50 protein-coding genes and 4 pseudogenes (1 of these 54 running past the window's edge) are annotated in these 57,401 nt (G+C 64.8%); 37 read left to right on the top strand and 17 right to left on the bottom strand.

Translation table 11 applies throughout. From position 1 onward, the window contains the following. On the bottom strand, positions 1-282 hold a 282-nt coding region (locus tag MBELCI_RS21510), incomplete at its 3' end, for a DUF6538 domain-containing protein (RefSeq protein WP_369385387.1). Positions 283-1,256: 974 nt separating this feature from the next. Between MBELCI_RS21510 and MBELCI_RS06775 the strand changes: the two genes are divergently transcribed. From MBELCI_RS06775 to MBELCI_RS06790, 4 genes are all read left to right on the top strand, one after another. Then, on the top strand, positions 1,257-2,147 hold the full coding sequence (locus tag MBELCI_RS06775; RefSeq protein ID WP_021693421.1) for an alpha/beta fold hydrolase: 891 nt from the start codon (positions 1,257-1,259) through the stop codon (positions 2,145-2,147). A 36-nt stretch (positions 2,148-2,183) separates the two neighbouring features. Continuing rightward, positions 2,184-3,362: a substrate-binding domain-containing protein gene (locus tag MBELCI_RS06780; RefSeq protein WP_021693422.1), complete on the top strand. Its 1,179-nt coding sequence runs from the start codon at positions 2,184-2,186 to the stop codon at positions 3,360-3,362. A 71-nt stretch (positions 3,363-3,433) separates the two neighbouring features. After that, positions 3,434-4,918: a sugar ABC transporter ATP-binding protein gene (locus tag MBELCI_RS06785; protein ID WP_021693423.1), complete on the top strand. Its 1,485-nt coding sequence runs from the start codon at positions 3,434-3,436 to the stop codon at positions 4,916-4,918. After that, positions 4,902-5,885: an ABC transporter permease gene (locus MBELCI_RS06790; RefSeq protein WP_081698495.1), complete on the top strand. Its 984-nt coding sequence runs from the start codon at positions 4,902-4,904 to the stop codon at positions 5,883-5,885. The genes MBELCI_RS06785 and MBELCI_RS06790 overlap by 17 nt, the downstream gene beginning before the upstream one ends. A 167-nt stretch (positions 5,886-6,052) precedes the next feature. On the opposite strand, the gene MBELCI_RS06795 is transcribed toward MBELCI_RS06790, so the two are convergent. From MBELCI_RS06795 to MBELCI_RS06815, 5 genes are read right to left on the bottom strand one after another with little or no spacing between them, the layout of a single operon-like run. Then, entirely contained in the window at positions 6,053-7,021 is a 969-nt protein-coding gene (locus tag MBELCI_RS06795; RefSeq protein ID WP_021693425.1) for a sugar-binding transcriptional regulator, read from the bottom strand. A 1-nt stretch (position 7,022) separates the two neighbouring features. After that, entirely contained in the window at positions 7,023-8,429 is a 1,407-nt protein-coding gene (locus MBELCI_RS06800; protein WP_021693426.1) for an acetoin dehydrogenase dihydrolipoyllysine-residue acetyltransferase subunit, read from the bottom strand. A 1-nt stretch (position 8,430) separates the two neighbouring features. After that, positions 8,431-9,450 carry an alpha-ketoacid dehydrogenase subunit beta gene (locus MBELCI_RS06805; protein ID WP_021693427.1) on the bottom strand — a complete coding sequence of 340 codons (1,020 nt, stop codon included), beginning with the start codon at positions 9,448-9,450 and terminating at the stop codon, positions 8,431-8,433. Further along, the gene (locus MBELCI_RS06810) at positions 9,447-10,451 is read right to left on the bottom strand and encodes a thiamine pyrophosphate-dependent dehydrogenase E1 component subunit alpha (protein ID WP_021693428.1); all 1,005 of its coding nucleotides are present in this window, start codon (positions 10,449-10,451) and stop codon (positions 9,447-9,449) included. Before MBELCI_RS06810 ends, MBELCI_RS06805 begins: the two co-directional genes overlap by 4 nt. An 8-nt stretch (positions 10,452-10,459) precedes the next feature. After that, positions 10,460-11,782 carry an NAD(P)H-dependent oxidoreductase gene (locus MBELCI_RS06815; RefSeq protein ID WP_021693429.1) on the bottom strand — a complete coding sequence of 441 codons (1,323 nt, stop codon included), beginning with the start codon at positions 11,780-11,782 and terminating at the stop codon, positions 10,460-10,462. Between the two features lie 299 nt (positions 11,783-12,081). Between MBELCI_RS06815 and MBELCI_RS06820 the strand changes: the two genes are divergently transcribed. The 7 genes from MBELCI_RS06820 to MBELCI_RS06850 are packed head-to-tail and all read left to right on the top strand — an operon-like array spanning position 12,082 to position 18,839. Beyond that, complete coding sequence (locus MBELCI_RS06820; RefSeq protein WP_021693430.1) at positions 12,082-13,641, top strand: ABC transporter substrate-binding protein; 1,560 nt, start codon at positions 12,082-12,084, stop codon at positions 13,639-13,641. Positions 13,642-13,645: 4 nt separating this feature from the next. After that, positions 13,646-14,593 carry a carbohydrate ABC transporter permease gene (locus MBELCI_RS06825; protein WP_021693431.1) on the top strand — a complete coding sequence of 316 codons (948 nt, stop codon included), beginning with the start codon at positions 13,646-13,648 and terminating at the stop codon, positions 14,591-14,593. Then, positions 14,593-15,435, top strand: a complete 843-nt coding sequence (locus MBELCI_RS06830) for a carbohydrate ABC transporter permease (RefSeq protein WP_021693432.1) — start codon at positions 14,593-14,595, stop codon at positions 15,433-15,435. Before MBELCI_RS06825 ends, MBELCI_RS06830 begins: the two co-directional genes overlap by 1 nt. A gap of 4 nt (positions 15,436-15,439) precedes the next feature. After that, positions 15,440-16,513, top strand: a complete 1,074-nt coding sequence (locus tag MBELCI_RS06835) for an ABC transporter ATP-binding protein (protein ID WP_021693433.1) — start codon at positions 15,440-15,442, stop codon at positions 16,511-16,513. Further along, positions 16,510-17,487 carry a carbohydrate kinase family protein gene (locus MBELCI_RS06840; protein ID WP_021693434.1) on the top strand — a complete coding sequence of 326 codons (978 nt, stop codon included), beginning with the start codon at positions 16,510-16,512 and terminating at the stop codon, positions 17,485-17,487. The genes MBELCI_RS06835 and MBELCI_RS06840 overlap by 4 nt, the downstream gene beginning before the upstream one ends. A 52-nt stretch (positions 17,488-17,539) precedes the next feature. Further along, on the top strand, positions 17,540-18,232 hold the full coding sequence (locus tag MBELCI_RS06845) for a hypothetical protein (protein ID WP_021693435.1): 693 nt from the start codon (positions 17,540-17,542) through the stop codon (positions 18,230-18,232). After that, positions 18,225-18,839, top strand: coding sequence for a hypothetical protein (locus MBELCI_RS06850; RefSeq protein WP_021693436.1), 615 nt, complete (start codon positions 18,225-18,227; stop codon positions 18,837-18,839). Before MBELCI_RS06845 ends, MBELCI_RS06850 begins: the two co-directional genes overlap by 8 nt. On the opposite strand, the gene MBELCI_RS06855 is transcribed toward MBELCI_RS06850, so the two are convergent. Both MBELCI_RS06855 and MBELCI_RS06860 read right to left on the bottom strand, forming a co-directional pair. Then, positions 18,823-20,448 (bottom strand): glycerol-3-phosphate dehydrogenase/oxidase, encoded by a 1,626-nt coding sequence (locus MBELCI_RS06855; protein WP_045319804.1) that lies wholly within the window; start codon positions 20,446-20,448, stop codon positions 18,823-18,825. The genes MBELCI_RS06850 and MBELCI_RS06855 overlap by 17 nt on opposite strands. Then, positions 20,441-21,478 (bottom strand): zinc-dependent dehydrogenase, encoded by a 1,038-nt coding sequence (locus MBELCI_RS06860; RefSeq protein ID WP_021693438.1) that lies wholly within the window; start codon positions 21,476-21,478, stop codon positions 20,441-20,443. Before MBELCI_RS06860 ends, MBELCI_RS06855 begins: the two co-directional genes overlap by 8 nt. A gap of 235 nt (positions 21,479-21,713) precedes the next feature. On the opposite strand from MBELCI_RS06860, the gene MBELCI_RS06865 reads away from it, so the two are divergent. The 5 genes from MBELCI_RS06865 (at position 21,714) to MBELCI_RS06885 (ending at position 27,290) form a co-directional block, all read left to right on the top strand. Next, the gene (locus MBELCI_RS06865) at positions 21,714-22,682 is read left to right on the top strand and encodes a carbohydrate kinase family protein (protein WP_021693439.1); all 969 of its coding nucleotides are present in this window, start codon (positions 21,714-21,716) and stop codon (positions 22,680-22,682) included. Positions 22,683-22,746: 64 nt separating this feature from the next. Beyond that, positions 22,747-23,700 (top strand): substrate-binding domain-containing protein, encoded by a 954-nt coding sequence (locus MBELCI_RS06870; protein ID WP_021693440.1) that lies wholly within the window; start codon positions 22,747-22,749, stop codon positions 23,698-23,700. A gap of 72 nt (positions 23,701-23,772) precedes the next feature. Further along, positions 23,773-25,272, top strand: coding sequence for a sugar ABC transporter ATP-binding protein (locus MBELCI_RS06875; protein ID WP_021693441.1), 1,500 nt, complete (start codon positions 23,773-23,775; stop codon positions 25,270-25,272). A 28-nt stretch (positions 25,273-25,300) separates the two neighbouring features. After that, positions 25,301-26,284, top strand: a complete 984-nt coding sequence (locus tag MBELCI_RS06880; RefSeq protein WP_045319809.1) for an ABC transporter permease — start codon at positions 25,301-25,303, stop codon at positions 26,282-26,284. Between the two features lie 64 nt (positions 26,285-26,348). Continuing rightward, on the top strand, positions 26,349-27,290 hold the full coding sequence (locus tag MBELCI_RS06885) for a sugar-binding transcriptional regulator (protein ID WP_021693443.1): 942 nt from the start codon (positions 26,349-26,351) through the stop codon (positions 27,288-27,290). Positions 27,291-27,616: 326 nt separating this feature from the next. Here MBELCI_RS06885 and MBELCI_RS06890 read toward each other — a convergent pair whose 3' ends face one another. Genes MBELCI_RS06890 through MBELCI_RS06905 form a run of 4 tightly spaced genes read right to left on the bottom strand, consistent with a single transcriptional unit; the run spans position 27,617 to position 31,842 of the window. Continuing rightward, a complete protein-coding gene (locus MBELCI_RS06890; RefSeq protein ID WP_021693444.1) occupies positions 27,617-28,891 on the bottom strand; it encodes a TRAP transporter large permease in 1,275 nt (424 codons plus the stop codon). A gap of 9 nt (positions 28,892-28,900) precedes the next feature. Then, on the bottom strand, positions 28,901-29,410 hold the full coding sequence (locus MBELCI_RS06895; protein WP_021693445.1) for a TRAP transporter small permease: 510 nt from the start codon (positions 29,408-29,410) through the stop codon (positions 28,901-28,903). Between the two features lie 21 nt (positions 29,411-29,431). After that, positions 29,432-30,424 (bottom strand): TRAP transporter substrate-binding protein, encoded by a 993-nt coding sequence (locus MBELCI_RS06900; protein ID WP_021693446.1) that lies wholly within the window; start codon positions 30,422-30,424, stop codon positions 29,432-29,434. A 47-nt stretch (positions 30,425-30,471) separates the two neighbouring features. Then, positions 30,472-31,842 (bottom strand): amidase, encoded by a 1,371-nt coding sequence (locus tag MBELCI_RS06905; protein WP_021693447.1) that lies wholly within the window; start codon positions 31,840-31,842, stop codon positions 30,472-30,474. Positions 31,843-32,125: 283 nt separating this feature from the next. On the opposite strand from MBELCI_RS06905, the gene MBELCI_RS06910 reads away from it, so the two are divergent. Continuing rightward, positions 32,126-32,611: a RidA family protein gene (locus MBELCI_RS06910; protein WP_235047584.1), complete on the top strand. Its 486-nt coding sequence runs from the start codon at positions 32,126-32,128 to the stop codon at positions 32,609-32,611. Here the strand turns inward: MBELCI_RS06910 and MBELCI_RS19195 are convergent. From MBELCI_RS19195 to MBELCI_RS06925, 3 genes are all read right to left on the bottom strand, one after another. Further along, a complete protein-coding gene (locus MBELCI_RS19195; protein ID WP_021693449.1) occupies positions 32,602-33,546 on the bottom strand; it encodes a LysR family transcriptional regulator in 945 nt (314 codons plus the stop codon). The genes MBELCI_RS06910 and MBELCI_RS19195 overlap by 10 nt on opposite strands. A 103-nt stretch (positions 33,547-33,649) precedes the next feature. Beyond that, on the bottom strand, positions 33,650-34,210 hold the full coding sequence (locus tag MBELCI_RS06920; RefSeq protein WP_021693450.1) for a carboxymuconolactone decarboxylase family protein: 561 nt from the start codon (positions 34,208-34,210) through the stop codon (positions 33,650-33,652). 38 nt (positions 34,211-34,248) lie between these two features. Further along, a complete protein-coding gene (locus MBELCI_RS06925) occupies positions 34,249-35,187 on the bottom strand; it encodes a LysR family transcriptional regulator (protein WP_021693451.1) in 939 nt (312 codons plus the stop codon). Positions 35,188-35,294: 107 nt separating this feature from the next. Here MBELCI_RS06925 and MBELCI_RS06930 point away from each other — a divergent pair, with 107 nt between their 5' ends. From MBELCI_RS06930 to MBELCI_RS21255, 19 genes and pseudogenes are all read left to right on the top strand, one after another. Then, on the top strand, positions 35,295-36,659 hold the full coding sequence (locus MBELCI_RS06930) for an acyclic terpene utilization AtuA family protein (protein ID WP_021693452.1): 1,365 nt from the start codon (positions 35,295-35,297) through the stop codon (positions 36,657-36,659). Next, entirely contained in the window at positions 36,656-37,024 is a 369-nt protein-coding gene (locus MBELCI_RS06935) for an AtuA-related protein (protein WP_021693453.1), read from the top strand. Before MBELCI_RS06930 ends, MBELCI_RS06935 begins: the two co-directional genes overlap by 4 nt. Next, entirely contained in the window at positions 37,021-37,983 is a 963-nt protein-coding gene (locus MBELCI_RS06940) for a TAXI family TRAP transporter solute-binding subunit (protein ID WP_021693454.1), read from the top strand. Before MBELCI_RS06935 ends, MBELCI_RS06940 begins: the two co-directional genes overlap by 4 nt. Before the next feature lie 81 nt (positions 37,984-38,064). After that, positions 38,065-39,954 (top strand): TRAP transporter permease, encoded by a 1,890-nt coding sequence (locus MBELCI_RS06945; RefSeq protein ID WP_021693455.1) that lies wholly within the window; start codon positions 38,065-38,067, stop codon positions 39,952-39,954. 5 nt (positions 39,955-39,959) lie between these two features. After that, positions 39,960-40,901 (top strand): 3-hydroxyacyl-CoA dehydrogenase NAD-binding domain-containing protein, encoded by a 942-nt coding sequence (locus MBELCI_RS06950; protein ID WP_021693456.1) that lies wholly within the window; start codon positions 39,960-39,962, stop codon positions 40,899-40,901. A gap of 163 nt (positions 40,902-41,064) precedes the next feature. After that, a pseudogene (locus MBELCI_RS06955) lies at positions 41,065-42,021 on the top strand (acetyl-CoA C-acyltransferase); the annotation flags it as partial. Positions 42,022-42,370: 349 nt separating this feature from the next. Then, entirely contained in the window at positions 42,371-43,405 is a 1,035-nt protein-coding gene (locus tag MBELCI_RS06960; protein WP_021693459.1) for a LacI family DNA-binding transcriptional regulator, read from the top strand. Positions 43,406-43,684: 279 nt separating this feature from the next. Continuing rightward, on the top strand, positions 43,685-44,551 hold the full coding sequence (locus MBELCI_RS06965; RefSeq protein ID WP_081698496.1) for a sugar ABC transporter substrate-binding protein: 867 nt from the start codon (positions 43,685-43,687) through the stop codon (positions 44,549-44,551). Between the two features lie 81 nt (positions 44,552-44,632). Continuing rightward, a complete protein-coding gene (locus MBELCI_RS06970; protein ID WP_021693462.1) occupies positions 44,633-45,715 on the top strand; it encodes an ABC transporter permease in 1,083 nt (360 codons plus the stop codon). Further along, a complete protein-coding gene (locus MBELCI_RS06975) occupies positions 45,712-46,482 on the top strand; it encodes an ATP-binding cassette domain-containing protein (protein WP_021693463.1) in 771 nt (256 codons plus the stop codon). The genes MBELCI_RS06970 and MBELCI_RS06975 overlap by 4 nt, the downstream gene beginning before the upstream one ends. A 104-nt stretch (positions 46,483-46,586) precedes the next feature. Next, positions 46,587-47,498: a sugar phosphate isomerase/epimerase family protein gene (locus MBELCI_RS06980; RefSeq protein ID WP_021693464.1), complete on the top strand. Its 912-nt coding sequence runs from the start codon at positions 46,587-46,589 to the stop codon at positions 47,496-47,498. Further along, positions 47,495-48,501, top strand: a pseudogene (locus tag MBELCI_RS06985) (Gfo/Idh/MocA family oxidoreductase). The gene MBELCI_RS06980 and the pseudogene MBELCI_RS06985 overlap by 4 nt, the downstream one beginning before the upstream one ends. Positions 48,502-48,509: 8 nt before the next feature. Next, positions 48,510-49,307, top strand: a complete 798-nt coding sequence (locus MBELCI_RS06990; RefSeq protein ID WP_021693467.1) for a TIM barrel protein — start codon at positions 48,510-48,512, stop codon at positions 49,305-49,307. 57 nt (positions 49,308-49,364) lie between these two features. Further along, positions 49,365-51,277 (top strand): annotated as a pseudogene (locus MBELCI_RS06995) (bifunctional 5-dehydro-2-deoxygluconokinase/5-dehydro-2-deoxyphosphogluconate aldolase). Continuing rightward, positions 51,274-53,148 carry a 3D-(3,5/4)-trihydroxycyclohexane-1,2-dione acylhydrolase (decyclizing) gene (iolD, locus tag MBELCI_RS07000; RefSeq protein ID WP_439645921.1) on the top strand — a complete coding sequence of 625 codons (1,875 nt, stop codon included), beginning with the start codon at positions 51,274-51,276 and terminating at the stop codon, positions 53,146-53,148. The pseudogene MBELCI_RS06995 and the gene iolD overlap by 4 nt, the downstream one beginning before the upstream one ends. A 37-nt stretch (positions 53,149-53,185) precedes the next feature. Continuing rightward, positions 53,186-54,109, top strand: a complete 924-nt coding sequence (gene iolE / locus MBELCI_RS07005; RefSeq protein WP_021693470.1) for a myo-inosose-2 dehydratase — start codon at positions 53,186-53,188, stop codon at positions 54,107-54,109. Positions 54,110-54,296: 187 nt separating this feature from the next. Then, positions 54,297-55,103 carry a 5-deoxy-glucuronate isomerase gene (iolB, locus tag MBELCI_RS07015; RefSeq protein WP_021693472.1) on the top strand — a complete coding sequence of 269 codons (807 nt, stop codon included), beginning with the start codon at positions 54,297-54,299 and terminating at the stop codon, positions 55,101-55,103. A gap of 78 nt (positions 55,104-55,181) precedes the next feature. Continuing rightward, complete coding sequence (locus MBELCI_RS22505) at positions 55,182-55,694, top strand: Gfo/Idh/MocA family protein (RefSeq protein WP_200861254.1); 513 nt, start codon at positions 55,182-55,184, stop codon at positions 55,692-55,694. After that, positions 55,588-56,151 (top strand): Gfo/Idh/MocA family oxidoreductase, encoded by a 564-nt coding sequence (locus MBELCI_RS21255; protein ID WP_200861257.1) that lies wholly within the window; start codon positions 55,588-55,590, stop codon positions 56,149-56,151. Before MBELCI_RS22505 ends, MBELCI_RS21255 begins: the two co-directional genes overlap by 107 nt. 372 nt (positions 56,152-56,523) lie before the next feature. Here the strand turns inward: MBELCI_RS21255 and MBELCI_RS07025 are convergent, their stop codons facing one another. After that, the gene (locus MBELCI_RS07025; protein WP_021693476.1) at positions 56,524-56,850 is read right to left on the bottom strand and encodes a hypothetical protein; all 327 of its coding nucleotides are present in this window, start codon (positions 56,848-56,850) and stop codon (positions 56,524-56,526) included. 37 nt (positions 56,851-56,887) lie between these two features. Between MBELCI_RS07025 and MBELCI_RS20965 the strand changes: the two genes are divergently transcribed. Then, positions 56,888-57,046, top strand: coding sequence for a hypothetical protein (locus tag MBELCI_RS20965; protein ID WP_021693477.1), 159 nt, complete (start codon positions 56,888-56,890; stop codon positions 57,044-57,046). A gap of 246 nt (positions 57,047-57,292) precedes the next feature. On the opposite strand, the pseudogene MBELCI_RS22915 reads toward MBELCI_RS20965, so the two are convergent. Beyond that, positions 57,293-57,401, bottom strand: a pseudogene (locus MBELCI_RS22915) (relaxase/mobilization nuclease domain-containing protein); its annotated part runs 272 nt beyond the window's last position; the annotation flags it as partial.

Below are 57,401 nucleotides of genomic sequence, written 5' to 3' on the forward strand. Positions count from 1 at the left end.
GATATGTGCAACAGCGCCAATCTGAGCCTGCGCGTCGCGCAAGCTATGCTCCAGCAAATGCCGGGCCTCTTCGGGGGAAAGGTTTTCGTGTTCCATGGCCCAAAATACAGCTTCGCTCTGCGCTGTCACAATAGCGGCGAGACGCCTAGCGGCCGGTAATCCACAGGTTTGTAAGCTCAACTGCATCACAACAGGCGCTCCACGCCTGACCAGCGTGCGAGGCAGCCGGCGGCGCCACGTATAGACGGCGCCTCTTCGGAAGACATGGTTCATTGCGGTCATGCCGCCCTCCATCGAGAGCAGGCGGTCCGAGATCCCCGTCATCCAGTGCTGCACCATGGTGTGACAGCTCTGTGTGACACGCCCCAGTCATGTTCAGGGGCATCAACAATATCAATGACTTGGGAAAAACCTGGCTGGGGTGGTAGGAGCCCCAGCGAAATTCCGGCGATTTCCAAGTCACTGTATGCTTTGTAGAAATTCGAACTTGCACTGCTTGTGTGACGTCCCAATAGGCTAGCCGCGTATCGCCGAACGTCAAGCAAGCGTCGCCTGCAACTCGAAGTTTCCTATGAACTCGAAGCTGCTACGCTCGGATGCGTCGACAGGAGCCGCGACGCCCGGCCTTGGAGCCTTTGTGGCTCGATTCGAACTGGGCCGAAGGGTTGCATGCCGCTTCGACCGAGTACGGGATGAGACCGGGGTGAGATAAATCTATCCCGGCAGGCAGTTCGTTTCAGGGGGGTTGCCCCCTGTTCAAGGCTCATCCGCTCATGAGCGCTGAATGCTAGCAGGTCGTTTGTGTAGCGGAATCTAGGCCTCATCCCAGTCGTCACCTTGGCTTTCCCGCGGGGCACCAAGCGCGACATGGCAGTCTAGCCTTTAGTCGATCCCTTCAAATGATAGCCGTCCGATGCGGACTGACTGCTGATGTCCCAATGAGGCACTGCTTCGAGTCAAACTATTGTTCATTAGTGCCAATTAAAGTTCATAACCAGCAGCTAACGCTGGCGAACCTCCTATGCACACACGGATCGATAGACCGTTCGCTGTATGAATGCAATGAACTACTGTATTTTGTTAGTTACACATGTTATGCCTGATGTAGGGAGGATTCGTTTGTGCTTAGAGGGCCCGACGGCCCTAGCGATCGGATCTGATGCGAGGCAGAAATCGGGAGGGGCTGGCATGGCCGAAATTTACGATCACACGGGCGCGCCGTTCGGCATGGCCGGGCACGGGTGAACGGCATCCGTATGCACTATGTGACCGCGGGGCAGGGTGAGCCACTGCTGCTACTGCACGGCACGCCCAAGACCAGCCATTACTGGTACAAGCTGTTTCCCCTTCTGACCGAGCACTTCACTGTCGTGGCACCCGACCTGCGCGGTTTTGGCTATACCGACCGCCCACCCGCTGCCGAAGGTTACGACTCGCTCACCAACGCGACCGACGCGGCCGAGCTGATGGCCCAACTGGGACATGACACCTACCACGTCCATGGCGAGGACCGCGGTGCCGAGTTCGCCTATGTGCTGGCCGCGAGTTTCCGAAACCGGGTCCGGACGTTGTCGTTTTGCGAAATGCTGCTCTCCGGGCAGGGGCTCGAGGAGTGGTCCAACTTTACGCCGGAGAACATCTCGGCCCAGTTCCGTCAGAAGGGCGTCTGGGTGTGGCATATCCCGTTCTTCTGGATCCCCCACATCCCCGAGATGCTAATCCAGGGCCGCGAGCGCGAATTCTGGGAGTTCTGGATCAAGGCTGAAACCTACAATCCGAACGCGATAACCGACGAGGCTATCGACGAGTGGATCGCCCGCATCCAAGCGCCAGGAGGGCTGCGCGGCGTGCTCGAGACCTATCGCGCCGGCCTTAAGAACGGCGATATCAACGCCAGGCTCAAGCAGGAGAAGCTCACGCTGCCGATCATGACCGTCGGCGCGCCCGAGTTCTTCGGCCCGTTGGTCGAGGATCAGATGAACAAGATGTCGACCGGCGTCGAGCGTGCCGAGGTGTTCGAGGAATGCGGCCATAGCCTCGCGCTCGAGGCCGAGGACCGGCTCGCCGCCATGCTCAGGGATTTCATGCTCGGCCGGTCCGGCATCACCCAAACGGCCAGCGGCCAGACCGCCAGCGCCGCCGAATAATCCGTCACCCCGCGTAAGCCATTGAGGAGAAAGCTTATGTCCCACGTCCGTCGCATCGCGACCCTGTCGGTCAGCATCCTGACCGCCACCGCCATCCCGCTGTTTGCGCAGGAGGGCGCGAACATCGGTGATGTCGATCACCCGCTCTGGTACCAGCCGCCGAGCGAAAAGACGCTCGAACTGGCCAAGATCGACGATCTGTCCAACACCGTGGTCAGCGGCGGCCCGCGCGGCGAGGAGGGCGTGCTCGCCTCGACGCTCGGGATCACCGAAGAGCAGGCGCAGAAGATCCGCGACGGCAAGTTCACCGCCGCGATCTCGATGGGCTGGCTCGGTGACGACTGGGCCACCCAGCAGCTGATCGGCCTCAACGAGACATTCGACAAGCTCGGCATCGAGGTGGTGGCGGAGACCAACGCTAACTGGGACGACGCCAAGCAGCTTGCCGATCTTGATGCGATCGCGGTGCTCAAGCCCGACCTCGTGGTATCGATCCCGCTCAACACCCAAACCACCGCGAACGCATTCCAGTCGCTGGCTGCGGCCGGCTCGGAGATTGTCTTCATCGACCAGGCCGCCGACGGCATGGACGCGCCCGAGGACTACGCCGGCGTAGTCTCCTCGGACAACCTCGCACTCGGCATGTACCTTGCCGATCTTCTAGCCGAGGCAACCGATGGCAAGGGTGAGGTCGGCGCGATGTATTTCGCCAACGACTTCTACGTCACCAATCTACGCTACATCGGTTTCGTGGCGCGGCTGATGGCCAAGTATCCCGACATGAAGCTGATCGCCGCCGCCGGTCACGACGACCCCAACAAGGGTCAGCAGGTGGCGCAAGCGATGATCGCGCGCTACCCCGCGATGCAGGGGCTCTACGCCTCTTGGTCGATCCCGGCCATGGGCGCGGTCGCCGCGGCGGAAAGCTTCGGGCGCACGCCGCAGGATCTGCCGATCGTCAACGAGAACTTCGACCAGATCGTCGCCGCCGACATGGCCAATGGCGGCTTCATCGCCGGCATCTCCTCGCAGCGCCCCTACGATCAAGGCGTGGCCGAGGCGACGATCGGCGCGCTGGCGCTGATCGGAGAGGACACGCCCGACTACGTCGTGGTGCCGCCGCTCAAGGTCAGCAGCGACAACCTGCCCGAAGCTTATGAGACGATCTATCGCCAGCCGCTGCCAGAGCAGATGGCGGCAAGTCTCGGACAGTAAATCCAAGGGCCGAGCGAGCGTCGTGCGCGGCGCCCGCCCGATCCCTACATGTCCGATCCGGAGGGAACCCCATGGCAAATCTGCTCGAATTGCGTGACGTCGACAAATCCTTCGCCACGATCCCGGTGCTGCGGCACGCGAGCTTCGCGCTGCGCCCCGGCGAAGTCCACGCTCTGATGGGCGGCAACGGCGCCGGGAAATCTACTCTGATGAAGATCCTCACGGGGGTCTATACCAAGGATGGCGGCAGCCTCGTCTTCGATGGCGAGGCGGTCGAACTGGCAGGGCCGCGCGACGCTGAACGTCTCGGCATCGCGATGATCTTCCAGGAGTTCAGCCTGATCCCCACGCTGAGTGTCGCCCAGAATATCTTTCTGCATCACGAACCCCGCACGGGCGGCTTTCTCAACGACGCCGAGGCCGAGCGGCGCGCCGCGAAGATCCTGCGCGATCTTGGTGAGGACATTGACCCGCGCGCCATCGTCGAGACCTTGTCCGTCGGCGCCTGCCAGATGGTCGAGATCGCCAAGGCGCTGTCGAAGAACGCTCGCGTGCTGATCATGGACGAGCCTACCTCGTCGCTGTCGGAGTCTGAGGCCCGGACGTTGTTCGGCCTCGTGCGTAAGCTCAAGTCAGAGGGCATTTCCATCGTCTACATCTCCCACCGCATGGCCGAGATCTTCGAGATCTGCGATCGCATCACCGTGATGCGCGACGGCCATGACGCTCTGACGCGGCCGACCGGCGAGGTAACGATGCAGCAGCTGATCGAGGCGATGCTCGGCGAGGGGGTCGAGGCGGCGATGCAGTACCACGCGCGGCGCCTTCCAGAAGATGCACCAACGGTACTGGAGGTCGAGGCGCTGACGCTCGAGGAGAAGGTCAGCGACGCGAGCTTCGAGATCCGCGCTGGCGAGATCGTCGGGCTAGCGGGGCTGACCGCCTCGGGCCGCACCGAGATCGCCGAAGCGATTTTCGGCCTCAGGCGAATCCGCAGCGGCGAAGTGCGGATCGACGGCAAGCCGGTCCGCGGCACTGATCAGGCGATCGCCGCCGGGGTGGCGTTGGTGCCCGAGAACCGGCGCACTCAAGGCCTCGTGCTCGAACATTCGATGCACGATAACTTGATCCTGCCCAATCTGGGACGCTTCACTCGCGGCATGTTCGTACGCGATGGCGCCGGGCGGCGCGCCGCGAACGACGCCATCGCGCGGCTCAAGATTCGCACCGACGGGCCGGACAAGATCGTCGGGCTGCTCTCGGGCGGCAACCAGCAGAAGATCGTGCTGGCCAAATGGCTCGAACGCCGGCCGCGGCTGCTGATCCTCGACGAACCCACGATCGGCGTCGACATCGGCGCCAAGTCTGACCTCGTCGAGATCATCCGCGAGATCGCGGATGCTGGCACGGCGGTCATGGTGATCTCGTCGGAGTTCGAGGAACTGCTGGCAATGAGCGATCGAGTTCTTGTCCTGCATGACGGACGGCTGATCAAGGAATTGAAACGCGAGGACATCGCGACGGAGGAGGTGCTGCACCATGCAATCCAAGGCTAGAGCCGCCGGCGGCTTGCCGGTCCGGGCCCCGAAGCTGACCGGCTTCGACTGGCGCGGCTACATCGTCTACCTGTTCTTCACCGCCGTGCTGATATTCTTCGCCGCGACAATAGGCGACAAGGGCTTCCTCTCGGTCCCCAACCTGTTCAACATCGCGCGCAACACTGCGATGATCGCGGTGATCGCGGTGGCGATGACCTTCGTGATTTCAGCCGGCGAGCTCGATCTCTCGGTCGGCTCCACCGCCGCGCTCTCGGCGCTGGTCGCCGCCCTCGTGATGCAGGCCGGCTTCGGCATGGTGGCAGGCGTTGCCGCGGCACTCGGCGCAGGGTTGCTGGTGGGCTTAGTGAACGGACTGTTCGTGACCGGGCTCGCGATCCCGTCGTTCCTGGTAACGCTGGGAATGATGCAGTTCGTGCGCGGTCTCGATATGCGGCTGACCTACACCAACCCGGTGCCGGTCGCCGACAATACCTTCAACGGCATCTTCGGCAAAGGCTACCTGTTCGGCGTGCCGTCGCTGCTGATCTGGTCAGTAGTTGCGGTGGCGCTGGGCCACGTGGTGCTGCGCTACACGCCGTTTGGTCGGCAGGTGCTGGCCACCGGCGGCAATCGGGTTGCAGCGGCCTATTCGGGTATCCGCGTCAACCGCACCAAGCTCTACTGCTTCCTGCTGTCCGGCGCGGCGGCGGCGCTGGCGGGGCTGCTGTTCACCGGCATGATGTCGACCGCGCGCTACAACTACGGCACCGGCATCGAGCTTGCCGCGATCGCCGCGGTGATCCTAGGCGGCACCAGCCTGTTCGGCGGGCGCGGCACGATCATCGGCACCTTTGTCGGCGCGCTGCTGATCGGAACGATCAACAATGGGCTGATCATCATGGGCCTCGACGTATCCGAGCAGAACATGGTGGCAGGCGCGATCATCATCCTAGCCGTGGCCTTCGGAAAGCGCCCGGCGCGTTGACACGGTCCATTCTGCCGCACGACGAAGGGCCCGGAGTGATCCGGGCCCTTTTCTCATGCGACGGGTGTGAGGGTGGACGCACCCCTAACTTTCATTGCGCTGATGGTGGACTTTCGACGGCGTCGGACCCAGTCGAGGTGCCGCTGCAACGCCGGGCGAGGCTGGCCTCAATCGCAGAGCGCGCGGCCGGTTTCCTCGTCCGTGATCAGCACGCTGGGCGCGGTCGCTGCGATCGCGGCGCGCATCACCTCATGCTTGTCTGGCCCGCCGGAGACCAGGAGCCGCCCCCGGGCCGAGCGCAGGCGCTTGAGATCGGCGGAGATGGCGCGCTGGTTGATCGGGTGATCCACCAGCCGGCCCTCGGCATCGATGAAGTTGTAAAGGATATCACCCACGGCACCCGCAGTGATCAAGCTCTCGCGCTCGGCTTCCGACAGGTGGCCGGTGCGGTAGGAGGTCGTGAGCTGCGAGATCCCACCGGTCGAGAAGATCGCCAAGTCGAGCTTGTCGGCCATCTCGAAGATCGAGGCGAGGCCGCACCGCTCGAGCAGCGCGTGCTTGGTTTCGGGGCTGTCGACGAGGGCTGGGGCGGAGATCAGGTAGCCTTCGCCCTGGAACATTTCGGTGAACTGCCACGCGAATTCGGCCGGGTTGAACCGCCGCGCCGCGGCGATGCCGCCCAGGAGCGAGATGACTTTGAGTTCTTCGAAGGAGCCGCCGGTGATGAAGGGCAGGCTGCTGTGCAGGGTTCGGCCCCAGCCGACGCCCACGGTCATGCCGTTCTTTATCACGCTTGAGATATAGGCCCCGGCCGCGGCGGCGATGGCCGGGGTCGGGTCGGCGTCGGGGGCACTGACAGGGGCGAGAATGACCTCGCCGATCCCATAGCGCTCGCGCAGCTTGAATTCGGTGCTCGCCAGCTCGGTGAGCGGCGAGCGGATAGTGATGCGGACCTCGTTTCGGCGTCGGGCATCGGCCAGCAGCCGCACCACGGTCACGCGCGTCACGTCGAGGATCTTGGCGATATCGGACTGCTTGAGGCCTTCTGCGTAGTAAAGCCAGACCGCCCGCGAACGCAGGCGGTCGGTCTCGCTGGTCCGCGCCGACGCGGCGCGTGCCGGTTCGAGTTGGTTCATATCACCCCCGGGAAGAGGCCTCGGCAATCACGAAGAGTTCGCCCAGTGCCTTGGCGCAAGCCTGTGGCCGCTCAATATGCGGAATGTGCCCGACCTTGTCCAGCAGCGTCAGGCTCGCGTGATCGGGCGCCCGCAGCGCGTGCCGCCAAGGCAGGATGCTGTCCTGCTTGCCCCAAATGACCCGCAGCGGCACCTCGACACGGCCAAGGGCCGCCGAGAGGTCGAAGCCTTGTGTGCCGTCCGGGAACAGGCGGTCGGCCAGGTCGCGCTGGGCTGCGCGCATTTCCTCGTCCATGCGCGACAGCATCGCGGCCTGCGCGAAGTCCCAGCTGATCGCCTCAGGGTCCGCCGCCAACCGCTTGAGCCACGGTGCAAGGCTCTCGGCGCGCGACGCGCGGGCGATCCCCAAAAGCGTTTCGCCATCGATCTCGGGTCCGAGCCCCGCAGGCGCGATCAGCCCGAGGCTGCGCATGGCGCGGGGGCGGATGTCGGCGATGGACATGGCAACGGCACCACCCAGCGAATGACCGACAAGATGCGCGCCATCGAGGTTCAAATCGTCGAAGGCCTGCACCGCGAGGCGTGCGAATGCAGCGAAGCTCTCGATGCGCTTGAGCGGCGAGCGGCCGTGGCAGGCGAGGTCGATGCGAATGATTTCACGGGCGTTGCCCAGCGCCTTTTCCATCGGCGCCCAGCCGGTGGCGTCGGCGGCAAAGCCGTGGACCAGCACCACGGGCGCGCCGCTGCCCTGGCCTTTGCGGCGGGTGACGGCGAGCGCGCCGGGGCGCTCGGTCCAGCTGACGGGCGCGGCCGGAGCCTCCGGCGCGGGCTGGCGGGACGGTGTCTCGACAGCGGGTGCGGGACGCTCGCGTGCCTCGATCTCACGGGCCACGTCGTCGGACTGGATACGCCCCTGCGGGCCGCTGCCTACGAGGCGGGCGAGATCGAGCCCTGCCGTGCGTGCGGCGGCACGGGCGGCGGGGGTGGCGCGGGGCCGGGGTTCATCGGTCTCGACGCTGCCGCTTGGTTGTTCGGGCCGGGTGTCCGCGGGCCTTGGCTCCGCGGCTTCGGCCACTTTCGTGCATGTGGCGCCTGGAGCGGCGGCCGGGGGGGCGGCGACATCGGTCGCCTGCGCCGCTTCACCCGGTGCCGCTTCGGGAATGGTCTCGTTTTCGGCATAGATCCAGGCCACCGCGCTGCCCACGGGCACCTTGGTTCCCTCCGGCGCGATCACATGCGCGAGAATGCCGCTGGCGGGGGCCTCGATCTCCATCGCGGCCTTGTCGGTCTCGATGTCGAACAGCGCGTCGCCCTTGGAGACGGAGCTCCCGGCGGCGACGTGCCAGACGGAGACCAGCCCCGACTCCATGTCCATGTCGACCTTGGGCAGGATGACCTCGGTTGCCATGTCAGACCTCCTTGCGGACCAGCCGACGCGCGGCGGTTTCGATGTCGGGCGTCTGCGGCACCGCCGCCTTTTCGAGATCGGGGTTGTAGGGGATCGGCGCCTCGGCACCCCCGAGCCGCAGAATCGGCGCGTCGAGATAGTCGAAGGCATCGCTTTCGGCGATCATCGCCGATATCTCGGCGCCAACGCCCAAGGTGCGCACGCCCTCGTAGACACAGATCAGGCGGCCGGTCTTGCGGACGCTGGCAATGATGGTCTCTCGGTCGATGGGACGCACCGAGCGCAGGTCGATTACCTCAACGTCGATCCCTTCGGCGGCGAGCGTCTCAGCCGCTGCGAGGGCCCGGTGTACCATGATGGCCGAGGCCACGATGGTCAGGTCACGGCCGGTGCGCCGCACCGCTGCCTTGCCGATGGGGGTGGTGTACCAGCCCTCCGGGACATGGCCCTTCATCTTGTAAAGCAGCTTGTGCTCGAAGATCACCACCGGGTCGGGATCCTCGAGTGCTGCGAGCAGCAGACCCTTAGCGTCCTCGGGCGTCGAGGGCTGCACCACCTTGAGACCCGGCACGTGACCAAACCAGGCCTCGAAGCTCTGGCTGTGCTGGGCCGCCGCTCCGGTTCCCGAGCCCGAGGGCATGCGGAACACCACGGGGACCGAAGCCTCGCCGCCGAGCATGTAGCGCATCTTCGCGGCCTGATTGACGATCTGCTCCATGGCCAGCGTGGCAAAGTCCGAAAACTGGAACTCGAAGATCGGTCGCAGCCCCGTGAGCGCTGCACCGACGGCTACGCCCGCGCCGCCAAGTTCGGAGATCGGCGTGTCGCGCACCCGGTCGGGGCCAAAGCGCTCCACGAGATCGCCGGTGACCTGGAAAGCGCCGCCATAGACGCCGATGTCCTCACCCATGAGGATCACCCGCTCGTCACGGGCAAGCGCCAGGCCCATCGCCTCGCGGATCGCCTCGGCGTAGCTCAGCTCGCGGCTTTGTACTTCGGGGTGACGGGTCGGGGCGTTCATGGCCGGGCCTCCGCATGGACGTATCTGGTGACTTCGGTGACGGAGGGCGCGGTGCCTCCTTTGGCAAAGGCGATGCCCTCCTCGACCTCCTGCCGCGCGGCGGCTTCGATGCCCTCGGCCGCGTCGACGTCGATAATGCCATGCGCCATGAGCTCGTCGCGGAAGCGCAGGATCGGGTCGCGCGCGATCCAAGCGTCGATCTCCTCCTTGGTTCGATAGCGATTGCGATCCGACTTGGAGTGGCCGCGCCAGCGGTAGGTCAGGTTCTCCACGAGGCTCGGCCCCTCACCGCGCCGCGCGCGATCTACTGCCTCCGAGACGGCCTCGGCCACCGCCGAGAAGTCGTTGCCGTCGACGGTGCGGCCCGGCATGCGGTAGGCCGCAGCGCGTTCGGAGATGTTCTTCACAGCCGTCGAGCGCTCGGTCGAGGTTGACATGCCGTATTTGTTGTTCTCGCACACGAAGACCACTGGCAGCTGCCAGACCGTCGCCATGTTGAGCGCTTCGTGGAAGGCGCCCTCATTGTTGGCCCCGTCGCCGAAGAAGCAGACCGTGACCGCGCCGGTGCCGAGCTGCTTGGCGGTGAGTGCGGCACCCACGGCGATCGGGATGCCGCCGCCGACGATACCATTGGCGCCGAGGTTGCCCTTGGTCACGTCCGCGATATGCATCGAGCCGCCGCGACCGTGGCAGTAGCCTTCCTCCTTGCCGAAGAATTCGGCGAACATGCGGCCGACCTCGGCTCCCTTGCCAATGCAGTGGCCATGGCCGCGATGGGTCGAGGTGATCTTGTCCTCGTCGGTGAGCGACAGGCACGACGCCACCGCCGAGGCTTCCTGTCCGATCGACAGGTGCATCGTGCCGTGGATCAGCCCGCGCATGTAGCTGTCCTCGGCGCCCTCCTCGAAGAAGCGGATGAGATACATCTTGCGCAGCGCCTTACGCAGCGTCTCCGCCTCGTAGTTGCGGATTGCGAAGGGGGTGTTGTCGTCCTTGGCCATGGCGGTCCTCACAGGGTGGCGAGCATGTCGTCCTGCCGGGCGCGCAGCGCTGCAATGCGGCTGCCCTCCGGCGGGGTGGCGTTGGCATAGGTGATGAGTTCGCCCTTGCGGATTGGCGCGGTGACGGTGCCCCCAGCGAGCAGGCCGCAGGGGATGGCGCGCTCTCGCGTCGCGTCCTGCACGGTCATGATCCAGGCGCGGTAGCTGTATTCGCCGATCTGGTCGAGCTTGTCGCCCGGCTTGTGGTCACGCTTGGCGACAGCGCAGACCTCGGCCACGGGGCGGGCCATCGGCACCATGTCTGCCTTGCCATAGAGCACGGCCCGCGCGCAGGTCAGCGGCACCTCGAGCGAGGTGAGGTGATAGGGGCGGAAGAAGGTGAAGTAGGGGCCCTCACCCATCTTCAGGTCTTCCATGCGCTCGCGCACGCGGGGGTGGTCCATCTCGGCCACCACGAAGACGCCCGGCGCCACGCCCTTGCCGATGGTGTAGTCGACGCGGCCCTCGCCCGAGGACAGCACGCCGCCGTCCTTGGCGGGGATCAGAACCTTCGACAGCTCTTCGCGGGTGGCGGCGGGGCCGTGCATGCCGGGCTTGTCGGGCGTCAGGCCGGTTGCATTGGCGATGGCGGCCATCTCCACCATGGTCTTGGAGCCGTCGACGAACTCCACCAGCATGCGCGGGTTCATGTGACGGCGATGCGCTTCCTCTTCATACTCGGCCGGGGTGGCGTCGATGTTGAGCGGGTTGTTCTTGCCCTTGCCGGCCGAGATGATGCGGTGGCCCATGGCCGAGACGAACTCGATCAGCTCCATGCAGGACGAGGGTTCGTCGCCGGCGCCGAGCGAGTAGACCACGCCGAGCTTTTCGGCCTGGGCGCGCAGGTAGGCGCCGATGGTGACGTCGGCCTCAACGTTCATCATCACGAGATGCTTGCCGCGCTCCATGGCCTCGAGGCCGATCTGCGCGCCGACGGCCGGGACGCCGGTGGCGTCGACGACCACATCGATCTGACCAGATTCCAGCAGCAGTTCGACCTTGTCGGTGGTGGCGACGCGGCCTTGTTCAATGGCGCGCTCGAGCTCGTCACCGGTCGAGACGACCTGTGAGTGGCCCACTTCGCGGTAGGCGATGTCGACCGCCTTGGCGGCGTTGGGAAGGTTCAGCTCGGCGATCGCGCCGATCTCGATGCCCGGCATATGCGCCACGCGGGTGACGATGTCGGTTCCCATTTCGCCTGCACCCACGAGGCCGATCCGGATCGGCCGACCGCTTTGCGCGCGCAGTTCGAGGTCTTTTGCAAGGCCGGTCAGGGCCACGTTCGTTGGCATAGCGCATACTCCTGAGTTCCCCCTAACCATCGTGAACTTCGGTGCGCTTGTCAATACAAGTGTTCCCCTGAAGTGACTTGTGTCGACCTGTGCGGGATGTTGCTGTGTGGGAAGTTGAGCTGATTGCTTTGTAAGTATGGGGACATCCCGTTCGGAAAGCGACTTGACCGAACGTCCGCAATGAACATAATTGAGATGCGGGTTACATCAGTTCTTTCTGCGCCAGCGACGAATGTCGCGACGCGTGGACCCGGTGGGGAGCCGGGCGGAGCGGTGTCCGCTGACATGGGAGGATCTTCATGACTCATCGGAAATACGACATCTCGCGTCGGCGGTTCCTGAGCGCGTCCGCGGCCGCGGGTCTCGCGGCGGGAACCGGCTTTCGGGCCACGCCGCTGTTCGCCCAGAGCGATCTGCCAGACCCGCAGTCGGTGCTCGACCGCATCTCGGTGCGCGAATACGTCCGCAAGGACTATCAGGACCTCTACAACATGAGCGGCGAGCCGCTATGGGACCCGGCGACCGACTGGATCCGCAACGTCGACTGGGAAAAAGTGCGCCAGGAGCAGGCCGGCAAGACTGTCCGCTTTGCCGTTGGCGCCGCCGACCAGGAATCGGCGGCCGAGGGCCTCGTGCCCTTCGAGCAGCTTTCGGGCATCAAGGTCGAACTGGTCCCGATTCCCGACGACAGCTTCTATGACAAGGCGATCGCCGAGTTCATCTCCGGCAGCGCCTCCTTCGACGCGCTGCAGTTCTTCTCGCCTTGGCTGGGCGACTTCGCGGCACCGGGCTTCCTTGCCAAGCTCGACGACTATGCCGAGAAGTGGAACCTGCCGCTCGGCGACTTCTACGACACCTACCGGCTGAACTACGGCTACTTTGGCGACAAGGGACTCTACGGTCTTCCCTTCGACTGCGACATCCAGATGGTGCATCTGCGCAAATCGTTGGTTGAGCAGGTGACCGGCGGGCCGATCGACGTGGCCAACACGGTGCCCACCTATGACGAGCTGATCCGCATCACCGACGAGCTGTCGAAGCTGGGTGGCAACGTGGCGCCCATCGGACTCTTGGGCGCGCGCGGCTTCTGGTCGACCTACAGCTGGGAGCACATCGCCGCGCAATGCGGCATGGAGCTGTTCGACGAGAACTTCGAACCGATCTTGAACTCCGAGGCGGGCCAAAAGGGGATGGATATCCTGCTTGCCCTGTCGAAGAACGCAATCGAGGGGGTTTCTGGCGCAGGCTGGGGCGAGAACCGCGCCGCCTGGCTCGGTGGTCAGGTCGCAACCAACATTTCCTGGCAGGACAGCGGCACCCAGGCGATGCGCCCCGATCAGAGCCAGATCGTCGGCGACTTCGTTACGATCTATGAGCCTCGCGTAGAGGGCGGTCGCTTCGCGCCGCCTAACATCGCGGGCTCGACCTCCTGCGTGGCCGCCACGTCGCAGAACCCCGAAGGCGCATTTTTGATGCTGGCCTTCCTGACCACCTCGTCGATCATGGCGATGAACGAGGCCAACGCCAACGGCGTGGCGCCGGGATACCGCTCGGTGCTCAACAACCCGCGCCTGCGCGAGGTCTCCCAACCCGCCGAAGTCTGGTCCAACAGCCTCGATCACGCGTGGTGCGCGCCGCGCATCCCCGGCATGTTCGAGATGGAGCAGGTCTTGGGCAACGAGATCAACAAGGCGATCGTGGGCCAGATCTCGGGGCAGGAGGCGCTCGAGAACGGCAACGCGGCCTGGCGCAAGATCATGGAGAAGAACGGCTTCTTCTCCAATCGACAGATCTTCGACTACGCGGCTGTGAAGGACGGAGTCTACATGGGCGCGGGCAAGCCGCTGCCCTTTGGCTGATCCGATGGCTGCCATCGATCAGACCGGGGGGGCGGCGCAGGCCGCCCCCGACCGGGCCCGCCCTCGCGAAAAGACGCTGCGTCGGCGCAGCCCGGCGCTGCGTCGCGCCTTTCCCTACCTGCTGGTCGCCCCGGCGGTGATCTACCTTCTCGGCATCACCCTCTATCCCGGCGCCTACGCGGTCTATCAATCCTTCTACCTCGTGCGCTTTACCGAGTGGATCCCGGTCGGCTTTGACAACTACGTCGAGCTCGCGGGCGACGCGGAGTTCTGGCAGGCGATGCTCAACACGCTGCTGATCGGCGGCATTGCCCTGACCGTCGAATGCGTGATCGCGATGGCGCTGGCTTTCTTTGCCTATCGCGACGCGCTGATCCGGGGTTGGCGCATCGCCTTCTTGATGCCAATGCTGTTCATGCCCTCGGCGGTGGCCTTCATCTGGAAGCTCGCCTTCAACGATGGTCGCGTTATCTCGGACCTGCTGCGCAAACTCGGGCTGATCGAGGGCAACCTCGACTTTCTCGGCAACATCTGGTTGGCGCGCACCACGCTCATCGTAGCCGACGTCTGGCAGTGGACGCCGTTTCTCTTCATCATCTTCGTGGCCGCGTTGCAAAGCCAAGACCAGGAGGTCGAGGAGGCCGCGCGTCTAGATGGGGCGAGCTGGCCTGCGATCTTCTGGAACATCTCTCTGCCGATGATCCGGCCCGTCATCGCCGTGGCGGTAGTGCTGCGCGGCATCGACATCATGACGATGTTCACCAACGTCTTCATCCTCACCAAGGGCACGCCCGGCGGCATGACCGAGACGATCAGCTACTTCATCTATCGTCAGGGCTTCCAGACCTTCAATTTCGGCTATGCTTCGGCAGCTGCCGTGGTGATGCTCGTCATCACCATCCTCGCGGCGCAGCTTGTCGTGAAGCGGGCCTTCAAATCGGGGAAAACGTGATGGCCAAGCGACGCAAATCCAAGGGCGACAACCTCGTTCTGCGGTATCTCGTGCTGGGCTCTTGGGCGCTGTTCTGCCTCGTGCCGATCGTGTGGTTCCTCTCCATCGGCTTCAGGCCGCGGACCGAGATCATCACGCCCACGCCGATCTACTGGCCGACCTTCTCGCTCGACGCCTGGCGGCTGCTGCTCGCCGATTGGCCGATCTTCGACTACCTGCGCAACTCGGTGCTGGCCGTGACCGGATCGGTCGTCATCGACCTCATCCTGGGCATTCCGGCGGCCTATTCGCTGACCCGCTACGAGTATCGCGGCCGCGATGACATCGGGTTCTACATCCTGTCGACGCGCATGATGGCCCCCGCCATCGTTGCGATCCCGATCTTCTTTCTGTTCCGCAATCTCGGGCTTCTGGACAGCGTGTTCGCGCTCATGCTGATCTATGCTGCGGTGAACCTGTCGATCGTCGTATGGATCATCCGCTCCTACATGCTCGACATCCCCAAGGAGCTCGAGGACGCGGCGCGCACCGACGGGGCGGGGGATCTGCGGATCCTGTGGGAGATCATCATCCCCGCCTGCCTGCCCGGCATCATCACCGCTTCGGTAATCGCCGCGATCTTCGCGATCAACGAGTTCCTGTTCACGCTGCTCATCGCTTCCACCAAGAACGCCTACACCATGTCGGTGGCGTTGGCGAACTTCACTGGTGGCTCGGACGGCGTCATCTACAACGCAATCGCTCTAGTCTCCTTTCTGGCCTTCCTGCCGATCCTGGTTCTGATCGTCCTGATCCAGAAGCACCTGTCGCGGGGCCTGACCATGGGCGCGGTAAAGGGATAATCCAATGGCACGCATCGAACTGAAAGACGTGGTGAAGCGCTATGGCGGCTTCACCGGGGTCCGCCGCATGGATCTCGACATCGCGGACGAGGAGTTCCTCGTACTGCTCGGCCCCTCGGGCTGCGGCAAGACCACGACCATGCGGATGATCGCCGGGCTCGAAGTCCCGAGCGAGGGCGAAGTGGTGATCGGCGGCGAGGTCGTCAACGAGGTGGACGCGCGCGACCGGGACGTCGCCATGGTGTTTCAAGGCTACGCGCTCTACCCCAACATGTCGATCTACGAGAACATCCGTTTTCCGCTCAGGATGCGCGGCATCCCGAAGGCCGACCAGGACCGGTTGATCCGCCGTGCGGCCGAGATGGTCGAGTTGGGCGATTTTCTCGATCGCAAGCCCGGCGCGCTCTCCGGCGGCCAGCGCCAGCGGGCCGCACTCGCCCGCGCGGTGGTGCGCCAGCCGCAGGTCTTCTTGATGGACGAGCCACTGTCGAACCTCGACGCCAAGCTGCGCAGCTCGATGCGGGTGCAGATCAAGCACCTGCAGCGGCAGCTGAAGATCACTACGGTCTATGTCACCCACGACCAGATCGAGGCCATGACGCTCGCCGATCGCATCGTGATCATGGAGAAGGGCGCGATCCGGCAGATCGGCACCCCCGACGAGATCTATTCGGACCCCGCCGACACCTTCGTCGCGGGCTTCATCGGCGCGCCGCCGATGAACCTCGTCGAGGGGCTGGCCGAGAACGGACGCTTCGCCGCGCCGGGGCTGGTCGTCGCCTGTCCGGGGGGTGTCTCAGGGCGGGTCACGCTGGGCGTGCGCCCAGAGGATTGCCACGTGGTGGGCGAGGGGCTCGCCGCGTTGGAGGGCAGGGTCTACGGGGTCGAGCCGACCGGCGAGACGACCTATCTGACGCTGCGCACCGGCGAGACGCTGTTCGAGGTCAAGGCGGCGCGCGACGCGCGCTTTAACTTGGGCGATCTGGTCAGGATCGGCTTCGATCCCGACCGCCTGTGCTACTTTGACACCGAAACCGGCGCGCGGCTGCGCGTTCAGCCCTACAGGAGCGTCGCATGAGCGCCTTTGACTACACCTCCATGGGCTTTATCACCTTCGACGCGCTGTGCCGACCGGTCGACGCGCTGCCTCCGAAGGGGGGCACCTATTTCGTCGAAGAGTTCGCTCTCGCCGTCTCCGGTGCGGCCGGAAGCCCGGCCATCGTCGCGGCCAAGAACGGTCTCAGGGTGCAGGCCGTCGGCGGTGTTGGCGAGGACGACATGGGCGACTGGGTGATGATGAAGCTCACGGGCTATGGGGTCGATGTCGCGCAGATGCAGCGCTGTCCCGGCGTCGCCACCTCGTCTTCGATCGTCACCACGCGGCCCGATGGGGCGCGGCCCGCGCTGCACAAGCGGGGCGCGACGGGGGCCTTTTATGTCGAGGACAAGGACATGGACGTGGTGCTCGACACGAAGATCCTGCATGTCGGCGGGGTCGGGCTGATGGACCGGATGGATCAGGGCCGCACCGCCGAAATTCTGCAGGAGGCGCGGGCGCGCGGCGTCATCACCACGCTCGACGTTTTTGCCTCAAACGCGGACGACATGCCGGCGCTGCGCCGCCTGCTGCCGCATGCCGACTACTTCATGCCCTCCGAGGAGGAGGCGATGGCGGTCACCGGCCTCTCTGATCTGGGAGACGTCACAGATGCGCTGCTGGGCGAGGGGGCCGGCGCGGTGGTGCTGACGCTGGGGCCGGATGGGGCGCTCTACCGCGACGGCCAGGGACGGCGTCATTACGCGCCCGCCTTCCAGATCGACGTCAAATGCACCTGCGGCTGCGGCGACGCCTTCAACGCGGGCTTTGCGACAGGGCTGCACCTCGGGCTATCGGTTGAAGACTGCGTGACCTACGGCCAGGCCGCCTCGGCGCAAAACGCGACCGGGTTGGGTAGCCAGGCGGGCAACCGCGATCTCGTCGCCACGCGTCACTTCATCGAGACAACGCCGCGGCGCCCTGCCTCGGCGCTTTTCGCGGCCTTGGCGAATTGATACCATGGGCTCAGTCTGGCGTCGGGCCGGACCGGCCACCAAGGAGGGGATCATGATGCCACCGGCGGGCCGAAGATCGGGACGCGAGCTTCCGGGCACGGTCGTGTTGCGCGAGGCGCTGCGCAGCATCCGCCACGTCGCGCGCGAGGGGCGCGATGCCGTGGTCGAGGCCGCAAGCCACGGCGGCGCACCGGTCGCGCGGGTCGCGAATTTCGCGATCACCGGGGCCGACCGGATGGCCGAGATGGCCGAAGAGGTTGTCGGCCTGCTGATCGGCGCGGGCGCCGCACCGCCGGATCTCTCGCTCGCAGACATGCCCGCTGACGAAGTGAACGCGGCCTGTTTTGCCGCGGCGGCCTATTCGGCGCTGGGCCATGTGCTGCGGGGTCTGGGCGCGCGGCACGCGTTGGTGTCCGAAATGCGTCTGCGCGCCGCGTTCCTGCGGGGTGGCGGCACCGGTGCCACGACGCGCTCGGCCCGGCTTTTCGTCGCGATGAGCGAGGCCGAGGTCATCGCGGATGTTCGCATGGAGCCGGCGGCGGATCTATCGGCGCATGAGGCGGAGCGTCTCGCGCTGTTTGCGATGCTGCTATGGATGCTGAGCGACAGGGACATCGGTGACGCAAGCGACGCGCTGGATGCCGCTTCGATGATCGCTATCGCCCTGCGAAGCGAGTTGGCCTGCGCCGAAGGTGACGAGGTGACCCTTGCCGCATTGCTCAAGGAGTTTCGACATCATGTCTGACCTGACGATCAAGGACCTCGGCATGCCCGCGACATCGGAGCCGGTCCGGGTGGCGGCCCGGCGGCTGCGCTGGTTTCGGGCTGCCTTTCGCGCCGCAGTGCAACGTGTCTCGGTAGAAACAGGACTGCGCTTCGAGGTCGACGACGCCAAGCTTGCTTCGGGGTTCGTACATTGGCTGCGCGTCGTCGAACGCGGTCATCCGCACGACCGCGCCGCACGCCCGGCCTACTTCAGCCATGCCGCGGGTATGATGCTGCGCCTGCTTTTGAAGGAGGCGCCGCTGACTGTGGTCGGCGGCCCCCCGGACGTCGATCCGCAACGGCCCGAGTACTTCTGGCCCGAGGGGTATTGCTGCACGGTCTTCTGCCTCAACGTCTATGCGCTCGCGGTGCGGCAGGAGTTCGGTCGGGATGCAGCACTCGGGGTCGACTTCGATGATCTGGGCATCTGGTGGTCGTTCAAGGAGAACGCGCACCACAACTCCGCCTACGCCATCGCCTTCTTCAAGCTTTTTGCCGGGGTCGACCCGAGCTGGGAGTTCCCCGACAGCTTTCAGTGGCCCAAGGGTGCGCTGGAAGGGCCGATCCCGGTCAGGCCGCTCGGCTGACAGGCAAGCGGTCGAGTGCTTCGCGGGTGGTGTCCGCGTTCCAGCCGAGCGTTTCGGCCACAATCCGTGCCGCTTCTTGCGCAACCTCGGGCGTCAGCCGTCCGGACAAGGCGATCGAGGTCCGCCGCAGCAGCAGGTCGGACAGGCCGCCCACCCGTTCGGTGCGCAGCAGATGCATCAGCTCTTCGCGGCTGTAGTCGGGCAAGGCGAGAAGCGGCGTGTCGCTGCGTGACAGCGCCGGCAGCATCGTATCGACACGGGTGCCGTACCGCGAAAGCAGCGTGTCGATCCGGCCTGCGGGCAAACCGCTGCTGTGCGAGCGCTCCGCGATCCACACCGCGCGTGCATCGGCACCCATGGGGAAATCCCGGCCGCCGCCGATTGGCATGGTCTCAGTGGCGCGCTGCCGTGCGCGCCCTAGCCGCGTGAGGACCTCCGTCGCCGCCGTTTCCGAGAACTTGCGAAATGTCGTCCACTTGCCGCCGATGAGGCACAGTACCTGCGGCCCCTCCGGCAGGGTCAACTCGGCGATGGAATGATCGCGGGTCACGAGGCCGATCTCGCCATCGGCGCGGGGCAGGGGGCGCACGCCGCTGAAGCGGTAGAGGATCTGGTCTTCGCCCACGGGGATTTCCGGAAAGATCTCGGCTATGACCGCGCACAGATAGGCGGCTTCATCTTCGTCGCACTGCGCGGCGTCGGGGTCGTCGATCTTGATGTCAGTGGAGCCGATCAGCACCCGGTCCATGAAGGGGTACAGCAGGTTCACCCTCCCGTCGCGCGTGCCGAAATAGACCATGTGGCCGTTCAGCGCGGCGAAAAGTGCCGGGTTCTCGACCACGATATGCGCGCCTTTAGAGCCCCCCATCAGATCCGTCTCGAGCCCGAGGTCGGCATTGATGCGGTCGATCCAAGCGCCGCCGGCGTTGATGATCACCCGAGGGCGCACGCGATGCGTCGCCCCTTCATGCGCATAGGTGACTACGCCCGACTGCGCGCCGACCACGCACGCATGGTTCAAAGCGCGAGAGGCGGGATGCATCGTCTCGCCGTCGAGCAACAGTTCCAATCCGAGCCGTTCGGCATAGCTGAGCTGTCCTTCGTAGTAGAGCCCCGCGCCGATCACGCCCGCGTCCAGCCCGGCGACCCGCGCGTCGAGGGCCCGGCGCGACAGCATCTTGTGGCCCGGCAGCGCGCTCACGCGGCGACCGTAAAGGTCATAGAGCGTGAGACCTGCACGGGTGATGAGTGAGCCGCGGTCCGTCAGGCTGGCCTTGCCACCCAGAAATCTGCGGATCGAGGGCAGGATGCCGCCGAACCGGCTGCGCAGCGGCAGGATCGAGGGGAGGGGGGTCACGTAATGCGCGGCGTTGCACAGCAGACGATCCCGCTCCTCGGCGCTTTCGCGCACCAATCGGAACTCGCCGGTTTCGAGGTATTTCAGCCCCCCGTGCATAAGGCGCGATGAGCCCGCCGACGCGCCCGAGCAGAAGTCATCCCGCTCGATCAGCAAGCAATCGACCCCTTGGGCGCAGAGATCACGAAAGGTACCGCAGCCATTGATGCCGCCGCCGAGGATCAGCACGTCTATCGTGGCCGGTTCAGTCATTGAGGATCGCCACCTTGATGGCCGTGCCGCTCTCCGCGGTCTCGAAGGCGGCAAGCGCGTCGTCGAGCGGGAAGCTGTGGGTTAAGAGCGGTTGCACGTTGAGGCGGCCCGAGGCGATCAGGTCGAACGCGCGGTCATAATCGGCGCGCGACAGGCCGAAGGCGCCGGTCACGGTGATTTCATTGTAGTGGATTGCATTGACGTCCATCTCGGCGGTCTCGCCCTTCGAGAAGCCCGCAAAGAGGCTGACCCGGCCGCCATGGGCCGCGATGTCCGTGGCCTGTCGGGCCAACGCTGGCAGGCCGATGGCACAGATCACTACGTCGGCCCCGCGCCCTCCGGTCTCGGCCCGCAACCTGTCCACGAGATCGGGCAGGCGGGCGTCCAAGGCGAGGTCAGCGCCCAGCGCCTGCGCGGCGGCGCGACGGTGCTCGTTGGGATCGGTGGCAATTATCCGGGTTGCGCCGCGCAGCCGCGCCAGTGCCACGTGCAGCAGGCCGATCGGCCCGGCCCCGAGAATGACGACGGTATCGCCGAGGCCCAGCCCGACCTTGTTCTGTCCATTGAGCACACAGGCGAGCGGCTCCACGAGTGCTGCCTCGGCGAAGCTCATGGCCTCGGGGAGATGACGCAGGTTGCCCGCCCGCACCGCGCGTGCGGGAATGCGGATCTGCTCCGCAAAGGCGCCGTCGATCTCGTAGCCGATATTGGCACCATCGGCACAAAGGTTCTCCTGGCCGCGCTTGCAGCGGTCGCAGTGGCCGCAGGCGATGGCGGGGCAGAGCGCCACTCGGTCTCCGAGGTCGAGGCCTGCGTGGTCGCCTGTCTCGACGACCTCGCCCGCGAATTCATGGCCGAGCACGGAGGGGTAGCGAACCCCGGCGGTCTTGCGGCCGCGAAGGATACGGATGTCGGTGCCGCAGATCGTGGCGGCACGGACGCGAATCACGACATCGCCCGCCTCGAGTTGAGGGGCGGCGGCCTCTTGGAGCCTTAAGGCGTTCGGAGCGGTGAGAATTGCGGCCTTCACGATCTTATCCTCTTTCGCACATTTGTATCATAAACTAATAACATGTAGAGGGTCGGCCGAGAAGTGGGAATAACGCGTTGTGGCCGCATAGGCTAAAAGGCCTCAGATGTAGCTGAGAGGGAGCGTCAGTTTCGGCTGACCTTTGGTATACTCTAGTAACAAATGTATTGACTGTAGATTATTTGTTGAGGCATGTTGAGGCTTATCAGATCCCGGACAGATCCAGGAGCGCACCATGCCCCATGACTACGCCTCGATGGGCTTTTACACCTACGATTGCCTCGGTTGGCCGGTCGCCTCGATCCCGCCCGGTGGCGGCACCATACTGATCGATGACCTGACCATTGCAGTCTCTGGCGCCGCCGGGACCGCTGCCATCGCCGCCGCAAGGCTCGGCGCGTCAGCGTCGGCCATTGGCGGGATCGGGCAGGACATGATGGGCGATTGGGTGCTGGAGCGGATCGCGGGCTTCGGCATCGACGTCTCGGACCTCGTGCGCTGCCCCGGCACGCCGACCTCCAGCTCGATCGTGCTGACCCGCGAGGACGGCTCGCGCCCGGCGCTGCATCTCAAGGGAGCGACCGGCGCTTTCACTGTGCCCCACGACCGCTTTGATGCGGTCACGGATGCGAAGATCTTTCATCTGGGCGGCGTCGGATTGATGGACGCCATGGACGGTGCGCCCAGCGCGGCATTGATGGCGCATGCCAAGGCGCGCGGTTGCATCACCACGGTCGATGTCTTCGCGGGCTCGCCCGATGACCTGCCGGACGTGGCGGCCGTGCTGCCCCATACCGACTATTTCATTCCCTCGGTTGAAGAGGCTCAAGCGCTCACCGGGCTGACCGATCTCGGCGCGATGGCGCGTTTTTTCATCGAGCGCGGCGCGGCCTGCTGCATTTTCACCCTCGGCGGCGACGGGGCCTATTACCATCACCGCGACGGCACCGTCTTCACGGTCCCCGCCTTCGAAATCACCCCCAAATGCACCTGCGGCTGCGGCGACGTGTTCAACGCTGGCTTCGCGGTGGGTCTGTTCAATGCCATGCCGCCGCGCGAGGCGGTGCGCTTCGCGCAGGCCTGCTCGGCGCTCAACGCCACGGGCCTCGGCAGCCAGGCGGGCATCACCGACATGCCCGCCACGCTCGATTTCATGAACAGCTGCTCGGTGCGGAGACCCGCCCAGCTGGCTGCGGCCGAATAGCGCCGCGTTTCGTCACCAGCGCGGTCGGAGGAGGGTCGCGCCTCGTTTTAGGAAGGAGACTACCATGACAAATTTCAAGGCCGGCCTCGCGGCCACTGCGCTGATCGGCGCGCTTGCGGCCCCCGCGTTCGCGCAGGATCAGGCGGAGTTGATCACCCCGATCGAGGAGAAGCTCACCTTCATCTTCATCCCCAAGGTGATCCACCCCTGGTACGACGTGGTGCGCGCGGGCGCCGAGTACGCCGTCGAGGAGCAGGCCAAGCGCGGCGTCGAGATCGAGATGATCTGGGACCAGCCGCCCATGGCCGACGTGGCCGATCAGAACCAGCGCATCGAGGCCAACATCGGCCGTCAGCCCGACGGCATGGCCATCGCCTGTCTGGACCGGGCCACCAACGTCCAGCTCATGAACGAGGCGGTCGAGGCCGGCGTCAACGTCGTCAACTTCAACTCCTTCTGTGACGACGCCTTCCCCTTCATCGGCCCCAAGTCGAGTGTTCAGGACGGCTACGATCTGGGCGAGTACCTGGCCGAGGAGCTGGGCGGCAAGGGCAAGGTCGCGATCCTGTCGGGCAGCTTGACCGCGTCGGACCATGTCGAGCGCATCACTGGCTTCAAGGACGCGCTGTCCAAGCACCCCGAGATGGAGATCGTCTTCGAGCAACCCGACGACGACATCCTCGAAAATGCCGTTTCGCTGACCGAGAACCTGCTGCAGGCGCATCCCGACATCGACGGCATCTTTGCTTCGAACGCCTCCAACCCGATCGGTGCGGCACGGGCGGTCAAGAACGCCGGCAAGGCAGGTGAGGTCGCCATCGTTGGCATGGACGATCTGCCCGAGGCGGTCGAGTTCGTCTGCGACGGCACGATCAACGCGCTCAAGGCGCAGCGCCAGTGGGACATGGGCTACTGGGCCATCACCTACATGGTCGCCCTGAACGAGAACCACACCATCCCGATGTTCCACAACACCGGCTCGCGCTTCCTGACCAGCAAAGACTGCGGCAACAGCTAATCGCGAGGTTCCTCCCCGAGGGCCGGGCGGCGCGCCGCCTGGCCCCAATCCCCCGTTCAGGAGCGAGAGGCCATGACCCAGTCTGCCGACATCCCGGTCTTTGAGGCACAGAGTATCACCAAGCGGTTCGGACCGATCACGGCGCTGCGCGACGTGTCGATTTCAATCCGTGCCGGCGAGGTGCATTCGATCATCGGCGAGAATGGCGCCGGTAAGTCGACGCTGATGAACATCTTCTGCGGCAAGCTGCGCCCGACCGAGGGCGAATTGCATGTCGATGGGCAGTCGCTGATCTTCAACACGCCGCTCGAGGCGCAGCGCTACGGCATCGCCATCGCGCCGCAGGAGATCAACCTCGTGCCGCACCTGTCCGTGGCCGAGAACATCCTGCTGGGCGCGCATCGCGGACACGCCGCCGCGATCGACTGGGCCGCCACTCGCAAGGAGGCGGCGCGTTATCTGCACGAGGTCGATGACGACATCGACTCGCGCCAGCGCGTGTCGCAGCTCTCAAAGGCGCAGCAGCAGCTCGTGCAGATCGCCCGCGCCGCGGCCACCCGCGCGCGCATCCTGATCTTCGACGAGCCGACGGCGGCTCTCACCTATCGCGAGACCGACAAACTCATGGCCTATATCCGCCGGATCACGGCCGAGGGGGCGTCAGCCTTCTATATCTCGCATCGTCTCGACGAGGTGCGCGACCTGTCGCAGCGCATCACCGCGCTGCGTGATGGGGTCAACGTCGGCACCATCGGCCCCCAGGAGGCGAGCCGGGAGCGCATGGTCTCAATGATGGCAGGCCGTCCGCCCAAGACCCTGAGCCGCGAGCGGCGTGACTTCGATGCGGCACCTGTCGTGCTTGAAGTCGAGGGGCTGAGCCGACGCGGAGAGTTCCGCGATGTCTCCTTCGCGCTGCGGCGCGGCGAGATCCTCGGCGTGTCGGGGCTGATCGGCGCGGGGCGCACCGAGATGGCCAAGTGCCTGTTCGGAGCGACCCGGTCCGAAGCGGGCCGGGTGCGGCTCGACGGCAAGGAGGTCGCCTTTCGCGCGCCATATGAGGCGATCAGCGCGGGGCTGATCTATCTGCCCGAGGAGCGAAAGCAGGAGGGCATCTTTCCGCTGCTGTCGATTGCCGAGAACACGGCCCTGCCGACGCTCGATCGCTTTGGCGGGATGCTCACGATCCGTAACCGCGAGATGTTCGACGAGGTAGGCAAGCTCGCGGCGCTGCTCAAGGCCAAGTTCGGCTCCCTGAAGGATCCGATCACCAGCCTGTCGGGCGGCAACCAGCAGAAATTCATCATCGCGCGCTGGCTGATGCGCGATGCCAAGGTGCTCATCATGGACGAGCCGACGCGCGGCATCGATGTGAATGCCAAGGCCGAGATCCAGGCCGTGCTGCGGCAGCTGACTGAGGAGCGGGGTCTGTCGATCCTGCTGATTTCCTCGGAGATGGAAGAACTCCTCGACGTCGCCGACCGGATTCTCGTGATGCACGAAGGCCGAGTGAAGGGCGCGCTCGATCACGACGAGGCGACCCAGGAAGGTCTTCTCGAACTGGCGATGAGCTGAGACAGGAAAGTTTGATATGATGCAGGACATGACCACTCGGGCGCCGGCTGAGGCGCGTATCTACGGGCCAAGGCAGGCCCTCGCCCGGTTCTGGCGCTGGGAGGCCAGCGGCATTCTCGTGGCGCTCGTCGTGCTCGTCGCGGCGCTCTCGCTTGCGACGGACAACTTCCTGTCGACCTACAACATGTCGGTGGTGGCGCGGCAGGCGGCCTTCGTAGGGCTGGTGGCGCTGGGCCAGACGCTGGTGCTTTTGGTCGGGGGCATCGACCTGTCGGTCGGCGCGGCGGCCGGTCTGTCGGCCATCGTCGGCTCGATCGCACTTACCCAATGGGGCATCCACCCCTGGCTGATCATCCCCTTCACCATGGGCTTCGGCTTTCTCTTGGGATCGGTCAACGGGGTGTTCGTGGCAGGGCTCAGGCTCAACCCCTTCATCGTGACCTTGGCCACCTGGGAGATTTTCGCGGGCCTCACCCTCGTGATCACCAAGGGCTACCCGATCCGCCCGCTCGGGCCTGAATTCACCGTCTTTGGCCAAGGTAAACTCTTCGGCCTGCCGCTGCCCGTCGTGATCTTTCTCGCCATCGCGGTTCTGCTGATCTGGATGCTGAGCCAGACCCGGATAGGTCGCAATGTCTTTGCCGTGGGCGGCAACCGCGACGCGGCCCTTCTGGCAGGCATACGGGTGAGACGGGTCGAATTTCTGGCATTCGGTCTCGCGGGCAGTCTCTCGGCTCTGGCGGGCATCCTGTTCGCGAGTCGCATGGACGCGGGTCAGCCTTCGGTCGGCGAGGGCTGGCTGATGGGCGCGATCACCGCAGCGATCCTTGGCGGCACCTCGTTGCGGGGCGGACAGGGCTCGATCGTCGGCACCGTGCTGGGCGCCCTGCTGCTCGCGGTGCTGGCCAACGGCACCGTGCTGATGAACGTCTCGGGCTTCTGGCAGCGGGTCATCGTCGGTGGCGTGGTGCTGATCGCGGTGCTGGTCGACCTGCTGCGGCGGCGCGACTGACAGCGTCTGGCAGGACAAGGCTCGCGGCGCTAGAACGGTGCCGTGAGGAGAAGGGGACAGGCGCTTGGCTGGCAACGACTCGACCGAAGATCTCAGGACCCGTGTCGCTTGGCTCTACTATGCCGAAGGCATGACGCAGGACGAGGTTGCTCAGGCGGTCGGGCTGACACGGGCGCGGGTGCTGCGCATCCTTGCCAACGCCCGCGCCGACGGGACGGTACAGATCCGCGTGACCACCAAGATGTCGCGCTGTGTCGAGCTGGAGCGGCGACTCGAGGAGAAATGGGGGCTCGATCGGGCCATCGTCATCCCCGACCCGCAAGATCAGGCGCTAATCCCCAAGCTGATCGGCCAGGAGCTCGGAGCGATGCTCTCCCAGGAGGTCCGCCCGGACACCTCGATCGGCCTCGGTTGGGGCCAGACCCTGACCAGCGGTGTGCCGTCGATCGAGCCGCGCGACGCGGCGGGGGTCAAGGTCGTATCCCTCTTGGGGGGGCTGACCCGGGTAGAAAAGGTGAACCCGTCAGAGTTCGCATGGCGCGTGGCCGACCGGCTATCGGCAGAGTGTTACCTGATGGCCGGTCCGGTCTTCGCGCCGACCTCTGAGATCCGCGACGCGCTTCTCGCGCATCCCGGGATCGCCGAGATCATCGAGCGGGCGGGCCGGTTGGATCTCGCGATCCTGTCGCTGGGCGATCTCACACCGCATTCGATCTTCGTCCAATACGGACTTCTGAGCAGCGAGGAGATTGCGTCGCTGGAACGGGCAGGGGCGGTGGGCGACGTGCTGTGCCACTTTGTCGACGCCGAGGGACAGGTGGTCGATCACCCCGTCAACCGCCGCGTTCTGGCCGTCGATCCGCGGGACCTGCGTTCGTCGCGCCGCATCGTGCTGGCCTCTGGAGGCTGGCAGAAAGTCACGATCATCCGAGCCGCTTTGCGGATGTTGTCGCCGGCCATGCTGATCACCGACGAGACGGTTGCCGCGCGGTTGTGCGAGAGCTGAAGACGCGACCTCTCGTCAGTACAGCCCTGTGTTCGTGCCGTGCGGGAGATGGCGCGTAGAGGCGTTGCGGCAAGGTGTCATTCCTGATGGTCTCGCGCTACAACCTCGTCGCCCGGTGCTGTCGATACGGACCTGCCAAGCTCGGTCAGAGCCGGTGCGGCGCGAAAGTTAGCCGCCGTGTTCCATGCCAAACAGGCGAGGTTGGCTTCAAGCTTTGCCCGCGCTGCCCACTTCGCGGGACTATGTCCCTAGAATAAGTTGGTGAAACCGTCTGCTTAGATATCTTGATGAAACACTCCACTCAGGGGGCTGAGCGGAGTGTCGGATCAGTACATTAGGTTTGGCAGAACCATGCTGATGGCGGGGATGTAGGACAGCAGGATCAGCGCCAGCAGCATCAGCAGGATTGTCGGCAAGGTGGCGCGGAAAACCTCGCCCAGGCTCATTTTCGCGACCCCCATTGCTACGAAGAGGTTCAACCCTACCGGCGGGGTCAGCATCCCGACCGAAAGGTTCACCAGCATGATCACGCCAAAATGGATCGGGTCCACCCCGAACTGCTGGGCGATCGGCATCATCAGCGGACCAAGGATGATGATCGCCGAGGCGCTGTCGAGAAAGCAGCCCGCGAGCAGCAGGATTACGTTGAACAAGGCGATCACGAAGAACGGGTTGTCGGTGCTCGACAGAACGTAAGCCGCGAGATCGCCCGGCGTGCCGGTGCTGGCCAGCAGCCATGAGAAGGCGGAGGCGCCCGCCGTGATCAGCAGCAGGGGCCCGGAAATCAAGCCGGTGCTGCGCAGCACCTTCAGCGTGTCGGTCAGGGAGATGCTGCGATACACGACTGCGCCCACGAACCATCCGTAGAGACAGGCCGCGGCGGCGCTCTCGGTGGGGGTGAAGACGCCCGAGTAGATGCCGCCCAGCAGGATAACAGGCAGACCTAGGCCCCAAGCGGCGCGACGCATTGCCGCGAGGATGCTGCGCACCGAAGGGTAGGCGTCGCGCGGATAGCCCTTGCGCGCCGAGTACCACGTCGCGAAGCCGACCAGCAGCCCGCCAATTAGCAGTGCTGGCAGCAGCCCGGCAGCGAACAGCTGGCCCACCGAGGTGCCAGTGACTGAGCCGTAGATAATCAACGCGATGGAGGGTGGCACGATCGGTCCCAGCGTGCCTGCCGTGGCGATCAGTCCGATCGAGAAGCGGCGGTCGTAGCCGGCCTCGACCATAGCCGGGAACAGGATTGATCCGATAGCGATCACAGTGGCTGGGCTGGAGCCAGAGATCGAGCCGAACATCAGGCAGGCAACCACCGCCGCCGCAGCTAGCCCGCCGGGTAGCCAGCCGATCAAGGCACGGGCCAAGCCTATGAGCCGGTCCGACAATCCGCCGATCCGCATCAGCTCAGCCGCCAGAATGAAGAAGGGAATGGACATGAGCGAGAAGTTGTTCATGCCCGAGAACATGCGCATCGGCACGAGCACGGGGTCCATTCCACCCCAGAAGTAGAAGACGGCCGCTACAGCGAGAGCCAGAGCAGCAAAGATCGGCAGACCGAAGATCAGGAGGCCGAAAAATACGGGAACGAGAGCGCCAACCATTTTCGGTCCTCAGCTGGTTTTGATGTCGACTTGTGGCGGCTCGTAACTACGTCCGCTGACGAGATCGCGCAGGACCAGCAGGTAGCGAAGCATCATGAAAACGCCGGCCGTGGGAATGACGGCATAGATGTAGCCGACGGGAATGCGCATCGCCGGCGAAAGCTGGCCCATGCGCGAGGTGTTCAGCACCAGCTTGCCACCGTACCAGACCAGCACGGCAGCGAAGACCAGACCGAGGCAGGCTGCCCCGATCTGGAGGACCTTTCCGGTGCGGGGACCCGCGAAGGCATAGACCGCTTCGACACTGATATGCGAGGCATAGCGCACCCCCATCCCCATGGTCAGAAAGCTCATCGTGATAAGCGAGTAGAGGATGAGCTCCTCTGACCAAAAGAGAGAGTTGTTGAAGACGTAGCGCGCGATCACCTGCAGGATGGCGACGAGAGTGGCAACCAGGACAAGCCCGGTCACCAAGACTCCCTCGATCCAGTCGACGATGCGATTGAGCCAGACGATCATGTTTTCAGGTCCCCGATCCGATCATTCGCCCTTGGCTGCGGCCAGCGCCTTGTCCATTAGTTCAGGCGTGACCTTGGGACGAAACTCGTCATAGATCGGCTTGGAAGCCTCGATGAAGGCGGCGCGGCCTTCGTCCGACAGCTCGGTGATCTCGATTTGGTCGGCGATCTGATCGAGAATCTTGGCCTCGTCCTCGACTGTGAACTCGCGCGCCGCGTCGCGGCCCACGATCATCGCGTCCTCGACCACCGTTTGCAGATCCTCGGGCAGGCTCTCCCACGCCTGAAGGTTCATGACGGCCGCATAGGTGTGATAGGCGTGGTTGGTCATCGTCATGTAGTCCTGCACCTCGTAGAACTTCATCGAGGCGATGTTGGCCAGCGGGTTTTCCTGACCTTCGACGACGCCCTGCTGCAGGCCGTTGTAGACCTCCACATAGGCCATTGCCGTGGGGTTTGCGCCGTAGGCGCGATAGGTGGAAAGGATCGTCGGGGCCTGAAGGGTCCGCATCTTGATGCCGTTCAGATCATCCGGCCCGGTGATGGGACGGATGTTGTTGGTCATGTTTCGAAAACCCGCGCCCCACATCGCGATGCCGTGCAGGTTGTTGCCCTCGAGCGTGCCCAAGAGTTCGGTGCCCACTTCGCCATCGAGCACACGCTTCATCGCGTCGTCGCCTTCCATCAGGAACGGCAGGTCGAAAAGGTACATCTGCTCGTTGAAGTTGGCGAGGTTGCCGGTGGGCGGAATGGAGATATGCACGAGGCCCATCTGGGTCTGCTCGATGATCTCGACGTCGCCGCCGAGCTGCGCGGCGGGGCGGATGTTGATTTCGATCCGGCCGTCCGAATTCTTCTCGACCTCTTCCTTGAACACGACCGCGGCGCGGGCATTGGGCGTATCTTCGGTCAGAACATGTGCGAAGGTGAACTCGAAATCCGCAGCGACAGCTGCGGTGCTGAGCAGGGCAGTGGCTGCAACGGTCAGCGAAATCTTGATGGTTTTGAAGGGCATGTCTTTTCCTGTTGGTCAGTTTTTTATTTGGCTGAAGTGGTCACGGGTCAGAGCGGCGGCGGACCCAAAAGGTCGGAGGCCGCGCCCAGCACCGCCTCCACCCCGAGACTGGCGGCGAGAAGCCGCTCTTCCTGATGGGGCGGGGCGATGATCTGAAGGCCGGTGGGAATGCCATTTCCGTCCAATCCGGTCGGAAGAGTCGTGGCACACCAGCCCAAGAGATTGACGATGGCGGTGTTACGCAGCGCCATCATGTTGGCTTGGCGGTAGATCTCGGGGTCCTCGAGATCGGCCAGCAGCGGCGCCGTAACGGGCACGGTCGGTGAGACCAGCAGGTCCACGCCCTCGAAGGCCCGCGCGGCCGAACTTCCGCATTCGGCCAAGACCGCGCGGCGCTGCAGATAGTCGGAAGCGGTGATCTCGTTGGCCTGGTCGACCCGCACCCGGACCGCGGGGTCGAGATGCGCGATGCGTTCAGGAAACTGGTTCTCAAGGAAGCCACGCAGCTCGGGTGCGCCGAGGCCGCCGCGCCGGAAGATATCAAGAACGCGGTCGAGATGCGGCACCTCGACCTCTACCAACCGCGCGCCGGCCGCTTCCAGTCTGGCCAAGGCCACCTGCGTGTTCTCCGCAATGACGGGATCGATTCCGTCCCAGACGACGTTGCGGATGATGCCGATCCGCAAGCTGCCGACGTCGCGCGCGCCCACGCGGTCGCGGTTCTCGATCGCGGCAAAAAGAAAGCTCAGATCCTCGATAGAGCGGGCCAGAAGGCCGGGCGTGTCCATCGAGGGCGACAGCGGCACGATCCCCTCCAGCGACCAACGGCCAAAGGTGGTCTTGAGCGCGGTCTGCCCGGTGAATGAGGCGGGGATGCGTACCGAGCCAGCAGTGTCGGTCCCCAAGGCTGCCAATGCACTACCTTGGGCCAATGAGACGCCGGCGCCGGAGCTCGATCCGCCAGCTGCGCGCGGCGCGCCCGGCTCAGACCACGGGTTCACCGGCGCGCCCCAGTGCGGATTGGTGCCCAGACCGCCAAAGGCGAACTCCACAGTGTGGGTCTTGCCGGTCACGAGGCCGAGTTGATCTAGGATTCGCCGCACGAGCGGGCCTGGACGGCGCCACTCTTGGGGAAACTCGGTATCCGTGCCGCCGAAGACGGGCAGGCCAGGCACGCCGTAGAGGTCCTTGATCGAGACGGGCAGGCCCATCATCGGGCCGAGATCGACGCCGGTGCGCAGCAGGGTCTCCACGGCCCCGGCTTGCGCGGCGGCGCGGTCGCCGGCCCATGTCCGATAGGCGTTCAGGCGGTCTTCGGTCGCCTCGTAGCGCGCCCCGGCCTCAGCCATGAGGGCCACGGCGGCGAGGGTCCCGTCCCGCAGCCTGCCAGCGATCTGTTCAAGCGAAGCCTGAGGCACCTTTGGTCATCCCTATCGGTTGATCTGTTGCGTCATCCTTATGCAGGGCTTTCCGTAACGCCACTCCCCTGTTCAGGCCTCAAAAGCCGTCGTAGCCCAGAGCGATACGTGAGGCGGAGCGGTAAGTTGCTGTTCTTAAAGTGGTAAGAAACATTTACCGCGGTGTGTTCGGTCGTGTCCTGTTGTCGGTCCGGCAACGCTTGGTTGCCGCCTGCGTTCTCGTGGTCATTCCCGAAATGCCTAGTTTGGCCTCGATACATCGCAGCGCATTGGAGGCCGCCCCTTGGCACATGAAACAGAACGTCGACTGAACGAGATGGGCATTATTCTACCCCGCCGCCCGAAACCGATCGGGAATTACGTGCCCGGCGTGGTGGTGGGCAACATGCTCTACACGTCTGGGACGCTCGGCACGAGGCCCGACGAGAACGACGATGATGTACTGCCCTATGTCGGGCGGGTGGGCTCGGATCTCACTATTGAGGAGGGATACGCCTCTGCGCGGCTGATGGCGATCAACCACCTCGCCATGATGAAGGCAGTCCTCGGTGATCTGGATCGCGTGAAGCGTATCGTGAAGATGATCGGCTACGTGTCATGTGCGCCGGATTTCTATGAGCCGCACAGGGTCCTCAACGGGGTCTCAGACCTGTTTGTCGCACTATGGGGCGAGGAGAACGGCCGACATGCGCGGGCCGCCCTGACCCAGCACGTGCTGGGCTTGAACGCCCCGGTCGAGGCCGACATCACTGTCGAGCTTCACGCCTGACCGGCCCGCAGGCGGGCGAGAAGTGTAGCGTCGGATTTCTCGCCCTCTGCGAAGACGGAAAGGATTGAGGCAATGAAAGCCGCACAGGCGGGGGAGCGATGCTGCCCACGCCGCACCACGGCATAGATAAAGCGATGTTCAAATTCGCCGCAGCCGAGATTCAGGGGAAGGAGCTCTCCGAGTTTCACCTCGCTCAGGACCGCCTGCAGTGGCAGGTAGACGATGGCATTGTTGCGGATGGCGTGCCGTACGAGGAAGTGGAACTGGTCGGCGACCACGATTGAGTTGGGTTTCCGCCCGATCTTGGAGAAAGCGCGATTGAGCAGATGATGAATGCCGAAGCCCGAGTCGGGCATGACGCAGGGCTGTTCGGCCAGATCATCGAGCCGAAGGCGACGCCCGTCCGCCAGCGGATGCTTGGGCGGTGCCAGCGCCAATAGCGGCTGGCGCCACTGGCCGACTGTCTCGATCCCCTCATGGGTATAGTGGTCGTAGACGAAGCCGATCTGCGACAGGTGCTGTTCGACCGCTTCCAGCACACGTTCGCGACCGCGGATCCGAACCCGGAACTCGACTTTCGGATGCTGCGTCCGGAAGCTGGTAATATGCCCTGACAGGAACGGGTCGGTGATGCCTTCGACCGTCGCGATCGATACCGTGCCAGCCTTAAGGTCGTGTAGATCGGCGATGTCGCCCTTCGCCACCTCGATGCGGTTGAATACCACGGCCAAGTGCTCGACCAGCACCTGACCGGCTTCGGTCAACTCTACGCCCTCGGCTCGTCGGTCAAGGAGTTGCCCCCCAAATTCATGTTCGAGTTTCACGATCTGACGGCTGATCGCCGAGGGAGAGACATGCAGCCGCTCTGCCGCAAGGCGGATGGATTTGAACCTGGCTACGTGAAGAAAATACTGGCCGGCTGTCAGGTTTATCATGTAATGCGTATATCCTGAATAAGCCCGGCCATTCTCTGCGGGGAGCAGCAGAGCCTAATCTAGCTGCGCACTATATAGAGAATGGATGGGCGTCGACTTTGTCTCAACTTTCGGAAAACGGATCCGTTTCTTCGGCGGGGAGAGGTACCTCGAAGGCATTGATCGTCATCGAAATGAGCGTGTAGTATCCTAGGAGGCCAACCAGTTCGACCGCGGCTTGCGTTCCGAACATGCTAACGACACGCGAATGGACTGCTTCGTCGGCGATATGCTGTCGGTGGAGTTGGTTCGCGAAATCATAGATCGCCAGCTCGTCCTCCTTCTTGAATTCAGGCTCACGGCCCAAACGGATGGCCTCGATCACATCGTCCGAAAGTCCGGCGCTGCTGGCGATTGGCGCGTGGACCGCCCATTCGAACCCGGACTTCCAGAAGGCTCCTGTCACCAAGATGGCCAATTCCGACAGGCGCGGCGGCAGTACCGTGTCATAGCGGCAAAAGGCACCGAGCGCTTGCGCCCGATCGGCCAGTTCAGGCGATTGCAGCCAAACGCGAAGCGGGCCCTGCACCAGCCCGCGTTTGCCGCCTACAATCTGCGTGAAGACCTCACGCTGCCGGGAGGTAAGGTTCTGTTCATCGAGGTCCGGGTGGCGGTTGATCGGCATGGCGGGGTCTCCGTGTAGGGGGTATTGGACAAAGTGAATTATTGGGCGGCCGGCCGGAAACTGATTTCAGCCGCGAAATTGGGGAAGGGGTTGCGGGCACCAATGCCTAGCAACTCTTGCAGGAACGCCTCGGCGGCGACCGAAGGGCTGTGCCGCAGTCGCAAAAGACCCAACGTGCGCCGGGCTACAGGGCTGCCAAGCGGCCGCCATTCGAGATCAGGTCGAAGCACTACGGGCAGGCATAGCGCCGGTAAGGCGGCGAGGGCATAGCCCGCCGCAACCAGCCCGGCGATCGTAGCCAAGTGATTGACCTCGCTCAGGAAGCGCGCCCCGATCCTGGCCTCGGCGAAGGTGAAGTCGGTCAGCCGACGTACGCTCGTGGTCGATGTCATCGAGACAAGGGGATGGCGGCTGAGTGCCTCCCACGAAATGCGGTCATGTCCGGCCAAAGGGTGATCATGGCGCAAGAGGGCTACGAAATTGTCATCGAGTAGTGGCAAGAACTCGGTCTCCGCGCTATCGTCGGAGCCCACGGAGATGCCGAAATCGACCCGGCCCGAGCGCACCAGTTCGATGACCTCGCCCTGCAACACGTCGTGGATCTCAAGCTTCACACCAGGATGCTTGCGGGTGAACTCAAGCACCACCGGCGGCAAAAGCCCCGCCGCGATCGATGGAAGTGCCGCAAGCGCGACCCTGCCGCGCCGAACCGCTGTCAGATCGGCCATCTCCTCGAACACGCCGGTCCAGTTGCGCAAGAGCCCGCTGGCCATTGGCAGAAAGGCTTCGCCCTCCGCAGTCAACTTCACCCGTCGCGAGGTACGGTGAAACAGCCTGACGCCTAGAACCTCTTCCAGCCGCTGAATCGAAAGGCTGAAGGCCGGCTGTGAGAGGCCGAACCGGCGAGAGGCTTCGCTGAAGCTGCCGGTCTGCGCCAGCATCAGAAACGCTTCGACTTGCCGGATCTGCGCAGTCATTTGCGGGCCTTATAGGTTTATTGAATCTATCAATTCGACAAATAGGATAGGCGCGACCAACATGTTCGGCAATCGCCAAGTGATGCGATCGTTGGGAGGGGGCCGGAATGAGCGAGCACGAACTGCAACCTTACCGGATTGGTTGCGGCGCAGGTTTTGCCGGAGACCGGATCGATGCCGCGCAGGCCGTGGTCGCTGCGCTGGCCGAAGCGAATGGGCCGGCATGCCTTATCTTCGAAATGCTAGCCGAGCGGACGCTTGCCTTGGCCCAGCTCGACCGCGCCGCTGGCCGTCCCGGCTATGATGCCACGATCCTCGACAGGCTCGCTCCGGTTCTGGAGATTTGTCTCGAACGCGGCATCCGCATAGTCGGTAATTTCGGCGCTGCAGCGCCGGAGGCCGCGGCCCGCGCCATCCTCGATCTGGCGGGGGAGCTCGGCTGCCGAATGCCGCGCATCGCTGTGGTCGAGGGCGACGATCTCATGGGCCCCGAAGCTGATCCTGGCGCGGCCGCTCTGCTCGCGGCTTGCCTGCCCGATGCGGCGGCACCGATGAGTGCGAATGTCTATCTCGGAGCCGCCGAAATTGCAGCGGCGCTGCGCGATGGCGCAGATATCGTCGTGACCGGCCGCGTCGCCGATCCGGCTCTCGCGCTGGGCCCGCTTGTCGCGCATTATGGCTGGTGCCTCGATGATCACGACAGGATCGCGGCGGGCACGATGGTTGGGCATCTTCTGGAATGCGGCGCGCAGGTGAGCGGCGGCTATTTCGCCGATCCCGGTTACAAGGACGTGCCGGGGCTGCACGAGATCGGTTTTCCGATCGCCGAGGTGGCGCGTGATGGCGGCTGCGTCATCACCAAGCCCGCTGGCAGCGGCGGTCTGGTCGATACGCGCAGCGTCACCGAACAACTGCTCTACGAGATCCACGATCCGGCGGCATATCTGACACCGGACGTCATTCTCGATCTGAGCGACGTTGATCTGGTGCAGGAAGGCCTCGACAGGGTCAGGCTGAGCGGCGCGCGCGGCCATCCCGCACCCGAGACCCTGAAATCCACCGTCTGTTACGCCGGCGGCCATCTTGGCGAGGCTGAAATTTCCTATGCCGGGCCGAATGCGCAGCGGCGCGCACGCGCGGCGCTTGAGGCGGTAACACGGCGGCTTCCCGAAGGCCTCGACTGGCGCGGCGACCTGATCGGGGCGATCAGCGTGTTCGGCGATGATGACAACGCGCATCTCTGCGCGGAGTGGGAAGATGCCGACGACATCCGTCTGCGGCTTGCCGTCTCGGCGCCAGATCGCGCTGAGGTGGAGCGCGCGATGCATGAATTCGGCGCGCTCTATACCTGCGGGCCGGCCGGCGGAGCGGGGCTACGTGTCTCGATCCGGCCGCGGGTCTATACCGGCGCGGCGCTGATCCCGCGGCGCATGGTCCGTCCAAGCTGGCGTTTCGTGGAGGCGGCGGCATGAGCGGCATCCCACGAATATTGCACGACATCGCCCATGGGCGCAGCGGCGACAAGGGCGATCGCCTGAATGTCAGCGTCATCGCCTATCAGGCGGCAGATTACCCGATACTCGTCGCACAGCTGACCGAGGAGCGCATCGCTTCGCTGTTCGCAGCCCGGCATCCGACAGCGGTGCGTCGCTACGAGCTGCCGCGACTGGGGGCGCTCAATTTTGTCATCGACGGCGTGCTTGATGGCGGTGTGAACCAGAGCCTCAATCTCGACGGGCATGGCAAAAGCCTGTCCAGCCGGGTGCTGGGGCTGACCATCGATTTTCCGGCCGGGAGGGCCGGGATAAGCGATCTCAAGGAGGAGGAGACAACATGAAACTCGGGACCATCTCGACCCTGTCGCTGGCGCTGCTGGCCGCGGGTACCGCGCAGGCGCAGGACACGCGCCTACTGATCGGCTCGACCTCGGCTTCGTCGAGCCAGTATGGCTACTTCGTGGCGCTGGGCCAGCTGATCAACGACACCGTCCCCGAGGTCTCGGCCTCGGTGGCCGAAACCGGGGCGACCATGGATAATCTGCGGCGCATGCAGCGCGGGCAGGTCGATCTCGGTCTGGTGACGACCAATATCATCCAGCACGCCTGGAACGGCACGCAGGAATTCGATGGCGCGCCGCAGGAGGCGCCGCTGCTATGGGTTTATTCCCCCGCGCCGCAGAACGTCGTGGTGCGTGAGGATGTCGGCATCGACAGTCTAGCCGATCTGGCAGGGCAGCGGTTCAACCCCGGCATCCGCGGCTCGGCCACCGAGGCCACGGCCGAGAGCGTCTTTGCCACGCTCGGCATCGCCCCCGACTGGGTGCGCGGATCGACCACGGATGTTGTCGATATGATCAAGGACAACCGGGTAGGCGGCTACGTAAAATCCGGCGCCGGCAGCCGGCTCGACGCCTCCTCGCTCGACATCTCGACCTTTACGCCAATTGAGGTCATCTCACTCACCGATGAGCAGGTCGCCATGATCGAGGCCGAGATGCCAGACATTTCGGTGGTCGAGATCACTGAGGCGGGCGAGGGGATCGCGCCCTACAAGACTTGGAGCTTTGCGCTCGCGGTCTCGGCCACGCCCGAGATGGACGAGGAGATTGCCTACCAGATCACCAAGGCAGCGATGCAGGACGAAACTGTGCAGCGCAACGCGCTCGCGGCGCTGGCCGAATACGACCTGACCGAACTCACTATGCAATATGGCACGGTGCCGCTGCATCCGGGTGCGGCGCGGTATTTCGAAGAGCAAGGGGTCGAGATCCCCGAGCGGATGCGCCCGGCGCAGTGAGCTGGCGGCCGGGCCGCCTCGGCCCGGTCGACCCGACGACGCATGCGGTGCGATTGACGCGTGCCGCCGGAGGAGAAGCCGATGCGCAACACAGCCGCCAAGAGCCTTGCCGTCCTGACCGGCCTGTTCGTCCTCTACACCTCGGGTGCGGGGCCGTTCGAGAGCCTTGTGCAGCGGGCGCTATTCCTAGGTCTGGTGGTGACACTGGGCCTGCTGATGTATCCGCTGTGGGAGGGACGCCGGATCCGGTCGCTAGGCATCGTGCTCGACGGCGCGGCAGCGGTCGTGACATGGATCGGGTGCGGCTACATCGTCGTGAACTACGACGACATCATGAACGCGCTGCCTTGGGCCACCACCGCAGATCTGGCAATGACAGCTGGTTTGGTCGTGGTGCTGCTTGAGATCGGGCGGCGCGTGGTCGGGTTGATCTTTCCTGTGCTGGTGTTCGCCGGCTTGGGCTATGCGCTGCTGGGGCATCATATTCCCGGCATGCTGGGGCACCGGCAGTTCGATCCCTATTTCGTCACCGAGACCCTCTTTCTCGGCGATCTCGGCATCTGGGGATCTCTGGTCAGCGTCGCGGCCACCGTGATCGCCGCCTTCGTACTGTTTGGGGCGGTGCTGCTCCATACGGGTGGCGGCCAAACTTTCATGGATCTCGCGATGCGAATGGGCGGGCAGAGCCCCGGCGGCGCGGCCAAGATGGCGACCATCGCCTCGGGGCTGTTTGGCATGGTGAGCGGCAGTGCGGTCGCGAACGTGGCGACGACCGGAAATTTCACCATCCCATTGATGAAGCGACTGTCCTATCCTGCGCCCTTCGCAGCGGCGGTCGAAGCGGTGGCTTCTACCGGCGGCCAGCTCGCGCCACCGATCATGGGCGCGGCGGCATTCGTCATGGCCGAGATCCTCGGACTGAGCTACGTGACGGTGATGGTCGCGGCGATCCTGCCTGCGCTTCTGTTCTACCTGTCGGTCTTCATGACAGTGCATGTCGTGTCGCTGCGCCGCGGGCTCAGGATCGTCGACCGCTCCGACATCCCCGACTGGTCTGCGATCCTGCAATGGCGTCGGGTGCTGCCGATCCTGGCGGCGCTGGGCGGTCTGTTTTGGGGCATCTTTGACGGCCGCTCCGTGCAGAGCGCGGCCTTCATCGGCATCGTGGCACTGCTTGTCGCCTATCTTGCCACCAGCATAGGCCAGCGCGGCCCGTGCGAGATTGGCCGCCAGCTTCTGGCCGCGCTCGATGATGCCGGGCGCGGCTTGGTGATCATCGGCGTCCTGCTGGCAGGGGCGCAGATCCTCGTGGCGATGATCAACCTCACCGGCATCGGCGTGACTCTCTCATCGCTGATCGTGGCTCTGGCGGGAAATTCCACCGTTCTGGTCGCGCTTATCGTCGGACTGATCTGCTTGGTGATCGGCATGGGCCTGCCAACCACCGCGGCTTATGTCTTGGTCGCAGCGGTCCTCGCGCCCGCCCTGACGGCTGTCGGTGTCCCGCCTCTGGCGGCCCACATGTTCGTGTTCTACTTTGCAACCATCTCAGTGATCACCCCGCCTGTCTGCGTTGCGGTGTTCGTGGGGGCGGGCATCGCGCAGACGAACTGGCTGCCAGCCGCACGCGAGGCGGTGCGTCTGGGCGCGATGACCTATGTGGTGCCGTTCCTGATCCTGATTTACCCGGGCATGATCGGGCAGGGCGGGACACTGGCGGTAGCCAACGCCCTGTTCACTGGGTTGGTCTTGGTCGTGGCGATCCCGTTCCTTCTGGGCCGCATGCCGCTCACCGGTCGGCGCGCCGGTGATGTGGCGATCTATCTTTTCGTCATTGCGCTTGCGGTAGTGCCTCATCCTCTGGCGCCCCTCGTCGCGGCCCTGATCCTCGCCGCTGGCTGGATGCTCGGACGGCGCAGTGCTGCCGCCTTGGAACCGAACGACGGCACCCGCGCCGCCCCACAGGAATGAATGTCATGAATCTTCCAGACCCTTCGGCCGTCACGCGCACGGCGATCCTCGGCACCGGCCTGATCGGCGCAAGTTGGGCCGCCCTATTCCTCTCTCGCGGCCTGCATGTCCATGCCATCGACCCCGCGGAAAGTGCCGAGACACGGCTGCGTGATACGGTCACCGAAATGTGGCCCAACCTCGTCGCATTAGGTCATGCCGATGCGCCGCCGGATTTTGCGAAGCTAACCTTCGCGGCGGCCCCCGGGGCGGAACTAGCGGAGGTCGAGTTGGTGCAGGAGAACGCACCCGAGAAACTCGATCTAAAGCGGGCGCTGTTGTCCGAGATCGAGGCATGGCTGTCGCCTTCGGCAGTGATCGCCTCATCGACCTCGGCACTGCTGATCGGCGATATTCAGTCGCAGGCCCGCCACCCTGGTCGCTGCATCGCCGCACACCCCTTCAATCCGCCGCATATTCTGCCGCTTGTGGAGTTGTCAGGCGGGCCGGAAACCGACGATGCAGTGCTCGATTGGGCCATGAGCTTCTACGTCGCCATGGGCAAGAAACCGGTGCGCCTGCGCCGGCAGATCGAAGGCCATATCGCCGGCCGACTTGGCGCTGCGATGTGGCGCGAGGCGGTCTCATTAGTCGAGCTGGGGGTCGCCTCGGTCGCCGACATCGACGCGGCCGTGCGCTTTGGGCCAGGCCCGCGCTGGGCAGTGGCTGGCTGCCATATGGTCTACCACATGGGCGGCGGCGCGGGCGGGATTGGCCACTATCTGGCTCATCTCGGCGACAGCCAAGAGCGCCGCTGGAGCAGCCTCGGAACGCCGCGTCTTGATGCAACACTGCGCGATCGCATCACTAAAGGTGTCGAGGAGGAGGCAGGACAGTGTTCGGTTGCCGAACTGGCGGCCGAACGCGACCGAAGGCTCGTCGAGATGCTTCGACTCGTCGGGGAATGAGGCCGTAGCGGAGCTGGCCGAAGCCGCGCTGGCGCGCGTCGGATCTGCCCAGCGCGTCCTGTGGCCTCGGTTTCTGGTGACTGCCGCACTTCGAACTTATGGAAGGGCCTAGTCTGTGGGGAACGGTCAGCAGCATCAAGGAGGGGATGCAGAACGACGCCCCGTGCCGGGCACGACGATGAACCGGCTCTGCGGCTCTGGCATGGACGCGGTGATCACTGCAGCGCGCGCCATCCGCGCCGGCGAGGCGGAGCTGATCGTTGCCGGCGGCGTCGAGAGCATGTCCCGCGCGCCCTTCGTGATGGGTAAGGCCGAGACCGCCTTCTCGCGCTCGGCCGAGATCTTCGGCACCACCATCGGCTGGCGCTTCGTGAACAAGCTGATGAAGGCGCAATACGGCGTCGACTCGATGCCGGAGACGGCCGAGAACGTGGCGGAGGATTTCTCAATCAGCCGCGAGGATCAGGACGTCTTCGCGCTGCACAGCCAAGTCAAGGCTGCCGAGGCCATTGCCTCGGGGCGGCTGGCGCGCGAGATCACGCCGGTTGAGATTCCACAGCGCAAAGCTGATCCCAAGATCGTCGACACCGACGAGCATCCCCGCGCCACCTCGCTCGAGGCCTTGGCCAAGCTGCGCGCCCCGTTCCGCGAGGGCGGTTCGGTAACAGCTGGCAACGCCTCTGGCGTCAATGACGGCGCGGCGGCGCTGGTCATCGCTTCCGCCGAGGCGGCGAAGAAGCACGGGTTGACCCCGATCGCGCGCATTCTCGGCGGTGCCACGGCGGGCGTCGCGCCGCGCATCATGGGCTTTGGCCCCGCGCCCGCCTCGAAGTAGCTGATGGCGCGGCTCGGGTTGACGCCGGACCACTTCGCGGTGATCGAGCTGAACGAGGCCTTCGCGAGCCAGGGGCTAGCAACGTTGCGTGATCTCGGCATCGCCGATGACGACGCGCGGGTGAACCGCAATGGCGGCGCCATCGCGCTCGGCCATCCACTGGGGATGTCGGGTGCCCGGATCACCGGCACCGCCGCGCTCGATCTGAAATCGGGCGAGAAGTCGCTCTCGACCATGTGCATCGGCGTGGGTCAGGGCATCGCCGTGGCGTTCGAAGCGGTGTGAGATAGAGCCGCAGCGGGATCCGACTTCGGGCCGACTGGAGACGACGCCTCTTTTCGAGCAGGGTTGGCAGCTTCAAGGGGTTGGCGGTGTCCAGCGGTCACGAATAGGGACGAGCATGGCCATGAATAGGCTTTCTATGAAACCGGGCCGATGGTCGGCGAAGGTCATTGGAGCCTATGTACGGTGGTCGCCAGCGGAACGCAGTCCCATGTGGCTGTGGTCGAGATTAGCCCTTCAATCGGTCTTCAGGCCAGTAGGATGCCCGAAGAGGGACGGTAGCACTAGCGCTCAGCTCCGATGACGGATTATCATCATGGATGACAGATATTCATCTTGAGGACGGGCTTTCATGGCAAGACGACCGACCATCGCTGATGTGGCCCGGACCGCGCAGGTCAGCCCCGCTACAGTAGACCGCGTGTTGAGCGGGCGAATGAAAGTGCGTGAGGAAACCGCTCGAAAGGTCCATGAAGCGGCCGAAGTTGTGGGTTATCACGCCGCTGGCGCAATCCGGCAGCGACTACTGAGCGACAGGCCCGAGCTGCGCTTGGGCGTGGTGCTGCAAAAGGAGCGGCATGCCTTTTACCAGGATGTCCGGCAGGAGTTCGAGACGCAGGCGCGTGCCATGATGACGCGCAATGTGAAGCTCGAGATCCGCTTTGCGCAGACCACCCGGCCGCAGGAGCTTGCCGAGATCCTGAGGGGGTTGAAGGGGCGCGTGCAGGCGGTGGCCTCGACCGGGATTGATCACCACGAGGTCACCTCGGCGGTGGCCGAACTGCGCGAGGCGGGAATCCCCACCTTCTCGCTGCTGTCGGATTTTGCCCAAGGCGTGCGGGAAAGCTATTTCGGCATCAACAACCTCAAGCTCGGACGCACCGCAGGGTGGCTGATTTCCAAGATCGCACCGAGGCCTGGCAAGATCGGCGTCTTCATCGGCGCGCATCGCTACCACGGGCATGAGCTGCGCGAAACCGGACTGCGCAGCTTCTTTCGCGAGCTTGGCGGCGGCTTCGAGCTGCTGGAGACGCAGGTCAACCTGGAGACACGCGAGCTGACCTACGAAGCCACCAGCGAGCTTCTGTCGCGCCATGCGGATTTTGCCGGGCTTTATGTGGCCGGGGGCGGCATGGAAGGGGCCATCACCGCCTTCGAGGAGCAGCGCGCCCCGGGCGAAGCGGCACTGCTGGTGAACGAACTCACGCCCGAATCCTATAGCGGCCTGCAAAAGGGCATCGTGTCGATCGTGTTCGGCACGCCTCTGCGCCCGATGGTTGCCGATCTGCTTATGGTGGCGGCGAGTACGGTCGAGAATGGAATGGCCGAGACGCCGGGGCAGAGGTTTTTTCATCCCCGCATCTACACCCCAGAATCTCTGACTTGATTAAATAACATCATAATGGCGTCATAATGCGTCAAGAATGATGTGAAATTTGCCATCATCAAGATTGACCGGATCACCTCTCTTAACCGAGGATGACGCTGCGACATGGAGGTGTCGCGGGACTGGGGCCGAGAGAGCCCAGGCTCGAGAAGGCCCGCAGGGGCCGCCAAGCGCGGGCAGCCGCGCGTTCTGGGAGGACAAGATGAAGAAGTTACTGATTTCGACAGCGATCGCCGCGTCGATGGCCGGGGCCGCATCTGCCGAGACGGTCGCGTTTCGATGGCGCTGTTCGACGACAACTTCCTGACCGTGCTGCGCAACGGCATGATCGAGACCGCCGAGGAAATGGAGGGTGTCGAGATCCAGGTCGAGGATGCGCAGAACGATGTGGCCAAGCAGCTTGACCAGATCAACAACTTCATCGCCAGCGGCGTTGACGCGATCATCGTCAACCCGGTCGACACCTCTGCTACCGAAGCGATGACCAACGCCGCGGCCTCGGCCGGAGTGCCCTTGGTCTTCGTCAACCGCCAGCCGATCAACGTCGATGCGCTGCCTGACAATCAGGCCTTCGTGGCTTCCGACGAGCGCGAGAGCGGCACGCTGGAAACCAGGGAGATCTGCCGGCTGCTGTCCGAGGAGGGCAAGGACCCGGCACGAGTCTATGTCATGATGGGCGAGCTGTCGAACCAGGCCGCCGTGGTGCGCACGCAAGACATCCACGACGTGATGGAAAGCGGCGACTGCGAGGTCACGCTCGAGATCATCGACGAGCAGACGGCGAACTGGAGCCGCGACGAGGCGCAGGACCTGATGACCAACTGGCTCTCGACGGGCGAGCCCTTCGACGCGCTGATTTCCAACAATGACGAGATGGCGATCGGTGCGATCCAGGCAATGAAGTCCGCCGGAATCGCCATGGACGAGGTGATCGTCGGCGGCGTCGACGCGACACAGGACGCTTTGCAGGCGATGGCGGGCGGCGATCTCGATGTCACCGTGTTCCAAGATGCGGCCGGGCAGGGCGGCGGCGCTCTCGACGCGGCGCTCAGGCTCGCGCGCGGCGAGGATGTCGACCAGAAGGTCTATGTCCCGTTCCAACTGGTCACGCCGGAGACCATGGACCAGTACATGTCCAAGAACTGATCCCTGCCGGGGATCGACCGATCCGGGGGCGCGGCCCCCGGATCGCGGGGGCCGCGCGATGACGCGCCGGAGGGGAAAGCAATGACAGACACGACACACGGGATCGGTGGGCTGACCTTCGACCCGAAGAAGCGCAGCATGCCGCCCGAAATCGGCGTCGCGATCGCGCTGGTGCTGATCACCCTCGCCTTCGAGGCGCTTGGGTGGATGCTGATGAACGACAGTTTTCTGTTCAACACACGCGATACCGTCGATGGCATCTTCAATGTCGCGCGGCTCAAGATTATCATTCTGCAGGTTTCGATCATCGGCATCATCGCCATTGGCGTGACGCAGGTGATCATCACCGGGGGCATCGACCTCAGCTCCGGCTCGGTCGTGGGCGCCACCGCGATGATCGCGATGAGCTTCGCCCAAGCGGGCGAGATTTACGGCAATCCCAATGATCGTGCCGTGTTCTTCGAGCAGGGCCTCGTCGATCTGCCGCTGATCATGCCTATCATTGTCGGTCTCGCCTGTGGCCTGTTTGCCGGTCTGATCAATGGCCTGCTGATCGCTTATACAAAGATCCCACCCTTCATTGCCACGCTCGGCATGATGGTTGCCGCGCGTGGTGTCGCCAAGTGGTGGACCAAGGGCCAGCCGGTATCGTTTCCGACCGACAGCTACGCCGCGCTCGGCGCGGGCATGACGCCGGTTTTCATTTTCGCCGGTATCGCGATCCTGTTCGGCCTGGCGCTGCGCTACACGGTTTATGGCAAGCATACCTACGCCATCGGCTCGTCCGAGGACGCCGCACGCATGTCGGGCATCAAGGTCGCCCGCCACAAGGTGCTGGTCTATGCGCTAGCGGGCCTGCTGGCAGGTGTCGCGGCGCTGGTGCTGTCGTCCAAGAACCTGACCGCGCAGGCCGGGATGGGCACGATGTACGAGCTCGACGCGATCGCCATGGCCGTCATCGGGGGCGTCTCGCTCTCCGGTGGGCGCGGTTCGATCACCGGGACGGTGTTGGGCGCGATGATCTTCGGCGTGATCATCTCCGGTTTCACCTTTCTCAAGCTCGACGCCTACTACCAGGAGATGGTGAAGGGCGCGATCATCGTGGGCGCCGTGGTGCTCGATCAATGGCGGCAGCGCCGCACCAGCATGAGGGCTGCGAAATGACCGATGTCGTTCTGAGAACCGAAGGGCTGACCAAGCATTACGGCGGCGTCCACGCGCTCGAGGATGCAAATTTCGAGATCCGGCGCGGCGAGCACGTGGCGATCATGGGCGATAACGGAGCCGGCAAGTCGACCTTCGTGCGCCAGATCACCGCGGTGGAGCAGCGCACCAAGGGCAAGGTCTGGTTCGACGGGAAATACGTCGAGTTCCACGACCCGCTCGAGGCACGCGAAGCCGGGATCGAGACGGTGTTTCAGACGCTGGCGCTGGCCGACCACCTCAACGTGCCCGACAACCTGTTCCTCGGCCGAGAGATCATCAAGTTCAATCTCGGGCCGTTCTCGATCCTCGACTACAAGGCGATGCGTGAGGCGACGATCGCGGGCCTGCAAAAGACCGGGGTCAAGATCCCCAACATCAACAACACGATCCAGAATATGTCGGGCGGTCAGCGCCAATGCGTCGCCATCGCCCGCACCGCCACCTTCAAGTCCAAGCTGATTATCATGGACGAGCCGACGGCGGCCTTGGGCGTGCAGGAGACGGCGCAGGTCGAGAACATCATCCGCACGCTCAAGGAACAGGGCGAACCGGTGATCCTGATCAGCCACAACATGCGGCAGGTGATGGACCTGATGGACCGGATCGTCGTGTTCCGGCGCGGCCGCATCGTCGCGGATCTCCGCAAAGAGGAGACCGACGGCCAGGACGTGGTCGCCTACATCACCGGGGCCAAGACGCAGGAGCAATTCGCCGGGGCGGCCTGACGCCCCGCGACAGACCGGACACCGCCGATCCCAAAACGCCCCTCGCGGGCGATCGGGGGAGGCTTGCCAGACGACAGGGCCGCATGGCCCGGAAAGGACCCGACATGAAGATCGCCATCGACCCCTTCATGCACCGCCATCTCAGCCTCGAGGCGCTGCCTTCCAAGGTTGCCGAACTGGGTTACGAGTGGATCGAACTCAGCCCACGCGCCGATTTCCTCGAATGGTTCAAGGCACCGCGTGTCTTTCCCGACCGGATCAAGAGTTTCAAGCGGGCGCTTTCGGACGCGAATGTCGGCATCGCGAGCCTGCTGCCGATGTATCGTTGGGCCAGCAATGACGAGGACGAGCGGCAGGCGGCGGTACGACACTGGAGGCGCGCCATCGAGATCGCCGTCGAGCTTGGCGTCGACACGATGAATTCCGAGTTCGGTCGCGGCCCGCATCCCGACAAGGGCTCGTGCTACTGCTGTCATACCGGGAGCATGATCGAGGCCTGCGAGGACGCTTGGTGGCGCTCGATGGACGAATTGGTGCCGGTGCTCGAGAAGGAGGGCATCCAGCTCAACATCGAGCCGCATCCCGAAGACTGGGTCGAAACGCTTCAGCCCTCGGTCGACCTGATCCGCACCGTGAATTCGAAGCACGTGCGCTTTCTCTACTGCACGCCGCATACCTTCTATTTCGGCGACGACACCGTGGCGATGCTGCGCGAATGCGCCGACGTGCTGGCGCATGTCCACATCGCCGACACCTTCAACCACAAGGCCAGCTCGGGGCTGCGCTACATCATCAACCCGCCAGGCTCCGAGGCCCGCGTGCATCAGCACCTGAACATCGGTCAGGGCGAAGTGCCGTGGGACGACTTCTACCGCACCTTGGGCGAGATCGGCTTCGACGGCATCATGACCGCCTGCGTCTTTGCCTGGGAAGAGAAAGCCGACGAGTCCGGGCGCTTCATGCGCGCCGAGATGCAGCGGCTCATCGAGACACATTTCAAAGGACAAAAGGCATGACCCTCAGGATCGGTGTCATCGGAACCGGGATGATCGGCCGCGACCACACGCGGCGCATCCAGAACGTGATCGCGGGGGCCGAGGTGGTTGCGCTCAGCGACGTGAACCGCGACAGCGCGCAGGCGGTGCAGGGGGATCTGGCCCCCTCGGCCGAGATTTTCGAGAATGGGCAGGCGCTGATTGCCTCCGAACTCGTCGACGCTGTGCTCGTCTGCTCATGGGGCGGCACGCATGAGGAATACGTGCTGGCCGCGATCGAGGCGGGCAAGCCCGTGTTCTGCGAGAAGCCGCTGGCGACCACGGCCGAAGGCGCGCGTCGCATCGTCGAAGCCGAGGCGAAGCACGGGACGCGGCTGGTGCAGGTCGGCTTCATGCGCCGCTACGATGCGGCTACCGCATGCTCAAGCGCGCGATCGAGGAAGAGACCGGCGCGCCACTGATGGTGCATGCCGCGCATCGAAACCCCGCCGTGCCCGAGCAATACGTGACGCCGATGGCTATCCACGACACGCTGATCCATGAGATCGACGTGCTGCGTTGGCTGCTCGACGACGACTATGTCTCGGCGCAGGTGGTGTTCCCGCGCAAGTCGCCGGATGCCCATGATCAGCTCCGTGATCCGCAGATCGTGCTCTTGGAGACCGCCAAGGGCGTGCGCATCGACGTCGAGGTCTTCGTCAACTGCCGCTACGGCTACGACATCCAGTGCGAGGTCGTGGGCGAGGATGGTCTGGCGCGGCTGCCTGACCCACTGGCCGTAGCGGTGCGCCGCGACGCGCAGGCCCGCCGGCCGATCCTCACCGACTGGAAGGACCGCTTCGTCGAGAGCTACGACGTCGAACTGGCTGATTTCGTCGCTGCCGCGTCGCGCGGCACTGCATCGGGCCCCTCGGCATGGGATGGATACGTCGCTGCCGTCACCTCTGATGCCTGCGTCAAGGCGCAGGACAGCGGCGCGATCGAGCCGATCGAACTGCCCTCCCGCCCCGCGCTCTACGCTTGAGGATGCCCATGCAACTCGCTCTGAACCATATCTGCGCGCCGAAGCTCTCGCTCGAGGCCTTCTTCGCGATGTCCCGCCGCCTCGGGGTCGAGGCGGTCGAAATCCGCAACGACATTCCCGACGTGGTGAACAGTCACGCTCCCGGCGAGGTGCGCCGCGCTGCCTCTGAGGCGGGCGTACGGATCGTCTCGATCAATGCGCTCTATCCCTTCAATGTCTGGTCGGGCGATCTGCCCGATCGCGCCCGCGCCTTGGCGGATTACGCCGCCGAATGCGGGGCCGAGGCGCTGGTCATGTGCCCGCTCAACGACGGCACACGGATTGCCCAGGGCGATCTCGTCCACGCTTTGGGCGAGATGGCGGGCGTGCTGCGCGAGCGCGGCCTCGCGGGCCTCGTCGAGCCCCTGGGCTTCCCGATCTCCTCTTTGCGCCGCAAGGCCGAGGCCCTGGCGGCGATCGACGTGGCGGGGGGCGACGATGTCTACCGTCTGTTGCACGATACCTTCCATCACCACCTTGCGGGCGAAACAGCGTTCTTCCCCGAGCGCACGGGCCTCGTCCACATCTCCGGCCTCACCGATCCGGGCGTGAGGGTGGAGGATATGCTCGACGCACACCGGGTGCTGGTCGATGGCGCCGATCGGCTCGAAAACCTCCCCCAGCTGCGCGCCCTCCTGGCGGCGGGCTATGCAGGGCCGGTCTCTTTCGAGCCCTTCGCAAGCGAGGTTCACGACCTCGACGACCCGGAAGCGGCGCTGAGGGCAACCATGGAGTTCGTCACTTCGGGCGTCACCGAGGCGGCGTAAGGTACCGGGCGCCGCGTCCCTCCCCGCGCGCCCGGACAGCTTTGAAAAGGATGCGGCATGAGCAAGACACTTGACCTGATCACCATCGGCCGTGCCGGGATCGACCTTTACGGGGCGCAGGTGGGCGGACGTTTGGAGGACATGGGGTCCTTCGAGAAATACATCGGCGGCAGCCCGACCAACATGGCCTGCGGCACGGCGCGGCTGGGGCTGAAATCGGGCCTGATCACCCGCGTCGGCGACGAGCACATGGGTCGGTTCATCCGCGAGGAGCTCGGCCGCCACGGCGTCGATCTGCGCGGCGTGGCGACGGATCCGGAGCGGCTGACCGCGCTGGTGATCCTCGGCATTCGCGACGAGGAGCGGTTTCCGCTGATCTTCTACCGCGAGAACTGCGCCGATATGGCGCTCAGCGAGGATGATATCGACGAGGGCTTTGTGGCGCAGGCGCGCTCGGTCGTGGCCACCGGCACGCATCTGAGCCACCCGCGCACCGAAGCCGCGGTGCTCAAGGCGCTGCGGCTGGCCCGCAAGCACGGCGCGCGGACGGCGCTCGACATCGACTACCGGCCGAACCTGTGGGGCGTGGCGGGGCATGGCGAGGGCGAGAGCCGCTTCGTCGAAAGTGAGAAGGTCACGGCAAAGCTGCAGGCGCATCTGCACCTGTTTGACCTGATCGTCGGCACCGAGGAGGAATTCCACATCGCCGGCGGCTCGACCGACACGCTGGAGGCTCTGCGCGCGGTGCGCGCGGTCTCGGATGCTGTGCTGGTGTGCAAGCGCGGCCCGATGGGGGCTACGGCCTTCGAGGACGAGATCCCGGACAGCCTCGACGAGGGCCAGGCAGGGCCGGGCTTTCCGATCGAGGTGTTCAACGTACTGGGCGCGGGCGACGGCTTCATGTCTGGGCTGCTGAAGGGCTGGCTCGACGGCGAGGATTGGCCGCGCACGCTGGAATACGCCAATGCCTGTGGCGCGCTGGCGGTGAGCCGCCACGGCTGCACCCCGGCCTATCCTTCGTTGGCCGAGCTCAAGTTCTTCCTCAAACGCGGCGTGATCCGCCCCGATCTGCGCAATGACGCGGAGCTGGAACAGCTGCACTGGTCCACCAACCGTCACGGCGACTGGGCGGCGATGCGCGTCTTTGCCTTCGACCACCGCAAGCAGCTCGAGGAGATGGAAGCTACACGCCCGCGAAGGGCGCGGCCTTCAAGGAGCTGTGCCTGAAGGCCGCGCTCTCGGTGCAGGACGGGCAGGGCGGCCATGGCATCCTGTGCGACAACCGCATCGGCCGCGCGGCGCTGCACGCGGCTTCGGGCACCGGTCTGTGGATCGGCCGTCCCGTGGAATGGCCCGGATCACGGCCGCTCGCCTTCGAGCCAGAGATCGGCCCGGACTGCGGCGGCCTCGCCGAGTGGGCGCGCGAGAACGTGGTGAAGGTGCTGTGCTTCTGTCATCCGGACGACGACGCGGAAATGTGGGATGCACAGCTCTCGGCACTGCGCAAGCTCTTCGCGAGCGCCCGGCGCAACCGGCTCGAGGTGCTTCTGGAGGTGATCCCGTCAAAGGTCGGTGCGGTGGACGACGACACCACTGCCGCGATCATCAACCGGATCTATGCCGAAGGGCTCTATCCCGACTGGTGGAAGCTGGAGCCGCTGACCACGCAGGCTGCCTGGTCCAAAGCGATCGCCGCGATCGAGGCGCATGACGCGCACACCCGTGGCATCGTGGTGCTGGGCCTCGACGCGCCGGAGGCCGATCTCGCGGCCGCCTTCGAGGTGGCGGCCGGGTTCGAGCTGGTGAAGGGTTTCGCCGTGGGGCGCACGATCTTCGGGCAGGCCGCGCGCGATTGGCTCGCGGGCCGGATCGACGACGATACGGCGGTGGCACGAATGGCCGAACGCTACGCGCGGCTCTGCGGCATCTGGGACCGCGCGCGCGGCGCGGCACGGGAGCAGGCGGCATGAAGGACGAGGTAGTGCGCCGGGCGCGACGGGAGGACGGGACGATGACGACGATCAGGCTCACGGCGGCGCAGGCGATGATGCGCTGGCTCTCGGTGCAGATGACCGAAGACGGCGAGCGCTTCCTCGAAGGCTGCTGGGCGATCTTCGGCCATGGCAATGTCGCCGGGATCGGCGAGGCGCTGCACGGCATCGGCGACGCCTTCCCGACCTTCCGCGGCCAGAACGAGCAGACGATGTGCCACGCCGCCATCGCCTATGCCAAGACGCAACGCCGCAGGCGGGCCATGGCGGTGACCTCCTCGATCGGACCCGGGGCGACCAACATGGTGACGGCGGCGGCGCTGGCGCATGTGAACCGGCTGCCCTTGCTGCTGATCCCGGGCGATGTCTTCGCCAATCGCCGCCCGGACCCGGTGCTGCAACAGATCGAGGATTTCGACGACGGCACGGTGAGCGCCAATGACTGCTTCAAGCCGGTCAGCCGCTATTTCGACCGCATCACCCGGCCCGAGCAGCTGTTGACGGCGCTGCCGCGCGCCATGGCGGTGATGACCGACCCTCAGAACTGCGGCCCGGCGACGCTCGCCTTTTGTCAGGACGTGCAGGCCGAGAGCTACGACTTCCCCGAAGCCTTCTTTGCGCCGAAGGTCTGGCGCATCCGCAGGCCCGAGGCCGACCCGGTGGAGATCGACGCGGCGATCGAGATGATCCGCGAAGCCAAGCGCCCGCTGATCGTCGCGGGCGGCGGCATTCTCTATTCGGGCGCCGAGGCGCGTCTCGCCGCCTTCGCCGAGGCGCATGGCATCCCGGTGGTCGAAACGCAGGCGGGCAAGTCCGCGCTGGCTTGGGATCACCCGCTCAACTTCGGCTCGCCCGGTGTCACCGGCGCGGCCTGTGCCAACGAGCTGGCGGCGCGGGCCGACCTGATCATCGGCGTCGGTACGCGGTTCCAGGACTTCACCACCGGCTCCTGGACCGTGTTCGCAGACTCCGAGCGCAGGCTCCTCTCGATCAATCTGCACCCTTACGACGCGCAGAAGCACGGCGCGCAGCCGGTGGTGGGCGATGCGATGGGCGTGCTGGAGCGGATCGGCGCGGCGCTTGGAGATCTGCGCCTCGACGCCCACGATCCGGCCGCGCGCGAGGGCTGGCACGCGGCCGTCACGCGCATCACGGCGGCACCCGAGGACGCGCCCCAGGGGTATCTTCCGACAGATGCGCAGGTGATCGGCGCGGTGCAGCGGCAGGCGACCGACGACACCGTGGTCATGTGCGCCGCCGGCACCATGCCCGGCGCGTTGCAGGTGCTCTGGCAGGCCGCGCAGCACGGCTACCACATGGAATACGGCTATTCCTGCATGGGGTACGAGGTGGCGGGTGCGCTCGGCATCAAGATGGCCGCGCCCGACAAGGAGGTCGTCTGTTTCGTCGGCGACGGTAGTTACATGATGGCGAACTCCGAGCTGGCGACGGCAGCGGCGATGCGTCGGCCCTTTACTGTCGTGCTGACCGACAACCGCGGCTACGGCTGCATCAACCGCCTTCAGATCGAGTGCGGCGGGGCCGAATTCAACAACATGTACCGCGACAGCAACGTCCAGCCCGAGATCGACTTCGTGGCGCATGCCCGCGCCATGGGTGCGCATGCGGTGAAGGCCGACGGCATCGCAGCGCTGGAAGCGGAGTTCACCGCCGCCCGCGCCCGCGACATTCCCACCGTCATCGTGATCGATACCGATGCGGTCACCGGCCTCGATATCGGTGGCCACTGGTGGGACGTCGCGGTGCCGCAGTCGGGCGGGCCCGAGCGGCTGGAGCAGGCCCGCGAGAAGTACAACGTGAATGCCGCGAAACAGCGCGTGTTCGATTGATTATCAGAGCGGCCTCGCCGAGGCCGGGGAGAGCATCATGATCCGTTACGGCACCAACCCCATCGCCTGGTCGAACGACGACGATTGGTCGATCGGCGATCACCTGAGCCTCGCCGATTGCCTGTCGGACTGCCGCGACATCGGCTTCGACGGCATAGAGAAAGGCCACAAGATGCCCTCCGAGGGCGCCGCGTTGAAGCGCACGCTCGGGGAGTACGGCCTCGCCTTCGTCGGTGGCTGGCATTCGACCAACCTGTTGGCCGAGGCGCATGACTGGACGGCCGAGATCGCGGCGCTCGACGCGCATCTCGACATGACGCTGGCGGCTGGGTCGGATGTGGTCATCGTCTGCGAATGCTCGAATACCGTTCATGGCAATGACGGCGTTGGCATCAACGACCGACCCGTGATGGACGACGGACAGTGGAGCCGCTTCATGGAGGGCATCAACCGCCTTGCCAGCCACGCCGCCGCGCGCGGTGCGCGGTTCTGCTATCACCATCACACCGGCACCGTGGTCGAGAGCGGCGCCGAGATCGACCGTTTCATGCAGGCGGCGGGGCCGGACACCTTCCTGCTGCTCGATACCGGGCATTGCGTGATGGGAGACGCCGATCCGGCCGAGGTGGCGCGCAAGCACAGGGACAAGGTGGGCCATATCCACTGCAAAAACGTGCGGCCCGAGATCCGCGATGAGATGCGAAGTGCCAACCTCTCGTTCCTCGAAGGGGTGCGGCGTGGCGCCTTCACCGTGCCGGGCGATGCCGAGGGCTGCGTCGACTTCGCGCCGGTGCTGCGTGCGGCGGCGCAGGCGGGTTACGAAGGCTGGCTGGTGATCGAGGCCGAGCAGGACAGCGCCGTGCGGAATCCCCGCGACTACCAGGGCCTCGGATTGCGGTCGCTCAAGGCGATGGCGCGCGAGGCCGGTCTCGACACCAAGGCGCAAGTGGCCGCCGGATGATCGATTTCGGCCATCCCTGGCTTCGGCCGCTGTGGCGTCGCGTAGCGGTCGTCGCAGTGGCCGCGGGCTGGGGGGGTGTCGAGCTCGTTTCTGGCAGCCCCGGCTGGGCACTGCTGTTTCTCGGCCTTGGTGGCTGGCTCGGATGGGGGCTGCTGCTCAACTACCGACCCGATGATAGGGAAGACACATGACCGATCTCTTGCGCAAACCCTTCGGCACCCGCGGCGAGGTGCATCGTATCACCCCCGACAGCGCGGGTTGGCGCTATGTCGGCTTCTCGCTGCATCGGCTGCGGGCGGGCGACCGGGTGGAGGACGTCACCGGCGACCGCGAGGTGATCCTCGTCATGGTCGAGGGCAAGGCCCGGCTGACCGGAGCGGGACAGGAATGGGGCGAGCTGGGCGAGCGGATGAACGTGTTCGAGAAGACCCCGCCGCATTGCCTCTACCTGCCGAATGGCAGCGATTGGACCGCCGAGGCGACCACCGACTGCACCATCGCGGTCTGCTCGGCCCCGGGCAAAGGCGGCCACGCGGCGCGCCGCATCGGCCCGGACGGCATCACGCTCACCGAGCGCGGGAAGGGCACGAACACGCGCCACATCAACAACATCGCGATGGAGCACGAGGACTACGCTGACAGTCTGCTGGTCACCGAGGTCTTTACCCCGGCGGGGCACTGGTCGTCCTATCCGTCGCACCGGCACGACGAGGACGACTTCCCGCGCATCACCTATCTCGAGGAGACCTACTACCATCGCCTGAACCCGGCCTCGGGTTTCGGCGTGCAGCGGGTCTATACTGATGACGGCTCGCTCGACGAAACCATGGCGGTGAAGGATCACGACGTGGTGCTGGTGCCGCGCGGCCACCATCCCTGCGGCGCGCCTTACGGCTTCGAGATGTACTATCTCAACGTGATGGCCGGCCCCCGCCGCAACTGGCGCTTCGTGCCCGCTCCGGAGGTCGAGTGGATCATGGAGCGGGACGCATAAGTCTCGCGCCGCACCGCAACATTAGGCGTCCGCTGTGCATTAAGCTGGCTGGTTACGGCACCGGCAGGGGCCATTTCCATGCACCGTTCATCGCCGCTGTCCACGGGTCGAACTCGCCGGCGTTGTAGCGCGCGCGCCGGGTACGATCGGACAGGTGCGCGCCGATCTTCCAAACACCCCGATCCATGCCAGCCTGACCGAAATGCTGGTCCCGGGGTCGATGCGGCAACTATCACCACGCCACCGCAGACGAGACGTGCGCTAGTTCTTGAAGCCATCAAGGCAGGGGCTCACGTGATTGCGGACAAGCCCTTCGCGCCTTCCGTTTCAGTTGCGGCGGAGTTGACCGGTGCCGCTCGAGCGCGTGGCGTCACGCTTGGGGTGTTCCACAACCGGCGCTGGGACACCGATGTGCGAACTTTGAAGGAGGTGCTCGACAGTGGCGCCCTCGGTCGAGTCTGGCGGTTGCACTCGCGAATGGATCTTGACGATCCAGCGACGCTGGAACCTGGCCTCACAGGGAGCCTTCAGCGAGATATCGGGAGCCATCTGGCTATTTGGTCCGGCGGTGTCGGTTCATGCGCATCTTGATATGGCAGATCTCGCCCAAGGGCCCACGGATGCGGGCTTTATCATCACGTTGCGCCACGAAAGCGGCGCTTGCTCGCAGCTGAGTTCCAGCAAGATCAATCGGCTCGCTGCCAAGGAATACGTCCTTTACGGAGAGAGTGGCAGCTATTCTTCATCGCAGTCTGACGTGCAGGCGCAGTCGGTCTTCGCGGGCCGATACCCGGCAGAAGATCCCGACGGTTGGGGCTTCGAGGACAGGACGCGCTGGGGCACACTGCGGACAGCAGCCGGTGAGCAGCGGATCCCGTCGGAGCAAGGACGCTATCATGATTATTACGAGGGGTTCGCGCGCGCAGTTTGGGACGGAACGGAGCCGCCCGTCAGCGCCGAGGAGGCCATGGCAGTACTCGCGGTACTGGATGCCGCATGGGTCAGCGCTGAAGCGGGGCGGGAGGTGAAGCTTGATAGCCGCAACTGACTCCGGTGGCTTTCGCGAATTTGCCTGCAGGGCGGCTCGAGAAAGGCGGCGCATAAGTGCCTAGTTGGCGTTATGTGGGCAGATGCTAGATCCCCGTCGGGAAGTCGATATCGGGATCGGGAGGTTCCGCGCGTGGAAAAGCGTTCTCGCTCGGGGCTCCACCTCGCTGTTCGATTGCCTCTAAGCTCCCTTCAATACGAGGCGCGTCCAGCCGCTTTCCGAGTAGGCGCCGTTCGAGTTTAGCGGCGCCATCCTGTCCGGACAGCTGTATTACAGCGAATATTCTTCCATCGGGTTGATGCTCGACTCGTACCAGCTGACCTTTCATCGTCCGGATGACCGGAGCGAGCTGCAGGAGGCGGTCGGCCAAGGTCAGGTGCTGATCTTGGCTGCCAGGAGTTTGGCCATTCCCCGTATGGCCTGTGCCATCTGGTGGAACTCTTCCTTCTGCGCTTCCATGCTGGCCTTCAGTTCGTCGCGGTCCGTCCGGATCACCCGCAACTCTTCCTGTACGTCCCGTAGGACCGTATGGACGCGGATCAGCATCCCGTGCCCACTCGGGTCGGTTTCCGTCTCCAGCAGATCGAGCAACGGCATCAACTCGTCGAGCTTGCCATCCATCGTGGTCATCTTCTGCAGCACGAGGCTGTCGTGCTTCAGCGGTTCGATCGGGGAGGGCGGGATGTCGTTCTGAGACATGGGATAGCCTTTTCTCTGGGGGAAGGGATGCGTCGTATTGGGCCAGCTGCCGCATGGCGTCGCGCAGGTCGAGCAGGCTGTTCAAGAGACGGAAACGCTTTATCAACCGATACCGCCGCTCGAGCTGTTGGGGATAGTAGGCCTCTCCGAGCAAGCCGAGCCGACCCTCGAAACCATGGCCATCGACCTCGAATGACATTACCTGATGGTGATTGGGGCTCAGCTTGGCGTCGTAGCCCGCCTCCGACAGACCGGCGATCAATGCTTGGTGGGAGTCGGGCACCAGTCGGCGGAACAGGTCCGACAGGACCGCAACGAGCCGCGCTGCCGCGGGACCCCGTTGGCGTCGCTTCGGGACGTGCGGCACGAGCCGGGGCGGTGCTGCGGGGTCGAACTCTGGCAAGAGCGGCTGCCCGAAAGCTTCGCGCAGCTTGCGGTCGTTCGCATTCGACTGTGCGAACGTCAGGTTCAGGTTGATCGGTCGACCGAGAAACGTGACCTGCGCGACGGCGACATGGAAGTGGTCGCAGGTCCGGTCGGTATGGCGAACG

The organism is Limimaricola cinnabarinus LL-001 (assembly GCF_000466965.1).
GTDB lineage: Bacteria > Pseudomonadota > Alphaproteobacteria > Rhodobacterales > Rhodobacteraceae > Limimaricola > Limimaricola cinnabarinus.

Bases quoted from the DNA above. Each gene is read 5' to 3' on its own strand.
- MBELCI_RS06775 (WP_021693421.1), top strand. From the start codon at position 1,257: ATGCACTATGTGACCGCGGGGCAGGGTGAGCCACTGCTGCTACTGCAC.
- MBELCI_RS06780 (WP_021693422.1), top strand. From the start codon at position 2,184: ATGTCCCACGTCCGTCGCATCGCGACCCTGTCGGTCAGCATCCTGACC.
- MBELCI_RS06785 (WP_021693423.1), top strand. From the start codon at position 3,434: ATGGCAAATCTGCTCGAATTGCGTGACGTCGACAAATCCTTCGCCACG.
- MBELCI_RS06790 (WP_081698495.1), top strand. From the start codon at position 4,902: ATGCAATCCAAGGCTAGAGCCGCCGGCGGCTTGCCGGTCCGGGCCCCG.
- MBELCI_RS06795 (WP_021693425.1), bottom strand. From the start codon at position 7,021: ATGAACCAACTCGAACCGGCACGCGCCGCGTCGGCGCGGACCAGCGAG.
- MBELCI_RS06800 (WP_021693426.1), bottom strand. From the start codon at position 8,429: ATGGCAACCGAGGTCATCCTGCCCAAGGTCGACATGGACATGGAGTCG.
- MBELCI_RS06805 (WP_021693427.1), bottom strand. From the start codon at position 9,450: ATGAACGCCCCGACCCGTCACCCCGAAGTACAAAGCCGCGAGCTGAGC.
- MBELCI_RS06810 (WP_021693428.1), bottom strand. From the start codon at position 10,451: ATGGCCAAGGACGACAACACCCCCTTCGCAATCCGCAACTACGAGGCG.
- MBELCI_RS06815 (WP_021693429.1), bottom strand. From the start codon at position 11,782: ATGCCAACGAACGTGGCCCTGACCGGCCTTGCAAAAGACCTCGAACTG.
- MBELCI_RS06820 (WP_021693430.1), top strand. From the start codon at position 12,082: ATGACTCATCGGAAATACGACATCTCGCGTCGGCGGTTCCTGAGCGCG.
- MBELCI_RS06825 (WP_021693431.1), top strand. From the start codon at position 13,646: ATGGCTGCCATCGATCAGACCGGGGGGGCGGCGCAGGCCGCCCCCGAC.
- MBELCI_RS06830 (WP_021693432.1), top strand. From the start codon at position 14,593: ATGGCCAAGCGACGCAAATCCAAGGGCGACAACCTCGTTCTGCGGTAT.
- MBELCI_RS06835 (WP_021693433.1), top strand. From the start codon at position 15,440: ATGGCACGCATCGAACTGAAAGACGTGGTGAAGCGCTATGGCGGCTTC.
- MBELCI_RS06840 (WP_021693434.1), top strand. From the start codon at position 16,510: ATGAGCGCCTTTGACTACACCTCCATGGGCTTTATCACCTTCGACGCG.
- MBELCI_RS06845 (WP_021693435.1), top strand. From the start codon at position 17,540: ATGATGCCACCGGCGGGCCGAAGATCGGGACGCGAGCTTCCGGGCACG.
- MBELCI_RS06850 (WP_021693436.1), top strand. From the start codon at position 18,225: ATGTCTGACCTGACGATCAAGGACCTCGGCATGCCCGCGACATCGGAG.
- MBELCI_RS06855 (WP_045319804.1), bottom strand. From the start codon at position 20,448: ATGACTGAACCGGCCACGATAGACGTGCTGATCCTCGGCGGCGGCATC.
- MBELCI_RS06865 (WP_021693439.1), top strand. From the start codon at position 21,714: ATGCCCCATGACTACGCCTCGATGGGCTTTTACACCTACGATTGCCTC.
- MBELCI_RS06870 (WP_021693440.1), top strand. From the start codon at position 22,747: ATGACAAATTTCAAGGCCGGCCTCGCGGCCACTGCGCTGATCGGCGCG.
- MBELCI_RS06875 (WP_021693441.1), top strand. From the start codon at position 23,773: ATGACCCAGTCTGCCGACATCCCGGTCTTTGAGGCACAGAGTATCACC.
- MBELCI_RS06880 (WP_045319809.1), top strand. From the start codon at position 25,301: ATGACCACTCGGGCGCCGGCTGAGGCGCGTATCTACGGGCCAAGGCAG.
- MBELCI_RS06890 (WP_021693444.1), bottom strand. From the start codon at position 28,891: ATGGTTGGCGCTCTCGTTCCCGTATTTTTCGGCCTCCTGATCTTCGGT.
- MBELCI_RS06895 (WP_021693445.1), bottom strand. From the start codon at position 29,410: ATGATCGTCTGGCTCAATCGCATCGTCGACTGGATCGAGGGAGTCTTG.
- MBELCI_RS06900 (WP_021693446.1), bottom strand. From the start codon at position 30,424: ATGCCCTTCAAAACCATCAAGATTTCGCTGACCGTTGCAGCCACTGCC.
- MBELCI_RS19195 (WP_021693449.1), bottom strand. From the start codon at position 33,546: ATGATAAACCTGACAGCCGGCCAGTATTTTCTTCACGTAGCCAGGTTC.
- MBELCI_RS06920 (WP_021693450.1), bottom strand. From the start codon at position 34,210: ATGCCGATCAACCGCCACCCGGACCTCGATGAACAGAACCTTACCTCC.
- MBELCI_RS06925 (WP_021693451.1), bottom strand. From the start codon at position 35,187: ATGACTGCGCAGATCCGGCAAGTCGAAGCGTTTCTGATGCTGGCGCAG.
- MBELCI_RS06930 (WP_021693452.1), top strand. From the start codon at position 35,295: ATGAGCGAGCACGAACTGCAACCTTACCGGATTGGTTGCGGCGCAGGT.
- MBELCI_RS06935 (WP_021693453.1), top strand. From the start codon at position 36,656: ATGAGCGGCATCCCACGAATATTGCACGACATCGCCCATGGGCGCAGC.
- MBELCI_RS06940 (WP_021693454.1), top strand. From the start codon at position 37,021: ATGAAACTCGGGACCATCTCGACCCTGTCGCTGGCGCTGCTGGCCGCG.
- MBELCI_RS06945 (WP_021693455.1), top strand. From the start codon at position 38,065: ATGCGCAACACAGCCGCCAAGAGCCTTGCCGTCCTGACCGGCCTGTTC.
- MBELCI_RS06950 (WP_021693456.1), top strand. From the start codon at position 39,960: ATGAATCTTCCAGACCCTTCGGCCGTCACGCGCACGGCGATCCTCGGC.
- MBELCI_RS06960 (WP_021693459.1), top strand. From the start codon at position 42,371: ATGGCAAGACGACCGACCATCGCTGATGTGGCCCGGACCGCGCAGGTC.
- MBELCI_RS06965 (WP_081698496.1), top strand. From the start codon at position 43,685: ATGGCGCTGTTCGACGACAACTTCCTGACCGTGCTGCGCAACGGCATG.
- MBELCI_RS06970 (WP_021693462.1), top strand. From the start codon at position 44,633: ATGACAGACACGACACACGGGATCGGTGGGCTGACCTTCGACCCGAAG.
- MBELCI_RS06975 (WP_021693463.1), top strand. From the start codon at position 45,712: ATGACCGATGTCGTTCTGAGAACCGAAGGGCTGACCAAGCATTACGGC.
- MBELCI_RS06980 (WP_021693464.1), top strand. From the start codon at position 46,587: ATGAAGATCGCCATCGACCCCTTCATGCACCGCCATCTCAGCCTCGAG.
- MBELCI_RS06990 (WP_021693467.1), top strand. From the start codon at position 48,510: ATGCAACTCGCTCTGAACCATATCTGCGCGCCGAAGCTCTCGCTCGAG.
- iolD (WP_439645921.1), top strand. From the start codon at position 51,274: ATGAAGGACGAGGTAGTGCGCCGGGCGCGACGGGAGGACGGGACGATG.
- iolE (WP_021693470.1), top strand. From the start codon at position 53,186: ATGATCCGTTACGGCACCAACCCCATCGCCTGGTCGAACGACGACGAT.
- iolB (WP_021693472.1), top strand. From the start codon at position 54,297: ATGACCGATCTCTTGCGCAAACCCTTCGGCACCCGCGGCGAGGTGCAT.
- MBELCI_RS22505 (WP_200861254.1), top strand. From the start codon at position 55,182: ATGCACCGTTCATCGCCGCTGTCCACGGGTCGAACTCGCCGGCGTTGT.
- MBELCI_RS07025 (WP_021693476.1), bottom strand. From the start codon at position 56,850: ATGTCTCAGAACGACATCCCGCCCTCCCCGATCGAACCGCTGAAGCAC.